Below are 54493 nucleotides of genomic sequence, written 5' to 3'. Positions count from 1 at the left end.
GCGGTCCGAGCGCTACTCGAATGCAGGGAGAATCCCATGACTTTGCTCCGCACCGCCCGCACCGTCCGGTTGGCTGTCCCCGCGCCTGAGTTGGCCGCGGCGTTGGACGCGGTCCGCTTCGCCGCCAGTACCGACCCGGAGCTGCCGATGCTCGGCGGTGTCCTGTTCGACATCGAGGGGGAGACGCTCCATGTCGTGGCCACCGACCGGTACCGGATGGCAGTCGCACAAGCCGGTACCACCGGGCATGGCGGGCCCCGTATCCAGGTCATCGTGCCGTCCCCGCTCGCCGACGCGATGCGAGCGCTGCTGAGTGACGACGCATCCGTCCAGCTCGCTGTGGACGGTGACCGCGTGGTCTTGGAGGCAGGGGACCGTCAGGCGGCCGGCCAGTGTCTCGATCACGACTTCCCTGATTACCGTCGCCTCATCCGCCTGCCGGCAGGACACCGTGCCCTCGTCGATGTCCCGGCTTTCCGGGCGGCGGTGGAAACCGGCCCGGTCCGCGTCAGCGAGGTGCGCGAGCAGGACGGCGTGTCCTGTGACCTCAGCGTGCTGAAGGTGGCGGGCGACGGCACGGTGTGCGTCTGCGAAGACGGTGACGACGGCCAGGGCAACATCGCCGTCAATCGCGAGTTCTTGCTGGATGCCCTCGCCGCTGGGGCCCGGGACCAACTGATTCTGGAGGTCGGCGCCCCTACGGCGCCTCTGGCGATCCGCCGGACCGACGCCGAGGACACCTTTTCGATACTGATGCCTGTCCGCCTGGAAAACTGATTGGTCGGTTTCGGAAGTCCTTAGGGGGCGGCTCCGGAGCCGGTGCCGTGTGGCGTTGGCCAGATGCCCGGGGTAGAAGGCGAAACCCCAGGTGCTGGCGGATCCGCCGTAGCACAGGCGCATGAGCCTGATGCTGTCGCCGTCGGCCAGTTCGCCGTCCACGTAGGCGAACTGGCCGCGGTGGCGAGCCCGCCCGATGACACCGATCAGCCTGAACTGTGGCAGCGGGCCATGGACGTCATCCGCCGCGAGCCCCCGGAGTACCAGGCCTGCTCCCTCCACCGGGACTTCCATCCCGGCAATGTCCTCTTCGCGGGCGACGGCGACGGTCTGCGGATCAGCGGCGTCGTCGACTGGGTGGAGACCTCCTGGGGGCGAAGTACAGAGCTACGTACGGGTTACGGCGGCTCCACGCCCGCGTGAGCTGCTCAGTACCGGCGCAGTAGCGGCCAGAGCGCCGTCCATGCCCGCTCCGGCCCTGCGCAGAGCACCACGGCCGCGTGCTGCTCCTGGTTTGCCGTACCGTGCCCGTTGTCGACGCGCGCGACCGGGTGACAGCCCGTGAAGTGTTCCTCTACCTCGGCGTAGCCCGCCGGGTGAACGAGCAGCACCGGCCCCGTGGCGGTCGCCGGGGGCGGGCCCGAGGCATGTAGGCCCATGTGGCCGGAGTACGGGGATGGCAGGCCGAGGGCGGGCCCGTACTGCGCGAGTGCTCCGGCTTCGCCGTAGTTTGCGGTCAGCAGCACGGCAGTGGCCCGCTGCTCGGCGGGGATGACCGCCCAGCCGGTGGCGGTGGCGCGCGCGAGCTCAGGCCAGCCGACCTCTTCGCCGATGTCGGGGTCGACGGTCATCGGCACGGCCAGCGCCGAGGCGGGCAGCACCGGCAGGGCGGCCAGCGCACTGGTGAGCAGGGCCGCGAGCAGTCCGCCGACCAGCCTGGCGCGGTGCTCGCGCGCCCAGCGGGCGTACGGCTCACAGCCGGCCGCGGTGAGCGCGTACAGCAGCGGGATCGGGTAGTACGCCTTGCCGCCGCCCGCCATCACCAGCAGGCAGAGCACCACCCAGGCCACCGCGACCGGTCGGGCCCAGCGCAGCTCCGACCGGCGCAGCAGCCGGCTCAGCCCGGTCAGCCAGAGGGGTGCCAGCAGCGGGGAGAGCTGGAGCAGCTGCATCGGGAGGACGAGCAGCCGCCCGCTGGCTCCGCCAGCGGCGCTGATCCCCTGGGCGACCGTCAGTTCGGGCCAGCCGTGCGCGGCCTGCCACCACAGAACGGGCAGCGCGATCGGGAGTGCGGTGAGCAGTGCGGTCAGCGGTCCGAGCAGTGCGCGCGGCCGGGGCACGAAGAGGCCGCGCGGCCCGGCCGTCAGGGTGCCAACCGCCAGCGCCACGAGCAGCCCGAGCACCAACAGCTTGTTCAGCAGCGCTGCCCCGACCGCCGCTCCGAGCAGCGGCCACCAGCGGGCCTCGCCGGTGCGCGACAGGCGGAGCGTCAGCAGAATGACCGTCAGCCAGGCGGTCAGGTCGAACGTCGCGGTGGAGAGCAGGTGGCCGGTGCCCAGCAGATAGCCCGAACAGGCCGCGGCTCCCGCCGAGAGCACCTGCCCGCCCCGCCCGGCGCCCAGCTCGCGGGCGATCAGCGCTGTTAGGGCAATCGAGGTTGCAGCGAGCAGCGCGGGCAGGATCCGCACCCCGGTCGGGGTGGCGCCGAACAGCTCCGCGCTGAGCCGAGCCAGCAGCGGGGTAAGCGGCGGCTGGTCCGGATAGCCCCAGGCCAGGTGGCGACCCACGAGCAGGAAGTACAGCTCATCGCGGTGGAAGCCGTAGCGGCCCGACAGCGCGATCAGCAACGCCGCGGCAGCGGCCGCGATCCCCCCGACCGGCCCGGCCGCGAACGGCCCCAGGCGCGGCTGTGCATTCCCCCGAGTGCGCATGCCCGCATTCTGACCGACCGGGACGGGCCCGAGAAGGGCCTGCGAGAGGGCGATCGGACAGCGGGCCGCCGACACAGACGCCGACGCGACGCCGCTGGCCTCCAGCGCGTCCGGCTGACCGGTATCACCTCAAGGGCGAGGACCTCATCGATGCCGACCGGGTTGCCCAGCAGATCAGCCTCGATCAGGCACGCGAGACCCGGCTCGTCGCCGAAGGGGCCATGGACCGGATCCCTGCGAAGTTCGGCCCCGACTTGGTCGGCTCCGCCGCCACCGCCCATTTTTCAGAATCTCGCGTCGGCCCGCGAGTCAGAGGCGTGCGTCGCCGTGAGGCGCCTCGTGCCCGTAGGCGGTGACGAACGGATCCCCGTCGGCGCCGCGGACCCTCTCCTGCTTGCGCCACGTGCGGTCGGCTGTTGACGGAGAGGCGTCGATATCCACGGCTCGCGCTCGGGAGGCACCGCCACGGTCCCCTGTTCTCTCATCCAATGACTCAGCCAAAGGCTGTCGTCTTTTTATGCTTGGCACCAGTAGTGCGTGCCCTCGTGTCGCTGCTTCAATCGGCTCCGCCCTCAAGCCCCCCGAACACAAAGGATCTGGCATGGATCTGCGTGCAAGGCCGCGTCCGGCAGACGGTGTTGTGGTGATCCCCCGACAGTCCGGCGACGCCCGGCTCTGTGGCAGCACTTGACTCCCCTCAGAAGGGCCTTTCCGCATGGCGGATGGTCAGCGGAGCAGGGCCGGCCGGATCCCCGAAACCTGGCCGACGACTGCGCTGGTGTGCCCAGTCGGCTGAGCCGACGTCAAGGGTGGGCGCACGACGCCATCACGGGCCGAGGGCTGCGCATCGAACAACGCCGCCTGCCCGTGTGCACACATGGAAACCTCGAAAGGGAGAATTCGATGACAGACACGTCTCTGCGGCGCTTCGCCACGGGGAAAGCGCTGGTCGTAGGGGCCCTATTGGTCCTGGCGGCACCAGGGGTCGCGTACGCCAACACCGTGAGCGTCACTGTGCGAACGCCCGGCGCCACCCTCGGACCCACGACCATAGACTCTTCGGTCTCGACCAGCGCTCACTGCACCAGCGGTCTCAATTCCGGCGGCGGGATCGACCAGGCCACCGGCACCGGCGCAGGGGTGAACGGCAACCACGTGCTGGGCACCGAGCCCAGCTCGGACGGTGCCACCGAATACACCGGCACGAACGGGGTCGTCGGTACCGACGTGGCGTACTGGATCGCGAAGGGCGGAAGCGGAGGACAGGTCAACTCCTCTTTCTCCACTACCCCTTACGCGATGTGTCTCACGAGCAGCCGGATCAACCACACTCAGGTGGTCATGAACAAGGTGAACGCACCCACCACCGCGACGGCGGCGGGTCTGGTGACGGCGACCTGCCCGGCCAACACGGCCCTTCTCGGTGGCGGTGCCCTGGTCACACCGGGCAATACCGGCAACTTCAAGGCGATCGCCGGCTTCCCCACCTTCAACAACTCCGCACACGACTTCGGAAAGAAGGCTGCTGCGGACGGAGAGACCAACCCCGACTCCTGGAGCGCCGTCGGGTGGGACAACAGCGCCAACGCCAGCAACGAGACCTACGCCTACGCGATCTGCAGTGGTAGCGGCATCAACGTCAGCGGCGTCACCGTGAAGGTCCGCTACAGCGAGGCGAACGGCCCGAACACCGGGAGCACCGGCCAGAAGACTACCGTCAGCTGCGGTGTTGGGGACGGAAACCTGGTGAGCGGGGGTGCCGCCATCAGCGGGGGCAACCTGACCACCACCGACTTCACCGGACCGGGCTCGGGCGGCGACCACCTCAACGGCAGCTTCCCCAGCGACTCCAGCGGCAACGCCGTCAGTGACGGGACCACGACGGCGGCGTCCTGGACGGCGTTCACTCACACCGGTGGGATGGCGTCGACGACCAACCACTCCGACGTCTGGGCGCTGTGCGCCAACGACGGCGTCTGAGTCACCGGCACCACTGCTCTGCGGGCGGGCACGACGCCCCGGCAGCCCGTCCGCAGAGCACCCGTCCCGCCTCGGTCACCCAAAGCGGGCTGGAGAGGCTGCGCGGCGGTATCGATTCCAGCGAGACAACGCCGCTTCCCATGAACGCTGTCCCACCACGTTCACGGCGTTGACACCAGAAAGGCAGAATTCGATGAAGAAGAGGCTTTCCCGGAAGTCCGCCCTGGCGAAGATACTGATCCCGGGTGCCCTGCTCGCCGTGGCGGTGCCAGAGATCGCGTACGCCGACACCGCGAGCGTCACCGTGGCGACCCCCGGACCCACCATGGGCCCCGCAACCCCCTTCACCGGTGTCTCGTCCCACGCGGACTGCGGCCAAGGTCTCATCTCCGGCGGCGGGATCGATCAGAACACCGGCAGCGACCGGGCGGGAAACGGCAACCACGTGATGGGCATCGCGCCCAGCCCCGACGGCGTCACCGAATACACCGGTTCAACCGGGGTCGTCGGCACCGACGTCAAGCACTGGCTCGCGTTCGGCGGAAGCGGGAGCAACTCCAGCCCCGAGTTCTCCACCACACCCTACGCGGTGTGCCTTTCCAGCAACCGAATCAAGCACACCCAGGTGGTCATGAACAAGATCGCCGGACCCTCCATCGGACAGACGGCGAAAACCGTCGTGGCAACCTGCCCGACCGGCACGCTCCTGCTCGGTGGCGGCGCCCGAACCACCCCCGCCAGCGTCGGCAGCCTCAAGCCGATCGCCAGCTTCCCTACCTTCAATGACACCGCACACGACTTCGGCCAGAAAGCCGCTGCGGACGGAGAGACCAACCCCGACTCCTGGACAGCCGTCGGGGGAATCGGCGGCGGACGCGACAGCGACAACACCACATACGCCTACGCGATCTGCAGTGGAGACGACGTCAACGTCCGAGGCATCACCACGACCGTCCACTTCCGCGAGCTGAGCGGCCCGACCACCGCCGGCACGAGCCAGACGGCAACAGTCGGCTGCGCCGACCAGGCGGAGGAAGGCAACAACGGGAGGGAGCATCACGTGCTGGTCAGTGGGGGCGCCGCCGCCAGCGGAGGCAACGTGACGACGACCGACTTCACCAAGGCAGGGTCGGGCGGAACCCACCTGATCGGAAGCTTCCCCAGCGACTTCGACGGCACGCCGGTCAGTGACGGGACCAGCACCGCCGCATCCTGGACAGCGGACATCCACGTCGGGGGATCACCCTCGCCGAACACCTACTCCGACGTCTGGGCGCTCTGCCTGAACCTGGATCACGGGGACGAAGGATGATCACGGCGGCTATGTGCTGAGGAAGGATGCTCGTTAACCTCGGGCTTTCATGAAGCGGGCTGCCGGCGCGTGCGGGTGACAGGTGACGGCCGCCCCGTGGTCCAGCAAGCCGGCGGGGTGCGGTTGTGTGCAGACCGTCCACCGGACCGGCCTGGATGACGCGCTTGGTATTGACCGCGTTCTGCCTGCTCTTGCCGGAGACGAAGTTATCCCGGTCCTTGCGGCCGATTGCGGGTCGCCGGACCCGGATCTCGGTGCCGTCGATGATGTCGGTCTTCCCGTTGGCGCCGAGATGGTCGACGACCTCGGCCAGACTCCGCAGGCGAAGACCGGGGCTCACAGTGCATCCGCGATCGGCGAGCAACGGTCGTAGCTCGCCGATGGCCCCGGTGATGGTGGAGCGGTCCACGCCGAACCAGCAGGCCAGCCACAACGGCCCCACCTCGGCGACGAGTTCAGCGATCACAACGGCCGACAGGCCCGTGACCCTCTAGCCGCTGATGATCGCTGCACGAGTCGCGTTCCCCGCCACGCAGCCATGAACTACGATCCAGGCTCGACGTCTCACTGCCAACCCTGCACGAGCTCGCCAGGGAAGCTCGCTGGGCTGCTTGAACTCCCAGCGCGAGTAGCGGGCATTGGCCTCACCCGCCTCACGAAGGTGCTGCATGGAATCTGGGCCACCAGGGTTGAAGACAGAACACGCCGCCTGATCCTGTAACAGGCCCAGGCGGCGGCAGGGAAGCGGCCCATGGCAACCCTTCAAGTTCATTCACCGCGGAGGAGCGGTTGGGTGGAGTCTCCCGGCTGTCGCACCGGAACGCGCCCGCCCGCTGAATGGCCCTGTGGGGATGGACGGGAATGCTGCTGACGGATCGAGGGCGCTTGCGCTCAGGGTGGAGATGCGGCGGTAGCCGGTCGGCCAGGACACTGTGCGCTCGGCCATCCAGCGGTGGCGTCCCGGCCTCGGTTCCGATCGGTTCTCGAGAGACAGAGGTCGGCCTCTTGACCTCTGTGGCCCCAGCCGCTAACTTGCGGTAGCCGTCGACCCATAACTACCGAAAGGAGGCGACCAGCGGATGTACACCAGCTCTGATCTTGGTCGCCTCGCCCAGTGCACAGTCTGGGTTCCGGGTCGGATCGCGCACGGCTGCTGAGCACGCCGTTCTGATGTGCCCGTCCGTGGCACATTCCGGGTTTCCCGTCACCATCTTCCGGCACGTCGCTGTTGCGTGCCGTTTTGCGCCCGTTCCTCTCACGTGGCGCGTCTGAACACAGAAAGCTGCCTGAAATTGGCGAACATGATGAATCGACCGATCACACACCGGAACGAGGGCCCGTCATGGTAGCGGCGCGGATCACGGTCAACGGGAAGGAAACACCGATTTCACCGGCTGCGCCCCACACTACAGCGCTGGATTTTCTGCGCGAGCGTGGCCTGACCGGCACCAAGGAGGGCTGCGCCGAGGGTGAATGCGGCGCCTGTTCGGTCCTGGTGGCCCGTCCCGGAGTGAACAAGCCCACCGACTGGGTGGCGGTCAACGCCTGCCTGGTCCCGGTCGCTGCGCTCGACGGTCAGGAGATCATTACCTCCGAAGGTCTCGCCACCGCCGGCGAACCCGGCACGCCGCCCACCTTGCACCCGGTGCAGGAGGAGATGGCGGTCCGCGGCGGTTCCCAATGCGGTTACTGCACGCCGGGATTCATCTGCAGCATGGCCGCCGAGTACTACCGGCCTAACCGCTGCGCGCATGCGGCGGACTCGGCCGACAGCACCGACGCCGAGCACGGTCCGAACGGTTTCGATCTGCACGCGCTGAGCGGAAACCTGTGCCGCTGCACCGGTTATCGCCCAATTCGCGATGCCGCGTTCGCCGTCGGCACGCCCACCGACGAGGACCCGCTGGCGCAGCGCCGCGAGCAGTCCCCGCCCGCACCGGTCGCCACCGAATACACCCAGGACGACAGTGCGTTCCTGCGGAAGAGCACCCTGGCGGAGACGCTGCAGTTGCTGCGCGAGCGGACCGACGCGGTCGTGGTCGCCGGCTCCACCGACTGGGGCGTCGAAGTGAACATCCGTTCCCGCCGGGCGGATTGCGTGGTCGCCATCGACCGGCTGTCCGAATTGCGGGAGCTGCGAGTCGAATCCGACTGCATCGAGATCGGGGCGGCGCTGACGCTCACCGAGATCGAACGCCGCCTCGACGGCGACGTCCCGCTGCTGGCACAGCTGTTCCCGCAGTTCGCATCACGGCTCATCCGCAACAGTGCGACCTTCGGGGGCAACCTGGGTACCGGCTCGCCCATCGGTGACAGCCCGCCCGTACTGCTCGCCCTGGAGGCGGCGGTGGTGCTCGCCGATGCCGACGGTGAGCGCGAGGTCCCGCTGGCGGACTACTTCACCGGCTACCGGCAGAGCGTGCGCCGCCCCGGCGAGTTGATCCGCGCGGTGCGCGTCCCGCTGCCGCTGTCGCCGGTCGTGGCCTTCCACAAGATCGCCAAGCGGCGCTTCGACGACATCTCGAGCGTGGCGGTGGCCTTCGCGCTCGACATCGAGGACGGGATCGTCCGCAAGGCACGCATCGGCCTGGGCGGCGTGGCCGCCACCCCGATCCGCGCCCTCGCCACCGAGGCGGCCCTGGAGGGCAAGCCGTGGGCGGCGGAGACCGTCGAGGCCGCGGCCCAGGTGCTGCAGGCTCAGGGCACACCGATGAACGATCACCGCGCCAGCGCTGAGTACCGCTCCGCGATGCTCGGCCAGAGTCTGCTGAAGCTGCACGCGCAAACCACCGAGGCGGTGTCATCATGAGCCATTTGTCCGAGCGTCCTGAAAAGCCCGTCGTCGGCGTCTCGATTCCGCACGAGAGCGCCACCCTGCACGTCACCGGCACCGCGCTCTACACCGACGACCTGGTCCATCGCACCAAGGACGTGCTGCACGCCTACCCGGTCCAGGTGATGAAGGCCCGTGGCAGGATCACCGCGCTGCACACCGAGCCCGCGCTCGTCGTGCCCGGTGTGGTTCGTGTGCTGACCGGTGCCGACGTGCCCGGCGTCAACGACGCCGGAATGAAGCACGACGAACCGCTCTTCCCCGACGAGGTCATGTTCTACGGCCACGCGGTCGCCTGGGTGCTCGGCGAGACCCTGGAGGCGGCACGGCTCGGTGCGGCGGCCGTGGAGGTGGAGCTCGACGAACAGCCCTCCCTCGTCACGCTGCAGGACGCGATCGCGGCCAACAGCTATCACGGCGCCCAGCCCGTGATGGTGGCCGGAGACATCGACGCGGGCTTCGCCGACTCCGCGCACGTGTTCACCGGCGAGTTCCAGTTCTCCGGTCAGGAGCACTTCTATCTCGAGACGCATGCGGCGCTGGCCCAGGTCGACGAGAACGGGCAGGTGTTCATCCAGAGCAGCACCCAGCACCCCTCGGAGACCCAGGAAATCGTCGCGCACGTGCTCGGCCTGCCCAGCCACGAGGTGACGGTGCAGTGCCTGCGGATGGGCGGCGGCTTCGGCGGCAAGGAGATGCAGCCGCACGGGTTCGCGGCCGTCGCCGCGCTCGGCGCCAAGCTGACCGGTCGGCCGGTCCGGTTCCGGCTCAATCGGACCCAGGACCTGACCATGTCCGGCAAGCGGCACGGATTCCACGCCGAGTGGAAGATCGGCTTCGACGCGGACGGCCGCATCCAGGCCCTGGACGCCACCTTGATCGCGGACGGCGGCTGGAGCCTGGACCTCTCCGAGCCGGTCCTGGCCCGTGCGCTGTGCCACATCGACAACACCTACTGGATTCCCAACGCGCGCGTCGCCGGTCGTGTCGCCAAGACCAACACGGTCTCCAACACCGCCTTCCGCGGCTTCGGCGGACCGCAGGGCATGCTGGTGATCGAGGACATCTTGGGCCGCTGCGCGCCGCTGCTCGGCCTGGATGCCATGGAGTTGCGGGAACGCAACTTCTACCGGCCGGGTCAGGGCCAGACGACGCCGTACGGACAGCCGGTCACGCAGCCGGAACGGATCTCCACCGTCTGGCAGCAGGTTCACGACGACGGCGGCATCGCCGACCGCAAGCGCGAGATCGCCGCCTTCAACGCCGCGCACCCGAACACCAAGCGGGCCCTTGCGATCACCGGCATCAAGTTCGGCATCTCGTTCAACCTCACCGCCTTCAACCAGGGCGGCGCGCTGGTGCTGATCTACAAGGACGGCTCGGTCCTGATCAACCACGGTGGCACCGAGATGGGCCAGGGCCTGCACACCAAGATGCTGCAGGTGGCCGCGACCACGCTGGGTATCCCGCTGCACAAGGTCCGGCTGGCCCCGACACGCACCGACAAGGTGCCCAACACCTCGGCCACCGCGGCCAGTTCCGGGGCGGACCTCAACGGTGGGGCAGTGAAGAACGCCTGCGAGCAGTTGCGCGAGCGGCTGCTGCAGGTCGCCGCCTCCCAGCTGGGTGCGAACGCCTCGGACGTGCGCATCGTCGAGGGCGTCGCGCGCGCCCTGGGCAGCGACAGGGAGCTGGCCTGGGACGACCTGGTGCACACCGCGTACTTCCAGCGAGTCCAGTTGTCGGCCTCCGGCTTCTACCGGACCGAGGGGCTGCACTGGGACGCGAAGACGTTCAGGGGTTCGCCGTTCAAGTACTTCGCCCATGGCGCCGCCGCGACCGAGGTGGAGGTCGACGGCTTCACTGGCGCGTACCGCATCCGCCGGGTCGACATCGTGCACGATGTCGGCGACAGCCTGTCTCCGTTGATCGACATCGGTCAGGTCGAGGGCGGTTTCGTGCAGGGGGCGGGCTGGCTGACGCTCGAGGACCTGCGCTGGGATGTCAGTGACGGGCCGAACCGCGGCCGGCTGCTGACCCAGGCCGCGAGTACCTACAAGCTGCCGAGCTTCTCGGAGATGCCCGAGGAGTTCAACGTCACGCTGCTGGAGAACGCCACCGAGGAGGGCGCGGTATACGGGTCCAAAGCGGTGGGTGAGCCTCCGCTGATGCTGGCGTTCTCGGTGCGCGAAGCGCTGCGGCAGGCCGCCGCCGCGTTCGGACCGAGCGGGGTCAGCGTCGATCTGCCCTCGCCCGCGACGCCGGAGGCGGTGTACTGGGCGATCCAGGCGGCTCGCCAGGGCGATGCCTCCCGGAACGGTCACGCCGGCAACGGGTTTGCCGCCAACGGCCACACCGGAAACGGGGACGCTGCCAACGGCAAGCTCCGCACTGACGCACAAGCGCTGAACGGTGCCTGACATGACGTGGATCGCCGCGGTCGCACGGTTGCGGGCACTCCGGGAGTCCGGTGTGCTCGTGACCGTCGCGACCGTGCGCGGTCATGCCCCGCGCGACGCCGGCGCGAAACTCGTCGTGGGGGAGACCGAGACATGGGGCTCGATCGGTGGCGGCAATGTCGAGGCCGTCGCGATCGATCGGGCCCGGGAGATGATCGCCGCGTCCAAGCCGGAGCCGGAGCTGATCGATTTCGCCCTGAACGACAAGGTGACCAACCAGCACGGCGTGCAGTGCTGCGGCGGTACGGTCTCGGTGCTGCTCGAACCGCTGCCGGTGGTAAGGGCGGTGGCGATCTTCGGCGTCGGGCACGTCGGGCTGGAACTGGCGCGCATCCTGGCACGTCAGGACCTCGACCTCCACCTGATCGACACGCGCTCCGACGTCCTCACCGAGGAGCGGCTCGACGTGCTGGCAGACGCGGTGGCGCAGGTGCATGTGCACCACACGCCGCTGTTGCCCGAGGAGGTGCTGGAAGAGTTGCCGCGCGGCACCCACATCCTGATCATGACCCATGATCATGCCGAGGACGCCGCTCTGTGCGACGCCGCCTTGCGCACCACCCATCTCGGCTCCATCGGGCTGATCGGGTCGGCAGCCAAGTGGGTGCGGTTCCGCAAACGCCTCGCCACCGAGGGCGGTCACGACCAGGCCACCATCGACCGGATCAAGACCCCGATCGGGCTGCCCGACATCACCGGCAAGGAACCCGCGACAATCGCCCTGAGCGTCGCCGCCGATTTGCTGCGCACCTTCGAAACCGAGAAGAACTGACTCTCCAATCGGACCGACAGGGTGCCCCGCGCTCATGCGAACGAACATATGCGAGGCACCCTTTCGGCGTAACCGTGTCCGTCACCGCAGCACAGGCATCGGCCCTGAGTGTGGCCGCTGGCTACAGATCACCCGCACAGCGCTGTCCCGTGGCTTTATGTGGATCGGCCGGTGGCGGGTCGACGGGCAGCTGGCGGATCTGAAGCAGCGGCTGGAAGCCGCGGGTGACCTTCCGGAGGCGGAAGTGCCGGGCGTCGGCTGACTCTTCCTGTGGCCGAGAGCTTCGACACGTGTTCGACACCGTCACCCGCGAAAGTCCGGTGACAGCCGCACAGCCCCGGGGCGCCGCTGCTTTCGTGTCGGTGGGCGCGGTGTACGACCAGGCTCTCCACCTGGTACGACAGCTCGCTCACGGCGGCGTCGGGGCGCGGATGGTAACGGCCCGCGCAGACGGACAGGTTGACGATGAGATGGGCCCGCCAGTCCGGCCCGAGGCCACGGACTCCGACGAGCATCAGCTCGCGCTGCTGCTGGCGCTGAAGTCGTACCAGCGCATGGGCTGCTTCCCGAAGGCGTACGACGTACTGGACCATCGCCCTGCTGCGCGAGATGGATCTTCCCCTGCCCGTGATCGCCCAGGCACTGGCTGCCGGGCCTGAGCGCAGGGCAGGGATCCTGCGTGCTGAGCGGGATCGGCTGGCCGAGCGGATCAGCAGGGACCAGGCCCGGCTGGAGATGCTGGAGCGGCTGGCAGAAAGCGGTCTGCCCGGCTATGAGGTGACGCTGGGCAGGGAGCCGGAGCGTCGGCTGGCGGTGGTGCGAGCGATCTGCACCCCAGCGGAGATCGGAACCAGGTTCGAGGAGTGCGCAGGTCGACTGCTGCCCGCGCTCGGCAAGACGGGAATCGCATGGGAGCCGCCGCTGTGGGGGCTGTACCCGCTGGACCTGGAAGAGCGGATGGAGATCGCCGTCGGAGCGCAGACCTCGCAGGAGGAAGGCATGCCCGGCCTGGAATTCGAGGTGCTGTCCGGCGGACTCGTTGCCGAGACCATGCACATCGGGTCCTACGCGCAACTGCCTTTGGCCTACAACGCGCTCTTCGCCGCCATCCATGAGCACGGACTGCGCCCGCAAGCGCCCGTACGCGAGGCGTATCTCGTCGGACCGGCAGAGGCACCGCAAGAAGAACTGATGACCCGACTGATCATCCCTGTCCAGGAGAGCATGGCATGACCACGGTAATAGACATCGATGCCCGCGGTACACGGCACTGCGAGACGACAGCCCTGGGGGTGCTACTGCGGCACCAAGGACTTGATCTGTCCGAGCCCATGCTGTTCGGTCTCGGCTCCGGTCTGTCCTTCATCTACTGGGACGGCAAGAACATGGACTTTCCCTTCCTCGGGGGACGGGTCAAGCCTTTCGACCTCACCAGCAACCTGGCCACCAGGCTCGGGCTGGAGCTCCTGATCCAGGAGACCACCTCCCCGCGCAAGGCATGGGACAACGTGGCAGCCTCTATTGATGCCGGCCACCCCGTCGGACTCCAGCTCGACAGCTACTACCTGGACTACTTCAGCTCGAAGGTCCACTTCGGCGGCCACGTCGTCGCCATGTACGGCTACGACGACCACAACGCCTACCTGGTGGACACCGAACAGCAAGGCGGAGCGGTCTCCACCAGCCTGACCAGCCTCGCCCAGGCCAGGGCCGCGCGTGGCCCGATGACTGCCAAGCACCGGTCTTTCGCTCTCACCGCTCCAAGAAACCTGCCCTCCCCACACGGACAGATCGTCCCCGCTATCACCGCCTGCGCCGACGCCTTCCTCAACCCGCCCATCGCCAACCTCGGCCTCCGCGGCATCGAGAAGGCCGGCAAGCTGGTATGCACATGGCTCCAGCGCACCGACAACCCACAGCGAGACCTGCCACAGGCCGCCCGGTTGATGGAGATGGCCGGCACCGGCGGCGCCCTGTTCCGCAACCTTTACCGCGACTTCCTCGCCGAATGCACCGATCTGCTCGACAACAGCCACCTACGCACCGGCCACACGCTGTACGCCGAGGCAGCCACCCTGTGGACGGAAGTAGCAGCACTGATCAAGAAGGCTGGTGAATCGGGCGATGCGCAGTGCCTCGTCCAGGCCGGCTCGGTCTTCGGCGATCTCTCACGTATAGAGCGCGAGGCCATGCAAGCGCTGACCTGCCTGGGGAGTGAGACCGCAAGCATGATCCAGCCCTGACAGGCTTCAAGAAACCGGGTCTGGTGCATAGGCCGGCAGGAAGTAGCAGGTGATCCAGTCGTGGGTGTCGATGAACTCCCGTAGCCGGGCGTCTTTGTGCACGTTGAGGTTGTCCCGGACGAGCACGATCGGCGCGCCGAGCTGTTGATGGGCGGCGATCAGCAGGTCGCGGTAATCGGTCCAGGTGAACCGCCGTTGACGTTGACCTTCTCCAGGCCCTGTTCGAAGACCCGGGCCCAGCTCAACACCACGGAAGCGAGGTCGTCGACCATCTCGCCCAGCCGGGAGGACTCGGCGGTGATGCGTTCCACGCGCCTGTAGGCCCGTGGCACCGGCCAAGGCAGCTGCGGGAGCTGTCCTCGACGTGTAGCGTCGCTGCCAGATGCCGTGGTTCGTACTGCCCGCGCGTGAGTGCGGGCGCTTTGCTGTGTAGTGCCGAGCCAGGGCGATCACCTCTGGGACCGCGCGGTGCGGTTCCTGACAGCGACTGAGAGGCACCAGCATGGCCAGCGGAACCGTCAAGTGGTTCAACGCCGAAAAGGGCTTCGGCTTCATCGCCCAGGACGGCGGCGGACCGGACGTCTTCGCTCACTACTCCAACATCAACGCGTCCGGCTTCCGCGAGCTGCAGGAAGGCCAGGCAGTCACCTTCGACATCACCCAGGGCCAGAAGGGCCCGCAGGCGGAGAACATCACCCCCGCCTGAGTCCGGACGTCATCCGGGCCCGGGGCAAGCGCTTCTGGGCCCGGATGAGATGGCGCGCACACGGATCAGCCAGCGTTTGAACGCCGCAGCCGCAGCCGCAGCCGCAACCCGCGGACCGGTCGCCGCCACAAGACGCCGACCACTGGTGGCACCAATATCTCGTGCTCGGGCCCGAAGGTGACTTCGTCCCGCCGACGGCATGGATGCACCTCGCCATCGATACCACCCCTGGGGTCCTGCGCCAGGCCGTGGAGCGCCTCAAGGTCGATGACGTCCCCGGCGCATTCCACCACCCCGACCACCGATCGCCGACCAGATCGAAGAACGCGTCGACGCCTGCTGCAAGCGGCCGGAGGCGTCTCCGGGAAGGGAGTCGAGAAGCCGGCCACAGCCGGGGCACACGCCGGGAGCCTGCCAATGGGGTGGCCCCGCGTAACGCGCGAAGAAGACGCGGGGCCGAACGACTTCAGCGGGAGGCAGTGCCGCCAGTTCGGTCGGCCCGAAAGGATGCAAGAGCGGCTCGCGCTGGCACACCCGCACAGACGGTGCGCTCCCACTTACGCGAGGAGGTGGGGGCGCACCACCGTGACGGGTCCTGGGGTCGCCGCCGTGATGGCGGCGACCGCCACGGCGGCGGCCACCGCTACAGGTCGGTCAGAGGACGTCGACGAAGTCGCCGGTGGCGGTGGCGGTGGTGGTCGTGGAGGTACCGGCGAAGAAGTAACGCCAGTAGCCGTCCGACGAAGCCATCGCCGTGGCCTTCAGTTTTCCGTAGCTGTCAGTGGTGAGCGTCTTGACGGTCGTGTACGTGGACGCCCCCTTCTTGCAGAACTGGAGCTTCACCTGCTGCCCGGCGTATCCGTGATAGCCGCCGGACGTCTCCCAGTCCACGCGCGAGAGCTTGCCGGTGATGGTCAGCGCCTTCCCCTTGGTCACCGGCTCGGGAGCCGCATCGGCCGTCAGGGTGGTGTCGCGTAGGACGGCCACCGACTTGGCCGCGCTCAGGGCGACGTGTCCCGCGCGGTCCGCGGATTCGGCCCAGGCAGCCAGCTTCCAGGTTCCTGCGAGGGAGTTCCGGCCAAGGCTCCAGCGCGGCTCGATGTAGGCGAACTGCGCTTCGCAGGTCGACGTCGTCGTGGTGACCTTCGTGCAGGCTGCCGGCCAGGTGCCGTAGAGGACGGCGTCCGGGGTGTCGTACGAGCCCTTGTACAGATACATGTCGCCGCTCGCGATCCCCGAGGGGTCGGTGGCGGTGAACTTCGCCTTGAACGATTGCAGCGGCTCGTCGGTCAGCCCCACCGGGTTGCCCCCATTGACCACGACGTTCGAAATGCGGGTCGCGCCCACCACCTCGTCGTCGTGCGGCGCTGGTCCCGCGAACGCCAGGACGATGGGTGACCGCGCGGATCGCCGAAGACCGGCCGGGACTACCAGGACTGGCCGACTGCGCCCGCCGAACCAGCGCACCAGGGCCACGGTGCTGACCGTCCACACCGCACGGACAGAACCTGATGTGACACAACGCCACACGGCCATACTCGGGAGTCGGCTGCGAGGGCGGGACCGGCGTGCTGATTGGCTGGATGGTCAGCATCATCCTCATCTGTTGCGGCACCGCCCGCCGGTTGGCACGAGGAATCCATGGCGGGGGGGCGGGCAACTCCGCGCTGGCCAGCGCGCACCGTGTGATACCGCACTGGTCGCTGAGGGGGACAGGCAACGGGACACACCGACGCGTACCCGCCTCGGGCCCTGGACCGTCCGTCTCGCCCCACACCCCTGTGACCAGGCAGCTCGCCAGGCTCAGCGATCCGCTTCGGGGGTTCGTTCCGGGCGTGAAGCCGACAGGACCGGGCGTGTGGTGATCACGGAAGCCCACAATCACCATCTTGCCTACGGCGCTGTGTCGCGCGTAGGAGATCAGATCCTGCCTGTCGGAAGCGTCGACCAGGGACGCGCACTGGCGACGTCGGCGCCGATGCCGTAGCCGGGGCCGTCGTGCATACAGCGCTGAAGACTGTTCAGCTGGGCAGGTTGCGGGCTTCCTCGATCTCCCTGCGGAGCTGAGCCTCGCGCTCTGTCCTGCGGGTCTTCGCACGCAGGATGCGCTCGGGGTCGCTGTTGTACCAGAACCCGAAGGTGGCGATCGAGAACAGGGCAACCACAGGTATGTATGGGACGTACCAGTGGCCGGTCCTCAGCTTGTGAGTGACGACGAGCGTGATGGTGCAAAGCACAGGCATGGTGAACCACTGCAGCATCAGCTTCGGTCTGGGTCTAGGCGACATACGCGCCACTGTACGGGGCCCTCGGAGACGGTGCTCCGAGGGCCTACCTACCAGTCGGAAGCGTCGACCAGGGACGCTTCTCCCCGTTCGCGCTCCAACCACCACCAGCACAGATAACTCACAGTAGAGATGCACAACGGCTTCTCACCTCGTCGCAGTCGGAGGAGGTGTTGCGTCGGCGCTTCGCTGCCGTGACTGCGGCCGGGCTGGCTCGAGGGCAGGGTCCCGAGCTGAACCAGATCGGGTTCGTGGCGGCGTCGGCGGAACTGGCAGGCCTGGACGGTTGGCGGGCGATCACCGCGAAGGTGACGGCCACGACGGACCCCTCCCGGCACCTCGCGCAGAACCTCACGCCAGTCGGCGCTCGGAAGCCACACCTTCCCGATGAGGTGTGCAGTCCACTGGATGATGCCGTCCCGAGTCCGCAGCTTGACCGACGCCGTAACCATGCCCGAACGCCAACGGCACAGAGTGGAACAGAGCCCTGAACTGGGGCCGTTGTCCCGCCAAGAGCAGTTGATGGCTCTCCTGCATGCGTGCATGGTGCCCGAGCGCGTGCGGGACGACTGGGTGCAGGCGTGGAAGCTCTTCCGCGTCCAGCTCAGCGCACTGGACACCGGCTGGACCGGATGTCCCAACCGATGCCCCCGAAAGCTGTCCAGCACCTGCGCCTGAACCGGCCGTACCCGACGGCTGGCGCGTTCGGTGTGCGAGCCGCCGTGCCGTGCCGGGACGGCCTGGCCGAGGAGGTGGTCGGCTGGCAGAAGGGGCTGGGCATCCCTCCGTCAGGTAACCGGCTCCTTTACCGGGACCTGGGGCGCTGTGCCGCGCCTTCGCTCCAAGGGCCACAGGGAACCTTTGCATCCCGCAGCCCACACATCGCATGCGGACAGCCCGCGTGCCCGACCCCCGAGGGGAATTGCTCGTGTCCATACTCGCCCTGCTGGTTGTGCTGCTGTTGGTCCTGGTTGGCCTGCTGGCGGGTGCCGCGTCGAGCAACGCCGCGTCGAAGGACGAACTCGCCAACGAGGCCCTGGTGCCGCAGCAGGCAACGTCGTCGACCGCCTCACCTTCAATGGCACCATCATCGAGACCGGCACCGACTCCTACCGGCTGGCCAGCACCCGAGTCCGCAGGGCCCGTTCATTCAAGGAGTGCGAACGACGCCCGCTCTTGCCACTTCGCACCGTCATGCACCATGAGGTCAACTGACGCGACCCGGGACGTGAAGGGGAGTCTGCCGAGCAGGTCAGCCTCAATCTCATCCAGAACTGCATCCTCCTGACCGTCAGCGACGGTCAGGTGGGGCACGATCTCGGTGAATTGGCCCCCATAGGGAGGGGCTTCGGGCCACCGGTCAGCGATCACCTCAGTGAGCAGCCGCAACTGCGCGTCTGGCTCCGGAGCGAGATACAGCACTCCCGGAAACCGCCCCCAGCTCTCAATCCGCAGCTCAAAGGCATGATGACTGCCGAGCAGATCAGTGAGAGTCGAGTAGACACGCGCATCTATTCGGCTCTCGTCGAGGAACGGGAAAAGCACCGTGACATGTGCTGGTACTCCTGCTTGGGCTGACGGATCGAACCGTTCACGCCATGCGCGGACGGCTGGCTCCGCGTCCGTGATCATGAGCGATCCGAGGCACGAAACAAGCGGGGCGCCGACGGCGCCGGACCGGTATCCGCTGTACCGATGTTCCAACTACCTCCCGTCGGTGCGGCGTGGCGCACTGCCGGGTGATCTCTGTGTGAGTGCTCGTTGCCCTCTTCCAGCTCTGCTCTCACTTGCCCGGGCAGACGGGGCTGCGCGCCTGACCTGGCAGGTAGTCGGACTGTTCCTGCGGCGTCAGATCACGATGCACGGCTCGACAGATCATCTGTATCGCCTCGTATGGGTCGGGCAGGGATACTTCCCATAGCCGCGCCGTACGATCATCGCTGCCAGTTGCCAAGGTGTGCCCGTCGGGCTGAAGGCCACTGACTCGATGGTGCTGGTGCCGGTGAATTGCGCGCGAGCGTGTCCCGTGGTCACATCCCACAAGCGCGTCGTGCCGTCGTCGTAACCGGAGGCCAAGGTGTCCCCGTCTGGACTGAAAGCCACCGAGTACACGTTGCTGTGTCCGCCGGGGAGGGTGAACCGGCGCCGACCGGAGGCCGTGTCCCAAAGCTGAGTCGTGCCGTCCGAGTTGCCCGTGGCGAGGATCTGCCCGTCACGGGTGAAGGCCACGGATGCCACAGCGCTGCCCGGGCGATGCGGGAGGACCGGGCGACTCGGGAGGACGATGCGGGTATGGAGTGTGCTTACGTCCCACAGGCCCGTCGTTCCGTCATCCTCCCGGCCTTCACCGGCCCGTCGAATTCCGGCGCCGCCTCGATCAGCACCGAGCCCCCACCGTCCAGCGGAATCCGGGCGATTCCTTCCACGTGCCGCTCGCCCCTCCCACGATCCCAGCCCTGCCCCGTCCTCAGGCCGACCGAGAGCCAACATAGCGGAGGGGAGCTCCTCCTTGAGGAGGAGTCGTGCATCCCTGGCATCGGCTTGGGGGCTTGTGACTGTCTGTGACGAATACGTCCCTTGGTGACTGAGAACTCGCGACACGCGGGCCGTTGACGCCGCCCGGGAGCGCACTGCCGAGTACCTGCTGGCGGCGCGGCTGGAGCAGCTGCGCGAGCAAGCGGCGGTGCGCACCGAGCAGGCCGCGCCCGCACCGTGGTCGGCTCGGCTGACCGAGCTGGCCGCGCGTCCGCTGGACGGTGAGACGGCCGGGGCGGTGATCGCGTGAGCGGCGAGCTGAGCGGGGTCGACCTCGCGCGCCAGGCCCTGGTCGCGGCCCGGGAGGCGGCGAAGAAGAACGGCGGTGCCCGCAGGGAGAAGCCGAAGCGGCGTACCGGTGTGGTGGTGCGCCGGGACGGCCGTGAGCCGCTCGGGCTGGGCACCGCGATCACGATGATGATGACTGAGTGCGGCATGGTCGCCCCGGCCGCCGGCGGTAGAGTCCTCGCCCAGTTCGGCGACGTCCCCGCCGCGGCTGAGCCCGAGTTCGCCGGTCACGTCCAGGCCGTGGCGTTCGACGCGGACACCGGCCGCTTGGACGTCGTCCCTGACGTTCCCGCGTATGGCACGAAGCTGCGCTGGAGCCCGGCGAAGCTGTTCGACGCGGCCAACACGAAGGTGTCCGACACGAACGTGCGCACCCTGAAAGTCCTGCCGCCCGCCTTCGGGAAGGCCGACCCCACGGCGGCCGCCGTCCCGGACCCGCAGCCGACCGCGCCCACTGTGCTGGCACCGCGCGCCGCCCCGCCCAGGCGGTGGAGCGGCAGAACCGGGCGATGCGCGAGCTGTCCTGCCGCGCGTTCCCCGAGCGCGGTATTCAGACAGGTCCGATTGCATTTATGCCATTCGGCTACAACCTGCCTCCAACATCACTGAGGCGCGGCTACACAAGAAGGCTGGGGCGGTGTCCTGCCGTCCCCGTGGGTCCGGTCGTTGGGGAGGTCTGGACGGTTGCTGACCATCGACGTGGCGGTGCTGCTCGCGGTCATCGTGTTCTTCAGGCTGCGGCGGCGCACGCAGGCCCGCAGCCGCTCCGACGAGCAGCTGACCGTCGTCATCGTCCTGGCGCTGGGCGTCCTGATCGCACCCACTCCGGCAGGCCAGGGAATCCTGAACATCGTGGGGCAGCTCGCGAGCGGCGTCACGGAGGCCAGCCGATGAGTCCCCGTGCACGCAGGGGCCGGACGCCGGCGACCAGGCGCCTGCCGGTGCGACGGCGTACGCGCAGGCCAGGTAAGCGGCGGCAGCGCGCGGATGACCGGTTGATCGGTCTTCTCGTGGCCGTGGTCCTGGCCGTCGCCCTGGTGGTGGCCGTCGTCAACTGGCTGCTGACTCACTGGTGGGTCGTGGTCGTCATCGGGGCGCTCGGGGTGCTGGCCGGCGGTGGCTGGCTCTACCAGAAGCGGCAAGGCGCGCAGTGGGAAGCGGTCCGCGCGCAGGGCCTGCGGTACGGGCTGGCCCAGCTGGACGCCCTGCACCACTCCCAGTTCGAGGACGCGGTGCGCGATCTGATGCGCCGTGACGGCTGCCAGGACGCGGTCCGCGTCGGAGGCGGCGGGGACCTGGGTGCCGACGTGAAGGCCACCGACCCCTACGGACGGCGCTGGGTGATCCAGTGCAAACACAGGCGCAACGGCCTGGCCGGCTCCGCAGTGGGCACGCCGGACCTTCAGGTCCTCAACGGCACCGCCCGCCAGGTTCACGGCGCCGACGTCGCGGTGATCGTGACGAACGGCCGGGTGACCGCACCGGCCGCGGCTTTCGCCAAGCAGCAGCGGCTGCACGTGGTCGACCGTCACACCCTCGGAGTGTGGGCGTCCGGCTCCCGTCCCTTGTGGGAGCTGCTCCGGGCCATCCCGCCGCCTCGCCGACCCACTGCCCTCTCCTGAGCAGCCGCGGCCCGGGGCTGCCCCACAGCTGTCTCCTCGCCCAGCGGGCGCCGACAGAGTCGTATGCGACCTGGCAGCCGAAAGGCGGAGCAGCCTCATCCGTCAGGGCGACCAATCCGTGACTGAGGACGACGCCAGCTGCCTGCAGCTTGCCACCGCGGCGGGGTCAGTCAGTTGCTGTGCGATGTAGATGGTGGGGGGGGGGTGCAGCTGTCGGCTCCTTAGGTGTGTGCCGGGTCGGCGGCGTGGATGAGTTGGCGGAGTGCGCCGTAGTAGACGTCGTGGTCGACGGTGGCGGGCAGGATCGTGGCGAGGTGCCCGGTCAGGACCGGGAACTCGTCGGCGGCACCCTCGCCGCCGTCAGCGTCCCCGGCTTCCTGGAGGCCCTCACCTGACAGGCCGCACTCCATGCGCTGGACCGGCTGCCCACAGCCGACTACGACCGGCAGCGGGTACCGACCCGGATCGCCCGGTTCGGGCCTGCGATGGACGACTACCGCAACCAGGACGGGCGGCTGGATGCCGGACCGTACTGGCGTGCTGCGGAGGCGGCGCGGGCGGCCTGGCACCGGGCCGGGTTACGCCCGGACCCGGTCGCCGTCGCGATGGCCCGGCTGGGGTCGGCCTGGGGTGCTGCGGTGGCGCCGGCCATGATCGGCGGCCGGGCGGTCTTCGGCGGCACGCTCAGGGAGATCAACGCCGGCGCGCTGATTCACTACGACGACATCAACCGGGAGTTCGCTTTCGGCCTGTTCGACCAGGACGTCGTCGCCCAGCTCGCCTTCAACGTCTGGGTCGCGGTTCCAGTGGCGGGCAGGGCGACCACCGTGTGGCGTCACCGCTGGGAGCCGGCCGACGAGCAGCACCGCGAGGCCTACGGGTACCCGCCCGCCGCGGTCGCTTGGTGACGGGCTGCTGTTCAACCCTGCCAACTTCCACGCGGTCGAGCCGAACCCGGGCGGGCGCCGGATCGCTTGGAAGATCACCGGGAATCTCACACCTCAGGACGGGAGATCCATACCAGGCGGTCCAAGTCTCCGCAGGTCAGCGAAATCCGTCGGTTGCCCACCTGCGGCAGACATTCGCGTTGGAGGGCCGCCGCCTACAACTGGATTCGTCACGCCCGCGGCATCACTGCCCGGAGGGAAATACTCCCGCGCCCGAGCCTGAACGCCCGGGAGCGTGCGCTCTTACGGGCAGTCAGGCTGGGGCGCGGGGCTGGGCTCAGTTGGTGCAGGTGTCGAGCATCGCGGACAGTGTGGACTTCTCGTTGTCGGTGGTGGTCAGCTTCCAGACGGACTTGATGTGGGTGTGGTCCTTGGCGTAGGTGCACCAGATGGCGTGGTTGGTGGGCTTCCAGTCGGCCGGCCCGCTGTCGGACTTCGACGAGTTGGACGACCTTCGAGGTCGTTGCCGAGGGCACGGTGGCCAGTACGCGGCGGGTGGCCGTGGGCGAAGGCGTACTTTCTCTACCGGAGTCCGGAACTGGGCACCCGGATCGAACGGCACCGTGCCAAGGGCGGGGCGACCCCGGCGGTGCCCGTAGAGCCTCCTGGTGACTCGTCCACCTCAGCCGCCGTAAGGGCCCTCAGCGCCCGTCTCACCCGACAGCAGCAGGTTCACCACGAAGAGGTCGAGAGGCTCCGGAAGGCCCTTGAGGCGGCTCACGGCGAGAACCTCGATCTGCATAGGCGCCTGGCCGCCCACCACGAGGCCGACTGAGACTCCAAAACCTGCCCCAGGGCAGCCCTCCCTGGGACTCGGGACGTCAGGGTCGGAGTTGTTCCTTGCTGTGTGCTATTCGCGGATACCCGCGGCCTCGATCGCCCGGTGGCGGGTCGCACGCCAGGTCGCGCCGGATGCGGTTGCGACGGCGACGAGGGCGCAGATCGCGACGGTCCCCCAGATCTGGGTCCACGGGATCACTGTCGGCGCTCCGGTCACGAGCTTGCTCAGCGAGGCGTGCTGGGTCACCGCGGCGAGCACGGTTGCCACGGCGCCGAGCACGGCGCCCACGATCACTGCCACGGCCGACTCGGCCGCACAGACTCTCACGATCTGCCCGCGCACGGTACCGGCGAGCCCGAGCAGGGCGAACTCCCGCCGCCGCCCGGCCATCGCCATGACCAGCGTGTTGGCGACCGCGATCAGCGCGTAGGCCAGCGCAATCCCCAGGATCACCACCGCCGCGTTGTTCGTCTGTCGCGCGGCCTGCGAACGCTCGGCCCCGAGGTAGGCGTCGTACGTCATTATGTGCGCCCCCGAGCCGGCCAGTGCCCGGTTCACCGCGGCCGTCTGCGCAGTGTCGAGTTTCCTGCCGGTGCCGGTCGCGGAGTCGAGGTAGACCTGACTCGTCGTCAGTGCGCGGGTCAGCGCGGAGGACACATAGGTGTCGTCGCCGTGCAGGCCGCGGGCGACGACGGCCGCGATGACCGTCGGGACCCGGCGGCCGGTCGGCAGCAGGGCGACCAGGTGGTCCCCCACCGAGAGGTTGTCGGACTCGGCCGCGTGCTGGTCGATGACCAGGAAGTTCTCGGGCAGCGAGGCGAGGGATCCGGAGAGCACGGGCGGGCTGACCGTGTCGCCCAGCGCCTTCGCGGGCACCGCGTTCGTCGTCAGCGAGTCGATCTGTTCACCTCTGGCGGTGCCGATCCGGACGTTCATCGTGGCGACCGGGGTGACGCGGACGCCGGGCACGGCCTCCAGGCGGGCGAGTGTCGTGGCGCCGATCCCCAGGTTGCCGCCGGGCAGGGCCACGGCCGCCGCGTGGATCTCCTGCCGCTGCCGGGCGAGCACCGCGGCGTCACCGGATTTCTGCATGGTCAGCAGCGTGCCGACCAAGCCGACGGCCACCACGATCGGCGCCACGGTGGCGGCCGTGCGGCGCCGGGAGGTGAGGATGTTCTCGCGCACCAGCAGCGGGCCGGCCTTGGCGGAGCCGCGCAGCGGACCGATCAGCAGCCTGGTGACCGGACGCAACAGGAACGGGGACAGCAGAGTGACCGCGCCGACGTAGAGAACCGGCACCGCCTCGTACTTGCGTACGGTGGCCGCGAGGTACGGCGTGGTCCGGGAGATCTCGATCCCCACGATGACCGCCGCGGCCAGCATCCCGATCCCCAGCAGCCAGCGGACCGGCGTCATCCCGCGGCGCTCCACCGCGCTCTCGCGCAGTACCTCGACCGGCCGGATGAGGGATACGCGCAGCAGGGTCGCGGCCGAGCCGGCCAGTGCCGCGAACACGCCGATGACGAAGGAGATCAGCAACGGCACGACATCGAACGGGATGGTGAACCACGACGGGGCGACGCCGTGGTCGAGCATCCAGGAGCGCAGCGGTACGGTCCCGAGCGGCGCGAGCACGCATCCGGTGATCGCAGCGGCCAGGCCGATCAGCAGGGCCTCGCCGAGCACCATGCGCCGCACCTGCCCGGGCGCGGCGCCAACCAGCCGCAGCAGCGCCAGTTCGCGGCGGCGCTGCTCGGTGGCGAAGGCGAAGGTCGCGATGACGACGAAGACCGCGACGCACACGGCCAGTCCGGTCGTACTGCCCGCCATGGCCTGGGCGTTGGCCAGTTCCGCGGACCCGCCGGTGTCATCGGGATCGATCCGGGTCAGGTCGTCGCCGGTGAGGACCACGGCGCGAGCGCCCACGAGCGAGGACAGCCTGCTCTGGTCCTGGCTGGTCACGAGGGCGTTGACACCGGGGGACAGGCGCGCCGCCTCCGCGTCGCTGAAGAAGACCGCGTTCTCGAACCATAGTGCGCCGGTGAAGCCCACCACCTGGTAGCGGCGGACGCCGTCGCCCGTGGACACCTCGGTCTGACGGCCGATCAGCGCCGTGGAGCCGCCGCCCACGACGATCTCGTCCGCCGCGCGCGGTGCGCGCCCGGCCACCAGGCGGTAGCCCGCGTAGGAGGCCGAGGACCAGGGGTGGCCGGTGGTGTCCGAGGAGCCGGTGGCGAGCTGGACGGGGAAGCTGCGGTCGGGCGTGGCATGCCCCGCCGCGGTCACCTTCGCGATCACATCCGCCGGGAGGACGGCGGGCGCCTCCATCGGGTCTCCGTCGAAGCCCAGCGGCGCGACCACGGCCGAGGCGTCCTTGAACCGCTGCGGATCCGGGTGCGGCGTGCCGAAGGTGGCCGCGAGGGTCAGCGTCATCATGCCGATCATCGTCGTACCGAGCGCGAGAGCGACGAAGGCGCCCACGAACCCCATCAGACGGTGGCGCAGGGTGGCTGCGGCGATCTTCAGCACGGCTGCGTCCCGATCCCGCCGGGCTCCAGCGCGGCCATCCGCAGGGCAACGGACTCTGCCGTCGGCTCGGCCAGTTCACCTGTCACCTGACCGTCGGCGAGGAAGACCACGCGCTGCGCGTACGAGGCGGCCACCGGGTCGTGCGTCACCATGACCACCGTCTGCCCGTGCTCCTCCACGACACCGCGCAGCAGCGCCAGGACATCGCGCGCACTGCGTGAGTCCAGCGCGCCGGTCGGCTCGTCCGCGAAGATCACCTTCGGCCGGGTCACCAGGGCACGGGCGATGGCGACCCGCTGCTGCTGGCCGCCGGAGAGCTCGGCGGGCCGGTGCCCGCCACGCTCGCCGAGGCCGACCTCGGCAAGCCCCCGGTCGATCACGGCCGCGTCGAACTCGCGCCCGGACAGCCGCAGCGGCAGCTCCACGTTCTGCCGTGCGGTCAGCGCCGGGATGAGGTTGAAGGACTGGAAGATGAAGCCCATCTGGTCGCGGCGCAGCCCGGTCAGGGCGCGCTCGGAGAGCTTGTGCAGCGGTACGCCGTCGAGGAGGACCTGGCCCGAGTCGACCCGGTCGAGGCCCGCCGCGCACTGCAGCAGCGTCGACTTGCCCGAACCCGACGGGCCCATGATGGCGGTGAAGGTGCCAGTGAGGAAGGACAGACTGACCCTGGCCAGAGCAGTGATGCGATTGTCGCTACTGCCGTACGTCTTTTGCACGCCGGACAGACGGATGACCTCACGATCGCTCGCCGCACCGACGGAGGCCAGGCTCGAAGCCGGGACCTGTCCGGGAGAAGCTGACGTAGCTGAACTCTTGTTCCGGAACACTCTTTCGCCTTCCCCCGGGGGCTTCGTCCGGGGCGATCGGGCCCCGCTGCGCCGACGCTAGAGCCGTATGCGATTCAGGCACCTCCGGGCTGCCCCTGATATCGCCCCTGAGGAATCCCTGACCGGACAGGGCAGCGGCCTGCGGTGTGACGCTGCAGCTCGCTGACGCGGCCGAAGGCCGGGGGTCATGACTCCATGGACTCAGTGGCATGCAAGCGGTATGTCGCTGACGGTGGTGTCGTCGTAGACGGAGTGCCAGGAGCCGCTTGCCGACTGGCAGTGGTCGGGTTGTCCTGGACGTTCTTCCCATCGCGTGCGAGGACGTCCTGGCGGGTGGCGCAGCCGTCCGGTTGGGTGGACCAGATGTCGAACTTGTCGCGGGCATAGCCGTGCATCGAATGCGGCGTAGCCACGATAAGCGCGGCCAGCTCACTGCGGGCAGTCGAGGTGCTGGACCGGTATTTGCAGGTGGTTGCCGATCACATCGACACAGGTGGGCGACGACGGATCCGCTGCGGGAGCCGCACAGCGTGCGGCAGGTGCGGTGACGAATACGGTGGGCAGGGTGATCGTCGGGACGATGACCGGAAGCGTCGGCGTGACGAGCGGCGGCTCGGGCCTCGACCGTCTCCCTGCCGGCCGCCGGCCGCATTGACGGCGTGGTACGGCAGTATGCCCGGGTCACCTCGCGAGGGGCTTCGAACAGCTCACGGCCCTGCCCCGGCCGAAAGGACAGCTGACCTGGGTCGGCAAACCGCACGACCAGCAAACCCTGTCCGCCCGCGCCGATCTCAAGGGCTGCTCACCCGCGGCGGGTTAAGAGGTCGCTGCAGACCACCGCACAAACGGCAGGCAGCCCAGTAGCCATCTGTCGGTGGGTGCCGGCAGGCACCCACCGACAGATGGAGTAACGCTGCTTACGAGGGGAGTTGTCCGTGTGAGCGGGTCAGCGGACGAACCGGCTGTATTCGTCGAAGTCGATGCGGCGGTCGCCGTTTTCGTCGGCCATCTGGACGATGGTGGTGATGTGCTCGTCGCTGATGCGGTTGTTGCCGTTCAGGGATGCCTTGAGTTCGTCAGCGGTGATGTAGCCATCGTTGTCGGTGTCGATCGCGTTGAACTGTTCGCGCTTGCTGGCGGTCATGATGGATGTCCTTTCGGGAGGAGCCGGGGTGTTGCGCATGCCTGCCCCTGACCGGCGGCTGCGAAGGCGTGTGCCCGTGCGTACCGCGGCTGTGCCATCCGGGCGGTACAGGGTCAGGTCGTACAGGGGGTCCTGTTCAGGAGAAGACGACAGATCGTAGGAGGAGGCGGTCGGATGCGCCCGCGCCCGGAGGCAGGGTGAAATAGGTGTCGCCTTCGCAGTCGGCGTTGAGGAAGACGGTGGCCGTGGCGTCCGTGTGGTTCTTGGGCGCCCTTGGGGCTGTTCCGGGTGCGGAGCCCGGCCCGGAGAGGTTGATGCACGTGCCGCCGGCGGGGTTGTTCAGGAACCCGACGGCCTCGTATCCCTCGGCGGTGGTGTAGGTGTAGCGGAACTGGCCGGTCGCTGCAGAGGCTGCGCCAGGTACAGCCAGAAGCAGGACGAAGGCACTGCAGGCAGCACCGACGGCCGCCGTGACGGAACGAAGAGACACAGGGATTTCTCTCTGTCGGTTACCGGTGCGTCAGTGCCAGCGATGCCCCGAAAGCTACGGGATAAGCGCATTGTCCCCCGAACGGGAATGCCGAATCGTTTCCCTTTCGGGCAGGTAGCCCACAGCATCGCGGCCACCGAGCAGCGCTTGCACACAAGGTGACGGCCAGGGCGAGGGCCCGCGAGCGTGAGTGGGAGCGGCCCGAACATTCGCGACGGGCGTAGGCCCTGCGAAGGCGCGGGCGTTCCTGAGCCAGACGCCGATCTTGTGGCCCCGGTGGGTGGCGTCGGTGGGGGCGAGCAGGTGCCCGTTCTGGGCGGCCCATCCTCGCGAGGCCGCCAGGCCCCTCTTCCCACGCGGTGTAGTAGTCGGACCAGGCCATGCCGAGCTTCTCCAGCTGCTCAATGAGCCTGTCACCCATGTTGCCGCGAGCGTGGAAGCGGCGAGTGTCGGCGATCCACTGCCCCAGCGGGAAGGAGGCGAGGGAGGCTGGCCACTCCTCGGCCTCCGCCGTTAACGGGACAGCCCGTTGAGCGGCAGGTCGGGATGGTTCGCGATTGGATGGTCACGGCGGCCAAGGAGCGCAACGCACTGGACAGCGCGGACAACGCCACGCGACCGGGGTCGCCGCGCCCTTCGGGTTGAATGATTCGCCCGTCTGGGCGAGTGTCCCGCACCTGCCACGCCATCTGTAGAAAGCTCTCCGGTGGCAGCTGATGGCACGACAGCCGCCACCAATTCCCCCACTCCCGATAGGCATGCCCCATGCGCTTCTCAACCCAACGAATGCGGCGCGCTCTCCTCTCCTCCGCCCTGTGCACCCTGCTGGCTCTGCTCGCCGTGACCGCCGCCCCCGGCCAGCGGGCCCACGCCTTCAACGGAAGCACCTCGCAGTGTGCGCTGCGGGGGCGAGGAACTGAGCTGAACGAAGGCCAGAACACCGACTACACCCAGTACCAGAACCCCGTCGGCACCAAGAACGTCGGCGTGGTGTACGTGGACTTCCCCGACACGCCCGGCGCCGGCGCCGTTGCCGACTACTACAACCTCCTGTCCCCGGCAGCCGAGTGGATGCGGAACGCCTCGTACGGCAAGACCTCGCTGAACATGCGATCGGTGTTGAACCGGTGGATCCGGATGCCGTCCAGCTCCGGCTCCTACGGATTCGGCAATCTCACCTACCAGCAGCACACCCGGTACGTGACCGACGCACTCCGGGCCGCAGCCAACGCCGGCGCCAGCCTGGCCGGGTACGACCTGTTCTACATCGTCCCGACCAACCACTCCCGGATCGGCCACTCCTCCGCATGGTTCTGGACCCCTTCCAACCCGATCGTCATCAACGGCACCAGGATCCGTTTGGCGGCGACGTTCGGTACGGACATGTGGTATTGGGGTTTCAAGGTAGCCGACCACGAGACCTTGCACCTCTTCGGAGCGCCCGATCTGTACGCCTTCAGCGGTGATCAGTTCCAGTACACCGGCGGCTGGGACCTCATGGGCCACATCACCGGCCGGGGCCCGCAGTATTTCGGCTGGGAATCGTGGAAGTTCGGGTGGATCGGTGACAACCAGGTCGTCTGTGTGTTCCAGCCCAGGACCCAGAACACCATCGCGTTGAACGGGGTCGAGTACACCGGCGGTCACAAGCTCCTGGTGGTCAAAACCGGCCCCACGACTGCCTACGTCGCCGAGGCCCGCCGCAAGGCACACAACGACGCCAACGCCTGCTCCACCGGCGTCCTCATCTACAAGGTCGACACCTCCACCGCGACCGGCCGGGGACCGATCCGGGTCGTGTCCAACCCCAAGGCCGCGGCGCCGCCGGCAGGCTGCAGCACGCTGGACATGGCCACCTGGCAGCCGGGCCAGACCTTCTACGACTCCACCACCAACGTCCAGTTCACCGTCCGGTCCGCCGCCGATCACAACAGCACGGTGAACGCCATCAAATGGTGACCTGAAGCACCGACTGTTCTGACCGTCGGATGGTCTCATCCGCGGGTCGGCCTCGATCTTCCATGAGGGTCCGCCAGCAAGCTGACGGACCCTCATGGAAGCTGCGCCATCTTGAAGTGGCTGGTCAGGGTGCTGGGTGTGATGTCGTTTCGGGGTGCTCGTGCTGGTCGTGGGCGGCAGTCTGGGGTGTAGATCGTCTGGCAGGGGATGAGCGAGCAACTCGCCGACGAGCGCACGGAGGCCGGGTCGCCGGTGGTCCAGGTGGCAGGTCGGGCGGTGCGGCAGGCCGCCGGCCCGGTCTCCACCCGGCAGATCGGCGAGGTGCTGGGCTTGGACACCGGGGTACGGGGCAAGCTGGAGCCGTTGCGCGGGAAGCCCACGAAGCTGGCCGACCGCGGCTGGCTGCACAAACGACCCGACGGGAAGTTCACCACCCGCCCGTGAACGGTCCGCACGGCGATCGGGGCGTAACCAAGGTGCCCCCGGCGGCTGTTGGAATTGTGTGACGAAAACCAAAGAGCACGCCGGGGACACCGTGTCCCTGGTCTACCAGTGCCGCCTGCCGCTGTCCACGCACACCATGCACTACCTCACCGACCTCCTGCGACGCCATCTCAAAGCGATACGGTCGAGGTGGCGGGCGCTGCCGCCCGCGAGGATCACGGTGATCGTCTTGGCCGTGCTGCGGCACGATCAGCGCCTGGCCGACATGGCCGGCGGCAACGACATCTCCGCCACCACCATCCGGTGCTGGCGCGACGAGCTGATCCACCTGCTGGCCGCGAAGGCCCCTCGCCTGGACCACGCCCTGAAGAAGATCGCCCGGCGGGGCGGCGAGGTCGTCCTGATCGACGGCACCCTCATCCTCACCCAGTGGCGTACCGGAGAGGCGAACCGCCCGAACTACTTCGGCTGCATCGCCGCCACGGCCTGCACGTCCTCGCGCTGACCGACGAGCGGGGCCGTCTGGTGTGGATATCGGCCGCCCGGCTCGGCCGCACCCACGACATCACCGCCGCCCGCCGCGACCGCATCCTGGCCCACCTGCGTGCTGCCGGCCTCGGCGCCGTGGCCGACCTGGGCTTCCTCGGCCTGGACGACGACGGGGACGATCCCGTGGTCGTCACCGGCTCCAAGGCCACCCGCGCACGCAGGCTCGCATCCGCCGAGAAGGAGGCCAACCGGGTCCTGGCCGTCGGACGCGTCCCCGTCGAACGCGGTTTTGCCCACCTGAAGAACTGGCGGATCCTCACCAAGCTCCGTACTGACCCCGCCCGCGCCACCCACCTGTTTCGCGCTGCTCGTCCTGACGAACATCGAGGCCACTACCGACAATTGGTCTCTACCGCAGGTAGCCCACGATCAGCACATGCCCCCGGAACAGCGTCACCGGGCCGGGATCGGCTGAGTGAGGTTCACCGGATTGCCGTCGGGGTCCTGGATGTGGGCGACGCGCTGTCCCCACGGCATGTCGTTGGGGCCGCTGCGGACCGAGCCGCCCAGCGCCGCCACCCGGCCGAGCGTCTCGTCGACGTCGTCGACACCGATGCTGAGCAGGATCCGCGACGCCGCGCCAGTCTCCGGGTTCGCCTTGGCCACCAGCCCGAGGTCGGTGTCGCCGATGCGCAAGCCGAGGTAGAAGGCCGGGCCTTCGGCCGGTACCCGGAAGATCTCCTCAGCGCCGAACAATTTCGTATAGAAGCCGAGCAGAACGTCCTGGTCGGCAGTCACGATCACTGGCTGGATGGTGGACATGGCACTCCTGTCGAGAACGGTCGTGTCGCTGGGTAGACCGTTCGAGGACGGTGAACTCATCGGCAAAACCACCCCGCCGGACGATCGGGACGACTGCTGTTCCTGCGGCTCCAGTTGCTCCAGTTCTCCCCGATCCTCGTTCCAGTGGCGATAGCGGGCCTGCGCCGGCTGCTCCGCGATGACGAGCTGCGCTGGGCCCGGCCGCTGGCGCTCGCCTACCCGGCGCTCTGCATCCTGGTGCTCCTCGGCGGCGGCAAGCCGTACTACCCGCTCCCGCTGCTGCTCGCCGTGACGGCGGCCAGCTGCGAACCCGTCGTCCACGCGCAGGGCAGAGCTGGACACGTCGACCTGTCAGGCAAGGTCACCGGGCAGTGGCCTCCCTCGCCCGGGCACCTGTCACTGCTATGAGAATGGGGTGGTGTCACACCGTGTGGATCAGGGACGCGGCCGAAGTGAAGCCTGTGGGCTGGATTGTTGACTCCAATCCTGATAAATGACTTTGTCATGGTCATGAACACGATTGAACTGCACAGTATCAATCGTTGGGAGGCGTCCTTCCTGCGCGAGGAGGTGGGCGGCTACTTCACCCACGGCGTCGAGTGCACACCGGGCGCGACGGTACTCGACGTGGGCGCCAACATCGGTGTGTTCTCGGCGGCCGTCTATGAGCGGCTGGACGGGGACGTGCGGATCTACGCCTTCGAGCCGGTGCCGCCACTCCACGCGACACTCGAACGCAATGCCCGCGAATTCTTCAACGGACGTCTGACCGCGCTCCCTTACGGCCTGGCGTCCCGTGACGACGAGCTCGATTTCAGCTACATTCCGGCCGCCACGATCTTCTCGTCCTCATCGCGGGATCAGGGGAACATCGAGGCTGAGCGGCGGCGGGTCACCGCCAGCGTTGTGGAAATGATCCGCCAGGGCGGCCTGGGACCGGTCCTGCGCCGCGTACCCGCTCCCATCCTCACTCTTCTCGTCGGCCGCAAGCTGCGGGTGATGCGGCGGCTTGAGACGCACCGGGTGAAGGTCAGGCCCCTGTCATCAGTGCTCGACGAGCAGGGCATCGACCACATCGACCTGCTCAAGGTTGATGTGGAAGGCGCCGAACTCGATGTGCTCAGAGGCATCGAGGAACGGCATTGGCCGCTGGTCCGCCAGGCCGTCGTCGAGGTGGAGCGCTGGCAGCAGAACCGCGACACAGTCTGCGAGGTCCTCCTCACGCACGGCTTCACGGTCAGCACCGAGCAGGACCCGGTGCAGCAGGCCGGCGACATTGGCATGGTGTTTGCGGTCAGGCCCTACTGACTTCGGCTCGTCAAGGTGACGCTCGATTTTCGAGGGGCAGGCCGGTGCCTGCTGTGAAAGCCGTCGAGGGTGTCGGGCTGATATTGAAGGCGTTTGAGCCGGTTGCGGACGAGCGTTTCCAGGCGGTCGAGGGCGACGACGGCGAGGTTGGCCAGGCTGCGTTTGACGTGTGCCCACACGCCCTCGACGGGGTTGAGGTCAGGTGAGTAAGCGGGCAGCAGGAACACTGTCAGCCATTCACGCTCAGTGATCAGCTCACGCATGGCTTGGGAGATGTGTATGTTGAGCCGGTCCCAGACCAGCACGACCGGCGCCTTGACGAGCTGGTGGGCGCCGTCGATCAGCGCGATGAAGTCGCGTTCGCCCATGCTGCGGCGCTTGCCTTTGCCCGCGGGGTGGGTGCGCAAGCGGTGGCACAACCGGGTTCGTGAGCCGGGCCGCATCGCGATCAGTCCGGCCACCGACAGCCGTCCCGAGCGCCGCCCGCTGACTGTCACGACCGGTGTGCGGCCGCGCCGGCCCCAGGTGCGTCCTTTGGGCGGCCGACAGGTGAAGCCCGCCTCGTCCTCGAAGCAGATGTAGCCACCACAGGCCGCCCGGGCTCTTTTACCTCGGCCCAAGTCGCCTCCTTCCGCACCTCGACGGCCGTCTCGTCGCGTTCGGCCAACCGCCGCGCGGACACCTGTGGACGCCGAAGCGGACCCGGCACAGACCGAACTCGCCGTACTCGGCTCCGTGCGGGTTCCGGCCGAAGTCGGCGGCGTCCAGCATCCGCGTCTCATTCCGCCGTGTGCCGAAGGCGTACGAGGTCTTGAACAGGGCCGCGTCACGGAAGGCCGGCAGCCAGCCCTTGCGGCCGAAGGCCCGGATGCGGGCGACCTCGTCGTCGCAGTGAGCGAAGAAGGCGGGCAGCTCAGCTTTGGTGAAGACCCGCTTCTTTGCGTCGGACTCGTTGTCCTGGACGTGGACGGCAGTGTTCCACTCGTGCACGACCTGGACCGGGTGGGAACCGAACTGCTCTTCGCAGGTGGTGGCCCACTCGTAGAGGGGGTCGGTGGCGAAGTGGCAGAAGGCGCGGACGGCTTCGGAGTACGAGCGGATCGTCGATCGCTTCAGGTCACGCAATGAGCGCAGGTCACCAAGCCAATTCGTCGACCATCGCCGGTGTCCACTGCCACGGGAAGGCGTTCACGTAGGCGGCGAACGCTTTCACCGTGTTCTCCCGGCCCCCGACCGTTGAGCGGGCCAGGTTCCGCGCGAGCTGCTGGTTGGAGAATCCGCCCAACATCGCGGTGAAAACCTGCTCTTCCGGCCGCAGCAGTGCGACCCCATGCGCCATCCACCCCCACGAGTGACAAGGGTTCGCTACTGCCCCGCGCCAAGCGCTACGGTCACAGTCCACCCAGACGTCCGACGCCGCTGGTCAGCTGTATAGCCGCACATCGCATCGGACGCGATGCACCTACCGTCGCCAGTCCGCATCCGATGCAATTGGCGGCACTTGTAGTTGAGGTACAGGAAGTAGAGCCGAGATTGATCACGGCTGTGGGCTGAGGACCTCGGCGTCCGGGCAGGACGGGGGCGTCGGCGTTCTGGAGCGCGGCGAGGTCCGTATGCGCCTGGGTGATGGCTTCGCGGTACGCATGGGCGGCGCGCCATGGCTGTGGGGGTGGGCTGGATGCCGCTCCGGCCCGCGGTGCCGAAAGGGCGTGTCATGTCGTGAGCGCGCCGTTCAGACGCGCCTTGCCCTGGCGTTCGGTCAGCCGGGAGCCGGACTCGCGGCGGGCTGCGCGGCGCAGCAGCGGGACGGCGAGCAGGAAGCCGATGACGGCCCAGCCGGCCAGCACCAGCGCGACGGTGGGCAGCTGCCAGGAGCCGGACGGCTCCACGGCCCGCGCGGCGTCCGGCAGCAGGGCCGAGCGCACGCCCTGCGCCATCCACCGGAGTGGGAAGACGGACGCCACGTCCTGCACCACCACCGGCAGCCGGTTGATCGGGAACATCGCCCCCGAGGTCACCAGCAGCGCCATCGCAGGCAGCATTATCATCGCCAGCGCCTCGCGGGCGTTGGGCAGCACGGCGCCGATGGCCGCGCCCAGCGGTACGACGGCGAGCAGACCGAGGGCGATCACCCATATCAGCGTCAGCCAACTGCCGGGGCTGTGCGGCAGCGGCCCGTCCACGAACAATGCGGCGGCGCCCAGCAGAACGGTGATGATGCCCATCGCCATGATGACGATCAGCACGGACTTCGCGACGAGATAGGCCAGTATGCCGCCGGGCGTGGCCCGCAGCCGCAGCAACGTGCCCTCGTCGCGTTCGGTCACCAGGATCTGCGGGAGGTTGATCAGCCCCACCTGGAACAGCAGATACGCGGCGAACCCGGCGATCGTCAGGTGCGCGGCGGGGATATGGGTGCCGGGCAGGTCGTCATGGATGAAGGAGGCGACCATCAAGGCGACCACCACATTGCTGAGATGACTGACGAACTCCTTGCGGCTGCGCAGGAGATGACGCACCTCTATACCGCCGCGCCGCAGCCCGGCCTGCCAGGAGCGCAGTCGCCGGCCGCGAACGCGGTCCGGCCCTGGGGCGCTGGCCGCCCCGTCCGTCGCGCCGGTCCCGCCCCGCGTGGTCCTGTGCCGCACCGCTGTCATGTCCGTCTGCCTCATGCGGATCGTTCCTCCCCCGTCCCGGCGCCCACCAGGGCTGTGTTGTCGGCAGTCCCGGCGTCCGTGGTGCCGTCGGCGTGCTCGTGCACCATGTGCAGATAGGTGTCCTCCAGCGTCGGTCGGCGGACCTCCAGGTCGGCGATCGGCCCGCCGGCCTCGCAGTGCAGCTCCCAGACCAGCAGGGAGGGATCCGCGGTGCGCTCGCGGCGCGGCGCGCCGTCCGGCGCCGTCCAGCGGACCTCCGCCTGAGCCGCGGCCCGCCGGGCGAGCTCGGCGGGTGTGCCGCAGCCCCGGATACGACCGTTGACCAGCATCGCTATCCGGGCGGCGAGCCGCTCGGCCTCGGCCAGGTCATGGGTGGTCAGCAGGATGGTGACGCCCTCGTCGCGGGCCAGCCGCTCGACCAGGTCGTGGAACTCGCGGCGCGCCTCGGGGTCGAAGCCGGTGGTCGGCTCGTCCAGGAAGAGGAGCTCAGGGCGGCCGACGATGCCGAGCGCGACATCGACGCGCCTCCGCTGGCCGCCGGACAGCTGGTCGACCCGGTGCCGGGCCCGGTGGGTGAGACCGACCAGCTCCAGCAGCTCTTCCGGGTCACGCGGATCGGGGTAGTACGTCGCGAAGTGCCGCAGCAGCTCGGCGACCTGCCAGCGGCGGTGGTCGCGCCACGACTGGAGCACCAGGCCGATCCGGCCGCGCCAGGTATCGTCGGCGTGCGCCGGGTCCTTGCCGAGGACCCGGACCTCGCCGGCGGAGCGCTGCCGGAAGCCCTCCAGGATCTCGACGGTGGTGGTCTTCCCGGCGCCGTTAGGGCCGAGCAGGGCGAAGATCTCCCCGCGGTGGATGTCCAGGTCGACGCCCTGGAGCACCTCGGTGCCGCCGTACGACATCCGCAGGCCCCGTGCGGAGACGACCGGTTGGCGGGAGCCGGCGGCTGTGGTGGGGGTGCTGGTCATCGGCTCGCCTCCGCGTGTTGCTGTTCGGGTGCCGTCTGCTGCGCCGCCGCGTGGCCCGCACCCTCGACGATGGCGCGGAGAGCGGTGACATGGCCTTCGAAGGCGGTGCGTCCGCGGGCCGTCAGCCGTACCTTGGTGCGGCGTTTGCGCCCGCCGCCCTCCTTGCGGATCTCCAGATACTCGGCCTCCTCCAGGGTGTGCAGCTGCTTGGAGAGCGCGGAGTCGCTGAGCGAGAGGCTGTCGCGGATGAACTGGAAGTCGGCCCACTCAGTGGCGGCCAGCAGGGCCACCACGGACAACCGGGTGGAAGGATGGATCAGTTCGTCGAAGCCCGTGGGGGTGCTCATAGGCCCGCCTCCTCGTGAATGGCTTGTGTGGCGCGGCCTCGCAGCGCGCGTTCGCGGAGTGGGCTGACCGCCCAGCGGTTCGCCGGTCCCGTGAAGAGGACGAACACGGCAGCTGCGGCGGTGGCCGTGATCAGACTGGGGTAGGGCAGGGCGAGCGAGCCCGCCAGGTGGTCGGAGAGCAGGATCGTGCCGCCGGTGACGCACCCGCCCGCGATGAACGTGGCGAAGCTGCGCCAGCTGTACCGGGAGCGGTGCAACTGCATCCGGGCGCGGCGGCTGTAGATGACGGCCAGGGTGCCCAGGATGCTGGCATAGGCGGCGAGCATCAGCCACAGGCCCCACGCCGGGAGCTTGAGCCCCATGCTGGCGAGGAAGACCCACATGATCGCGGCCGTGATGTAGGTCGCCTTGGGATCACCGTGCGCGCGTCGCTCGATCTCGTCGTACACCCGCTCCTGCGGCACCCGGATCCGCTGCAGATCCCGCCAAGCCCCCTCGGCATCCACCGGTGTAGTCATGCCATCGCCTCCCCGACAACGTTGCTGGACCGCAGGGGCGCGCCGGACCGGATCAGGCTGGACCGCCCCCGCGTAACTTGCCTACTGGGAAAGTTAACTGTGGCTTTCCCAATAGGCAAGTCGAAATGACCCTGTGGGTGCCGACGTTCTTGTCACCTGCGCTGAGCTGTGACTTGGGGGTCACGACGTGATCGGGTCGAAGGGACTCGTGAGCGCGTCGGCGCACGTTCGGGAGTCATGACGTTCCGTCTGGTCTGCCGATTCGGCTGCCTGCTGCTGGGCTGGCTGCGCTTGCTGGCGCGGTCCTCGGCGGCCAAGGATGTCGGGATACTGGTGCTCCGGCAGCAGTTGGCCGTCCTGCAGCGCAGCAGCCCAAAGCCCGCCTTCAGCGGCGGGGACCGCGCGGTGCTCGCAGCCTTGCTCCAGTTGCTGGGTAGGCTTCGCCGTTCGACGCTGAGGCTGCTGATCACCCCACGTACCGTGCTGCGCTGGCAGTGGCGCTGCGCCTGGCCCGCGAGTACGACGGATGGGGGTATCGGCGGATCCACCGTCTGGGAGATCTTGCAGCGGGCCGGGGTCGATCCGGTGCCCCAGCGGGCCGGCCGCTCCTGGGCGAAGTTCCTCACCGCGCAGGCCCAGGGGATCCTCGCCGTCGACGTCTTCCATGTGGACGCGGTCTTCCTGCGGCGCCTGTTCGTCCTGTTCTTCATCGAGCACGGCACCCGGAGGGTGCACATCGCCGGCGTCACTCGCAATGTCACCACCGAATGGGCGGCCCGGCAGGCCCGCAACCGGCTGATGAGCCTGGACGAGGTGCGCAGCGCCGGCATCCGGTACCTGATCCGCGACAATGCCGGCTACTTCACCGAGGGCTTCGATGCGGTCTTCGCCGCCATCGGCGCCCGCGTGGTGCCCATTCTGCCGGGCGTGCCCCGGATGAACGCGATCGCCGAGCGCTGGGTCGGATCATGCCGCCGTGAGGCCACCGACCGGGTCCTGATCACCGGCGAGCGCCACCTGCGCCTCGTCGTCGACGAGTATGCCGGTCACCACGACGAACATCGGCCTCACCGATCACTCGGACAGCGATGCCCCGACGGTGTCGGCGCGCCCGAACCACCCGCCGCCGATGGCCCGTCCCGTGTCATCCGGCGCGACCGCCATGGCGGCCTCATCCACAAGTACGCGCAGGTCGCACAGGGTGACCGGATTGTCGGCACGCACAGGCTTAGGGCAACCGCTTCACCCCGACGTCCTTGCGGACCTCCTCAACGACCTCGGCATTCCCACCACCGCCGGCCGCACCGCTGCGATCCGGCAACACGTGCTGGAGATGCCCGTTCCGGTCGTCGCGGAGGCTCTGAGCTACCACCGGGTTACCACGGCCAAGCTGGCCTCCGAGGCCGGAAGCACCTGGAGCCGATACGCCTCTGGAGACCACTGGCGGTCACCACCAGGCTGGACGCCCCGGAGAACCGAAGGCAGTTGAATACGCGAGCCCGCCAGTACCAAGGCCGTCCATCAGGTCGACAACCTGGCATCCTGCCGCGTCGCCGAGAAGAACGGCTACCAATTCGACAGAATCCTGCCGTCGGCTCCTCCCTCCTACCCTCTCGATGGTCATCTGCACATACGACGCGCAGCTGCCTGACCCCGTCCGTCGACACCTGCCAACGCCCCGTTTCTCTACCTGGCAAGCGGCGCACACTCCCTGGTAGGCGCGGACACATAGAACCGCGCCTCCGCGTCGTCGCCGACGTCCTGGGGCTGTCCGGGTCACGGAGGGGGCGCAGCCCCTCGTCCCGGCCCGCCGCTCCGCCGACATACCGGCCGCGTTCGGCTGGACCGGCCCGGTCAACTACGAGAACGAAGTGGCCTGCCGCTGGGACTGAGCGGAGCTGCACCGGGCCAGGAACCGTAGGTGCCGTACGGGCGTCTCTGCCGCCGCAAGTGGAGAGCACCGTCCGGCACCAACGACCTGGGGGGTATCCGCGATGGCCCGAAAGACCCGAAGAACCTGGAAGACCTGGAGATCCTGGAGAGCGGTGACCACCGCTCTCGCCATCCTGATCGGCCTGACCGCCGCCGGGGCGTCACCCGCCTCCGCCGACCCGGGCGGACCGGTCGCGCCCAACCTGGACCAGCACTGCGCCGTGCAGAACAGTGGCAGCGGTCCCATGACGATCGCGATACCCGTCGACCGGATCACCCTCAACCTCGAGTCCGTCGGTTACGCGCCCGCCAACTCCACCATCACCGCCTTCTACACCATCAGCGGCAGCACCAAGACCGGCACCGCCACCGGCGCGTTCGACACCGCCAGGAAGAACGCCACGTTCAACTTCTCGGTGTCCAACCCGCCACCGGGCGCGACACTGACCGTCACCTACCAGGTGTGGTGGCACGACGTCGGCGTCTACTACAGCAACTTCGTGAGCGCTCCGCTGGCCCCCTGCACCCTGGACAACACCACCTACGTCGACGCCTCGACGTGGAACGACTACGTGACCGTGACCGGCGTCTCCCAGCGGTGCGAGACCGTCGACATCGGCGTCGGCGGCAGGCACGCCTATATCCGCGAGGACATCGCGACGGTGAACGTCGCGCACGGTTCGTCCTACTGGCCCTCGTGGTACGCGGGCCGGTCAGTCTGGGCCGACTACTGGATCGTCGGCCAGAAGACCTACACCTCGGGAGCGTCCGGCGTCTTCGACTCCGACGGCAATGCCACGCTGTCGTTCGTGATCATCGCTCCCACCACCGGCGCCGAACTCGACGTGCTGGCAAGCGGCCAAGCGGGCTCGCGGACCTTCCCCGGCCACTCCTGGGCCACCATCGCCTGCTGAGCGTGCGAAATGACATGGAGACCTCTGAGAGCACTGAAGGCAGTCGTCGCGGGTCTGGCCGTCCTGATCGGCCTGACCGCCGTCGGCGCATCGCCCGCCTACGCCGGTCTGGACGGCCCGGTGTCGCCCAACATGGACCAGCACTGCGCCGTGGAAACCATCGGGAGCGGCCCCCTGTCGATCGCGGTACCCGTGGACCGCATCACCCTGAACCTGGAGGCCGTTGATCACGACCCCGCCGACGCCGGCATCACCGCGACCTACACCGTCGTCGGCACCACCAAGACCGGCACCACCACCGGCGAGTTCGACGCCGTCAGGTCGAACACGACGCTCACCTTCCAGGTGTCCAACCCGCCGCTGGGCGCGGAGCTGGACGTCAACTACCAGGTGAGCTGGCCCGACGGCACCTACTACAGCCATACCATCGAAACCTGGCTGGCGCCCTGCACCCTGAGCAACACGACCGCCTTCAACACGTCCACGTGGCTGAACTTCCTGGACATGACCAGCGTGTCCCAGCGCTGCACGACCATCGATCTCGGCGTCGGCGGCCGGCACGCCTACATTCGCGCGGACATCGTGACGGTGAACATCTCGCGCGGCTCGCCCTATTCGCCCGAGTGGTACGCGGGGAACTCGGTCTGGGCCGACTACTGGATCCCCGGCACCAAGGGCTACACCCCGGGAGCCAGCGGCATCTTCGACGCCAACGGCAGGGCCACGCTGACGTTCCGGCTCCTCGCCCCGCCCACCGGCGCCGAACTCGACGTCCTGGCGAGCGGCAAGTTCGACCTGGCCACGGTACCCGCGCACGGCTGGGTCACCATCGCCTGCTGACCCGGCTCCGGCACCGAACAGCATCATCGACCCTGGGGGAGAGATCAAAATGATCAGGAGAGCACCAAGACCGCCAAGGCCATTGAGCGTACTGAGATCACGAAGAGCGCTGAGCGCACTGATCGCGAGTCTGGCCCTGCTCATCGGCCTGACCGCCGCCGGAGCGTCGCCCGCCTACGCCGGTCTGGACGGGCCGGTGGCGGCCTACGTGGACCAGCACTGCGGAATGGACACCACTGGGAGCGGTAAGACGACCACCGCCGTACCCGTAGACCGGGTCACCCTGAACCTGGAAGCCGTTTCACACAGCCCCGCCAACTCCAAGATCACCGCCGTTTACACCATCCCCGGCACCAGCAAATACGGCACGCTCTTCGGCCAGTTCGACCCGACCAAGGGAAACGTCACCTTCAACTACACGGTGGACAACCCGCCCGCCGACGCGACGCTGAGCATCAGCTACGAGGTCGCCTGGACCGACGGCACCTACTACAGCACCACGCTGACCCGCCCCCTGCTCCACTGCACGCGGGACAACACGACCGGGGTCGACAGGGAGTGGTGGTTCGACGACGCCTACACCACCGCCTTCCAGCAGTGCACCACCGTCGGCACATGGCCGTACTCCATCCGCGCGGTGGACGTGACCGTGCACATCTCGCACGACCTCTCCGACGCATCCAGATTCGCGCGGCAACCGGTGTGGGTGGACTACTGGATTCCCGGCAAGAAGGGCTACACCTCGGGAACGTCAGGCATCACGGACTCCGTCGGTGATGCCTGGGTGACGTTCCGGCTGGTGGCCCCGCCCACCGGCGCCGAACTCGACATCCTGTCGAGCGTCAGGGAGGACACGAGCCGCACCTACCCCGTCCACAAGTGGGTCACGATCGGCTGCTGACCCGACCGGGTCACTGGGTCGTGCCCTCCGGGACCCAGCCCGAGCCGCCCAGCGGAAACTCGTAGGCGGGCCGGCCGTTGTTGCCACTCGTGCGGAACGGCCGCCCGTTGTCGTTGATCACCAGTGTGCCGCTGCGGGAACCGCTGGACCAGGGGCGTCCAGCACCGAGGTCACGTCGTATGCGGAGGCGTCCCCCCTGATGTAGACGACCTCCGGGTCCGACTCGCTCACCGACAACGGGAATTTCCGCCCCCCGGCCTTCGAAGGTCAGTGATGGCGGGAAGTCGGCGGGCTACGTCGTAGACAGTTATGGCTCATCCAACCGGATGCCTCTGACATCAGCCGCCCTCTCCCAGGCGTCACGCTCAGTGAGCCTTTTCCAACCTGAAGTCGCTGGTCAGCGGGCTGGTGTGGGGTTTGGGTGGAATGCTCGCGCTGGTCGGGGGTGTGGTCGCCAGCAGGTGATCGTCCGTCGTGTGGCCGGTTCACCGGAATCGCATCGCCGGCAGGCGACCGCCTCGTACGCTCCGCGCGGAAGGAAAGCTGATGGCGGATGCGCTGGTGTGGGTGATGCAGCGGCGAGTGGTGCTGGCGGACCGCGCCGAACGCCTGCGCAAGGAACTTGCCGACATCGATGCCTTCCCGACCGCCCAGCGCTGAGCGACAAGGACCTCCGCTGACCGGTTGTGCCAAGCCGGAGACAACCGAGGGAGCGCTTGAGGTGCGGCCGACTCCCAGGGGCGAAGTGCTGAGCGACCAGCGGCATCAGTCCTGCTGATGCGCAGTGAAGCAGACCGCATTGGACGTGATCGCGGCCGCGGCTTCAGGATGGCCGCATGACCGTTTCCTCTGCTATCGCCTCCTTCGCCGTAGTGGCAGGCATGCTGACCATCATGCCGGGACTGGACACCGCTCTGGTGCTACGCTCCGCCATCACCCTGGGCAGGCGCCGGGCCTTCGCGACGGCGCTGGGGATCCTCTGCGGCGTCCTCGTGTGGGGCGTGGCCGCCGCGCTCGGTGCCGCGGCGGTGCTCACGGCATCCCATCTGCTGTACGACGCGCTGCGCGTGGCCGGTGCCGGGTACCTGGCGTGGCTGGGGATCGGCATGCTTCGCCGGACGCTCAAGGAGCGCGGCCGGCCCGTGTCGGGGGATACGGCGAACGGAGCGGGAGCCACGACCGCGGAGGCGACGTGGGCACGGTCCTGGGCGTGCGGGCTGGGCACCAGCCTGCTGAACCCGAAGAACGGCGTCTTCTACATGGCGATGCTGCCCCAGTTCATCCCCAGCGGCGCCCCGCATTTGCTGATGGGGGTTGTCTTGGCGACCGTGCATGACCTGGAGGGGCTGGTCTGGTTCAGCGCGCTGATATTCGGCACCCAGCTCGTCCGCCGGTGGCTGAACCGCGGCTCGGTGCAGCGGGTCATCGACGCGATCACCGGCACGGTACTCGTTGGCTTCGGCATCAAGCTGGCACTCGGGGACAACTGACCACTTGGCACTGTGCATCGTGAAGTTGCAGGTCAAGGGTCTGGTGTGCGTGATGTCCGGGATGCTCGTGCTGGTCGCGGGCGGATGACTTCGGCGAAGATCGTCGGTCACCGGGAGACTTCGCGGTTCGTCAGGACCAGCAGAGCCCTCACCAGGGCGGTCGCCCGCTTTGGGTCGGTGCGTACCTTGCCGAGAACGCGCCAGTTCTTCAGGACTTCGCGGTCCAGGCGGGTCAGATGAGGCGGAGCGGCTTCAGCCCGAGCTGGGGGCCGGGCCGGCCGCGCATGGCTGGAGCGAGGACCAGCGGTGGACCCTGGCGAGGGTGGCCGAACTGATCGACCGGCTCTTCGGGCACCGGTACACCTCGCGCGGGGTGGTGTCGGGGCCGAGGAACGACGCCGTCACAGCAGGAAGCTCAGCCGCTCGTCCGCCAGTCCCGGCGCGATCTCGATGATCTCCGCCGTGACAACGTCCTGGGCGACGAACGGGTCCTCGTCGACGCGCTTCTGCAGCACCTCGCGCGAGGTGTTGTGGGCGAGGACCGCACCGCCGAGGCCCGGCTGGATGCTGCCAACCAGCAGGAAGACCCCGTCGTCCAGGCCGCGCTTGATCCACTCCTGGTGGCCGGCCATGTGCTGGCTGGCGGAGCCCGAGTTGTCGGAGAACCGAAGCAGGATCACGAACATGCGATCTCTCATTTCTCGTAGGTGCTCAGCCAGTTGCGCATCCGGTCGACTTCCCGCTGGATGAACGCCTCGTCTCGAAAGGCGTTGGCCATGACGGCGACCCCCTGGCTGAAGGCGAGCACGTGCATCGCCAGCTCGTCGGCCTGCTCGGCCGGCCCGAGCAGCGCGAACTGCTGCCGGAGCCACGCGCGGAACAGGGCGAACAGACGGCTGGCCTGGCCGAGCATGGCGTGCTCCAGCTTGGCCAGCTCCGTGGTCAAGGTGCCCACGGGGCAGCCGTAGTCCTGGATGTCGGCGCGGTTCGTCAGCACGATCTCGATGTACCGCATGATGCGGTCGGCCGGGGTGGGTGCCTCGGCCTCCCACTGCTCCAGCATCCGCCGGGTGTCTGCGAGGCGGGCGTCGATCACCGCGTCCAAGATCGCGTCCTTGGACTTGAAGTGGTAGTAGAAGTTGCCCCGCGACAGTCCGACGGCTCCCGCGATGTCCGCGAACGAGGTGTGCTCGTAGCCGTGGTGGTAGAAGAGCCTGTCTGCTGCCGCCACGATCTGTTCACGAGTCGCCACAGCAGTCACGGTGATCCCCTTCCGTCATAGGACAGTCGACCTAGAGCCACAACGTAGGTCAACTGTCCTAGGTCGTCAAGTCGTTGACACCGCCAGTGCGGGCGACCTAGCGTGACGGCCCTCTAGGGCAGCTGTCCTACGATGTTCACTGCAACGCTGGAGCTCCACATGCCCTTCGACTTGTTCGCGCCGTTCGACCTGGGCGACGTCAGGCTCGCCAACCGGATGGTGATGGCGCCGATGACCCGCAACCGCGCCGACGCGGACGGGTGCGTTCCCCCGTTGATGGTCGCCCACTACCGGCAGCGCGCCACCGCGGGCCTGATCATCGCGGAGTCCACCACGGTCTCACCGCAGGCGGTGGGCTATCCCTTCACCCCCGGCCTGCACACCGACGCCCACGCGGCCGGCTGGCAGCGTCTGACCGAGGCGGTCCACGAGGAGGGAGGGCGCATCTTCGTGCAGTTGCAGCACTGTGGCCGCGTTTCCCATCCGAGCCTGCTGGACGGGGCGACGCCCGTCGCCCCCTCGGCGCTTGGACCCGTCGGCCAAGCCGCCACCTACGCCGGCCCGCAGGACTTCGTGACGCCCCGCGAGCTCGAACGCGACGAGCTGCCGGGCATCGTCGCGCAGTTCCGCCGCGCCGCCGAGCTGGCCAGGCAGGCGGGCTTCGACGGCATCGAGGTCCACGCCGGCAACGGCTACCTGATCGACCAGTTCCTGCGCGACGGGACCAACCACCGCTCCGATGCGTACGGCGGCAGCGCGGCCAACCGCATGCGCTTGCTGAACGAGGTCCTCGACGAAGTGTGTGCCCAGTGGCCCGCCGAGCGGGTGGGCGTGCGCCTGACGCCGGAGAACAGCTTCAACTCGATGTCGGATTCCGATCCGCAGGGCCACTTCGAGTATTTCCTGGGGCAGCTGAGTCCGCGCGGCCTGGCGTATGCGCACGTCCTGGAGGGCGACATGATGACGAAGACCGCATCCGTCGACTACCTCGCGCTGCGGACGAGGTTCGCCGGTGCGTACATTGCCAACAACGGCTACGACCTTGCGCGCGCCCAGGCAGCGGTACACGCCGGGCACGCCGACCTGGTCGCCTTCGGCACGCCGTTCCTGGCCAACCCGGACCTGGTCCGCCGCTACCGGGAGAACCTGCCTCTGACCGCGGCCGACCCGACCACGTTCTACGGCGGAGGGGAGGCCGGCTACACGGACTATCCGTTCTACCAGGGCGACGGAGCCCAGACACGCGTCCTCGCGACCGCGGCCGATGTCCAGCACGGCATGCCGCCGCATCCGGCTCTGCAGGACCTGCCGCCGGTCGGCTGACGCGGCTCCCGGCCTCGGGCCGCTCGGCCGGGTCCAACAGGGTTGACGGCGCGCTGGGTGGGGCTGGCCGGCCCTGGGACGCTGCCGCCGCCAAGCCGGCAGGCCGCCAAGCCGGCAGGCCGCCAAGCCGGCAGGCCGCCAAGCCGGCAGGCCGCCAAGCCGGCAGGCCGCCAAGCCGGCAGGCCGTTGCTGGGGGCCGTCCCGGTGCCGGACCGTGCAATGGTGCGTCACTCACTGCGTGTGGTGAGGCGTCCGGCGGCTCCGAGTCGCGCGAGGCGGTCGTGTTCCCTATCAGCCCACTGCCGTACCCGGTCGGGATCCAGCGGGGTGCCGTGGCCGACGTGGAGGGTGGTGGGGTTGAGGGCGAGCATCTCGCGGAGGCTGGTGAGGTTCTGCCGGGGGTCGTCATGAAAGGGTGGGTTGGCGGGTTTGCCGGGGATGAGGCCCATGAAGGAGTTGGCGATCAGGTCGCCGGCGACGAGGTCGCCGTCGTCGGTGAGGACGGAGACCGATCCGGCAGTGTGGCCGGGGGTGGGCATGATGCGCGCCGCGAGGCCGAAGTCCTCCAGGCTCGTCTCGCCGCGGATGAGCACCGCGGGTTCGAAGGGTTCGGCCCGGGCGTGGAGCTTCTGATTGCGATCCATGAGGCGGCCCATCGGGCCGGTGGGCAGGTACGGTTCGCGGACCCGGCCGGAGCGGTACGGTCCGAGGTCGGCGATGTGGCCGGCGACGGGCGCGCCGGTGAGCCGGTGCAGTTCGGCGGCGGAGCCGAAGTGGTCGATGTGGCCGTGGGTGATGACGATCAGTGAGACGTCGGTGGGGTCGACGCCGTGGGCGGTGATCTGGTCGTGGATCTTCTGGCCGCTGCCGGGGGTTCCGGCGTCGACGATGACAGGTCGGCGGCCGAGCAGCAGGTACGCGTTGATGTTGTGCCGGCCCATGACCGGGATCGGGACGACCTTCGTACGGGGCATGGCTTTCCTCCGAAGTGTGCTGGTCGATGCCACGCCGTGCGGGCATGGCGGGGCTCGGCCGGTGCGCGGATGTGTCCGCTGGCCGGCAGGTGGTGTGGGTGGTGTGGGTCAGAAGCGGCGGCGGTACTCGGCCGGGGTGGTGCCCAGCCGCCGCCGGAAGACGCGGTGCAGCGTCTCCACGGAGCCGAGGCCGCTGGCGGCGGCGACCACCGGCAGGCTCCGGTCGCTGTCCTCCAGCAATCGCCGGGCGGCCTCCAGCCTGGCTGCCTCCACGTAGGCGGCCGGTGTCGTGGAGGTGCGCTGACGGAACAGCCGGGTGAAGTGGCGCGTGCTCAGGTGTGTCCGGGCCGCGAGGGCCTCGAGTGACAGGTCCTCGGTGAGGTGTTCGGCGATCCACATCCGCAGCTCGTCGATCCGGTCGTCCGAGGAGCTCTGCACGGAGAGCGGCACGCTGAACTGACTCTGCCCGCCGGAGCGTTTGACGTACATCACCATCATCCGGGCGGTCGCGAGCGCGAGTTCCTGGCCGTGGTCCTCGGCGACCATGGCCAGGGCCATGTCCATCCCTGAGGTGACGCCGGCGCAGGTCCACACTCGCCCGTCCCGGATGAAGATCGGGTCGGGATCGACCCGGACGCCGGGGTGTTCGGCGGCCAGTCTGGCTGCGGTGAGCCAGTGCGTGGTGGCGGGCCGGCCGTCGAGTAGTCCGGCGACGGCCAGCAGGTGCGCTCCCGCGCAGACCGATCCGATCCGCCGGGCCCGGGGTGCCGCACGGCGCAGCCAGTCGGTGACCTCGTGGTCGATCACCGGCTCCACGCCGCCGTCGACGAGCTCGATCGCCCCCGACACCAGCAGGGTGTCGATCGGGCCGGTCACGTCGTCGAGGGCCAGGTCGGCCATCAGCCGGACGCCGCTGGAGGTGGTCACCGGGCCGCCGTCGGCCGTCGCGATCCGCACGAGGTAGCCGGGCCGGTCGGCTCCGGCAACCCTGGAGGCGACGGAGAACACCTCGGCGGGTCCGGTGGCGTCCAGCAGCTCGATGCCGGGGAAGGCGACGATCACGACGCGGTGCGGGGACATGCCCTGATCATTCCGCCCGATCGGACATGGCCGCAATGACCAGGATCTGTCATATCAGGCCATCGAGAAGTGGTGGCCCGGGCCGCGCGCTGATCAGCGCCCTGGCCGGATCCTGACACTCAGTCCGCTCCGGCCTCGTCGTCCTCATACCTCCGCCGGGCCTCGCAGGGACCGCAGCCCGCCGCCGGCCGGGCCGAAGGCGCGGAAGGTGTAGCGGCCCAGCACCTGGTGCTCGCGCTGCTGGGCTGGTAGCGCCCGCAGCTGCTCGACGGCGGCGTCCAGGTAGCGGGTGGTCCACGGCACCGCGGCGCTCCCGTAGCAGCTCTTTGAACTGCCCGCCTGTGAGTGGGTGGTGTGGTGGCAGCGGTTGGTTGTCAGCGGGTGGGGACGGTTCCTGACGGGGCGGCCAGGTTGTGCCATGTGTGTCCGCAGGTGCCCTTGCAGTACGTCTTCCTGCGGCGGGTGTCGGCGATGGCGAACACGGAGACAAGGACACGGAACGCTTTGACGTGTTCGTCGGCGGGGAGGTTGGCGAACCCGTAGCGGGGTGGGTCCATGCAGATCATCACCGAGGGGTTCGCCGTGGGTTTTATCCCGGAGCGTGCCACGCCCGCGCGGCCGTCCGCGGCCGTGATGTGCGCCTGCATCGCGTAGCCGGCGATCTCCTGCAGGACCTCCTGCCGGCGCGCCGGGCAGAGTCCGGAGAACCAGGTTGTCCCGCTGTCCAGCGTGCGGAGTTCTTGGGCGATCTCGTTGACGATCTGCTCGGTCTCGCGCCGGAAGGCACGGTCGTCCCCGTGATTCGTCGCGGTCATCTCTTGATGGTTCCACGTTGCCGTTCCGGGGCCGAGGGCCCTGACCTGCTACAGCCGCGCCCGCGGTCGTACGACGCGGCTCATCGTTTCGTAGTGGCTGTCATGGGGTTGCTCATTCCTGTGTGCGGGGTGTCGGGGCCGGGGGTGTGCTGGCTGGTATGAGCGAGGGCGTTCGGCTGGCGCGTGGTGTGGTGGTGCGTCGGTTGTTGGCGGTGGATGAGGCGTCTGGTTCTGTGTCGTCGCTTCATGCGCAGGTGATGGCCGAGGCTGCCGGGGTGACCGGGCGGACGGTGTGGCGGTGGTTGTCCGAGGCCCGGGCGGCGCGTTTGGAGGGCAGATCGCGCCGGGGTGGGTTCTCGTTGTCGGATGCGTGGTGGGCGCAGTTGGCGGAGGTGGGTGGGAACGTCGCGGCTTTGCACCGGCGGATGACGGACGACGGTGCGGTGGAGGGTGTGCCATCGCTGGGTACGTTGCGCCGTTCGGTGAGCCGGGATCTGCGCGCGGGGCGGGTGCTTCAGGTAGCGCGGTTGGCGCGGGGACGGGGCGAGGCCGGCCGCTATGACCGGTTCCTGGCCGAGTTGGAGCTTCAGCGGGCGGATGAGGGCCTGCCGGTGGTCGACGCTGAGCCGGGAGACCCGGTCGCGGCTGTGCCGGAGAAGGGCGGGGTCCTGCCGCAGCGGGGTGGGGTGCGGTTGTTCGTGCCGGGTGCGCGGTTGGTGTCGACGGCCGGGGTTGCCGCGGTGGTGGAGGCGGAGGGGCATACGGTCGCGGCGCGGGGGACCGGGTGCGTGTTCGGGGATCCTGGGGTGGGGAAGACCGTGGCGGTGCAGCAGGCGCTGCATCTGTTGCCGTCGCGGGTGCCGGTGTGGCGGGCGGTGGTCGGGGTGAAGCTGGGCCTGCCTCAGATGCGCGTGTCGCTGCTGGAGGCGTTGGGGTTGCCAGCGGGTTCTCTGGCGCTGACGGGGATTCTTGGAAACGACCGGTGTTGCTCCTCGCCTCGCTTGATCCAGTTCTCAACGACTGGGGAGGGTTAGCAGATATCACCCCGGCGACAAGCCAATGGCGCGAGGCTGGTCAAGTGCAGTCCGTGCTTGCGGCCCGGCTCAGGGCTGTACGAGGCTCTTCCGGGCGGACTTACGCCTCTTCCGCGGGAATGACGAGCCGTGCCGCGTAGCGGCTGCGCATCGCGTCGCTGGCTGCGGGGCCCGCGGTGAAGACGTAGGCGGCGCTGTCGTCGAGTCGGCGGCCGGTTTTGGCGTCGACGACGACGGGCTCGGCTTCCTCTCCGCTGTGCGCGTCGACGAGGATCATGCTGCGCTCTGTCGGCGTGAGGCGGGAGTTGCCCCACGCGGCCAGGGCGACGATCACCGGGCGCAAGGAGCGCCCGAGTTCGGTGAGTACGTACTCGTGCCGGACGGGGCTGGTCTGGTAGGGCCGGCGCTCCAGCAGGCCGTCCGCGACGAGGGTCTTCAGCCGGGTGGTGAGCATGCTGGAGGAGATGCCCAGGCTCTCCTGGAACTGGTCGAAGCGGGTGTAGCCGTCGAAGGCGTCGTGGAGGATCAGCAGTGTCCACCACTCGCCGACGTGTTCCACCGTCGTGGACAGCGGGCACTCCCGGTCCTCCAGTCTGATCCGGCTTGCCACGGCGACCATCCCCTCAGTTACTGCTAATGTCGAAGTTAGTAGCTTCTATTTTAGCAGTCGAGACGGGAGCGGCGCCCCGTATGGCCGCGCCTGGAAACGGAGCACATCGTGACGACATCCATCAGCGAATCCCTCGAAGGCCGACGCGCTCTGGTCACCGGCGGCACCAAGGGCACCGGAGCCGCGATCGCCCGACGGCTCGCCGAGGCCGGCGCGACCGTGCTGGTCACCGCCCGCAGCCGCCCCGACGACGTCGAAGAGGAGACGTTCATCGGTGCCGACCTGTCCACGGCGCAGGGCGCGGCCCACGTCGCCGCCGAGGTGGACGCCCGCATGGGAGGCGTCGACATCCTGGTCAACACCCTCGGCGGCTCCGAGGCGCCGGCAGGAGGATTCGCCGCGCTCGGCGAGGACGACTGGGCAAGGGAGCTGAACACGAACCTGCTGGCCGCCGTCCGCCTGGACCGCGCACTCCTCCCGCACATGATCGCCACGGGCAAAGGCGCGGTCGTGCACGTCACCTCGATCCAGCGCCGCATGCCGCTGTGGAACGGCACCCTGGCCTACGCCGCCGCCAAGGCCGCCCTGACCACGTACAGCAAGGGCCTGGCCAACCAGGTCGCCCCGCACGGCGTCCGCGTCAACACCGTCTCGCCCGGCTTCGTCCAGACCTCGGCCGCCGACAACCTCGTCACCCGGATCGCCCACGACGCCGGCATCAGCCAGGAGGCGGCGCTGGGCCGGCTCATGGACTCCCTGGGAGGCATCCCGCTCGGCCGTCCCAACCGGCCCGAGGAGGTCGCCGAGCTCGTCGCCTTCCTCGTCTCCGACCGCGCCTCGGCCATCGTCGGCGCCGAACACGTCATCGACGGCGGCACCACCCCCACCGTCTGAACCCGCCACCACCATCGGGAGCGTCATGTACGACAACCAGCCCCGGACCATCACCCCGGACGACCTGCCCGAGGTGATCACCCGCTACCTCACAGCGCACCGCGTCCACGACACCGCCACCGCGGTCATGACGTTCACCGACGACGCCACAGTGATCGACGACGGCAACACCTACCAGGGAAGCGCCGCGATCGAGCGGTGGCTGGACCGATCCGCCACCGAATTCACCTACACCATCCACCTCACGAACGCTCAGGAGACCGACACGGCCCACTACATCGCCACACACCACCTCGAAGGCAACTTCCCCGGCGGCACCATCGATCTCCGCTATCGGTTCACGCTGCGCGACGACCTCATCGAACACCTCGCCATCGAACCCTGAACCCGCTCCCACACCACCTGTTCCCACTCGCGAGAGAGACCCCACCCAGCCACCCGACCAAGAGCCAGCCCGACAGTTCGGCATCCACCCGCAGATCAGCATTAGCACGTCTGAGGAATCAAGGCGAGCAACTCCGGGGCCATCCTGAGCACAGGGTGAGGAGATTCAATTCAAAGATCCCGTGTGCCACGAATGCGAAAGGAACCGTATGTAGGAATAGTTCTGGAAGCAATGCTGTGCAAGACATGAAGGTTTGGCCCTTCGGAGCCGCCCTGCGGGGGGAGGCTTCAAACCACCACATGCTGCGAGAGCGGTGACGCGATCGTGGTGAGCGATGTGGAGAAGGCGTCCAAGAGGCGTCAGGTGGGGATCAGGAAGGCGAACGCAAGTGAACCACTGCTGAAGTGTCGTTATTGAAATCGAAGTGGCATCAAAACCGGGCCCACGGGATTGGGTCTGGGATAAGCCTGACGGGAGCCCGTCTATTGGTCAGGTGGTGCCCGGCACGGAGGTGGCGTGAGCCTGGTCTGCTGGTCCTGCACGGAACGTGGGAAGGCACGCTTCGACACTGTCGGCCCGAGAGGTCGGCGAGAGGGAGCGCCCTGAGCGGCTGAACCGTGAGGGGCTGAGTACCGGCGCGGAGCGTGCTGGCGGACCGGTCCGTAGTAGTGCTGAAGCCCCTGTAACGGGGGTGGAGCGAAGGGGCCGGGTCATCCGTGGCTGTGTGTATCTGGTCAACCGGACGTTCTCCGGGAGGAGCCGATGGACAAGCTGAAGTCATCGAACAAGCCGTTTGAAATCTCCAAGTGGGAAGTGTTGGAGGCGTATCGGGAGGTCAAGAGGAATCAAGGGGCACCAGGGGTAGACGGGCAGTCCATCGAGGACTTCGAGTCAGACTTGAAGGGAAACCTGTACAAGCTCTGGAATCGAATGTCCTCGGGAACGTACTTCCCTCCTCCGGTGCGTGCGGTGGAGATTCCGAAGCAGCATGGCGGCGGCACGAGAACACTTGGCATTCCTACTGTTGCCGATCGTGTGGCGCAAACCGTGGTGGCCAGACACTTAGGAATCCGTGTGGAGCCAGTCTTCCACGAAGATTCCTATGGATATCGGCCGAGACGGTCCGCGCTTGATGCGGTGGAGCGATGCCGGCAGCGGTGTTGGGGGAAGGACTGGGTGATCGATCTCGACATCCAGAAGTTCTTCGACAGCGTCCGCTGGGACCTCATCGTCAAGGCCGTGGAAGCTCACACCGACGCCGTTTGGGTGAAGTTGTACGTTGATCGGTGGCTCCGAGCGCCGCTTCAACGACCCGACGGCACCTTGCAGAAGCGGGACCGTGGCACCCCGCAGGGGTCAGCGGCCACGCCTCCAACGCAATGGGCAACTTCACCTTCGAAGTGACGCTGCGCTACCGGAGGTTGGAGAAGTTGCCTCGCGGCGAGAGTAGGCAACGTCATGACGGGTAGTACGTTCATGACATGGTGCGCGGGGATCGTGTCGACGGTATCGAGTACGCCTGGCGGGTCAACGCTGCAGCGGATCTTCTTGCGACGGAGGTTTCTGTCGCTGAGGCGGCCGCTGTGCTGGCTGCCCGATATGGGGTGTCGGTCCGTCAGGCACACCGGTATGTGGAGCAGGCCGTGGCGCAAGGCCGAGTCGCCGTCCCCGAGGCGAACGTGGTGTTCACCGTCAAGCTGCCCGGGTCGCTGGCCGAGCAGGTCCGAGCACATGCCCGCGCCAACGAGGCCACGCTCTCCGCGGTGGTGGCCCGGGCGCTGGCCGACTATCTCCGTGACGAGGCCGACGGGCGGCGGCCACCACCGTGAACCGGCCGGTCGTAGAGGTGACGTGGGTCTTCTCCCGGCACGCTGCCGCGGATCTGCAGGCGGCCTACGAGGTGCTGGTGCCCCAGCGCCAGGCCCGGACACAGGGCGTCCAGCAGCAGGAACAGGTGCCGGAAGGAGCGGGTGGTGACCACGGCGGCGATCTACGCGAGGGTGTCCTCGCAGCGGCAGAAGAAGGACCAGACGATTGCCTCGCAGACGGCCGCGCTGCGCGCGTACA

At 68.5% G+C, this 54493-nt stretch carries 60 protein-coding genes and 8 pseudogenes (1 of these 68 cut by a window edge); 36 read left to right on the top strand and 32 right to left on the bottom strand.

All coding sequences use genetic code 11. From position 1 onward, the window contains the following. Positions 1–777, top strand: partial view of a DNA polymerase III subunit beta family protein gene (locus tag ACWD35_RS34960; protein ID WP_451355370.1) — the 3' portion only. It extends 309 nt beyond the left edge of the window; 777 of the gene's 1086 nt are visible here — the last part of the coding sequence; its start codon lies off the left edge, out of view; the stop codon is at positions 775–777. Between the two features lie 189 nt (positions 778–966). Beyond that, positions 967–1152 (top strand): annotated as a pseudogene (locus tag ACWD35_RS34955) (phosphotransferase); the annotation flags it as partial. 53 nt (positions 1153–1205) lie between these two features. On the opposite strand, the gene ACWD35_RS34950 reads toward ACWD35_RS34955, so the two are convergent. After that, positions 1206–2708 carry an ArnT family glycosyltransferase gene (locus tag ACWD35_RS34950; RefSeq protein ID WP_451355369.1) on the bottom strand — a complete coding sequence of 501 codons (1503 nt, stop codon included), beginning with the start codon at positions 2706–2708 and terminating at the stop codon, positions 1206–1208. Between the two features lie 903 nt (positions 2709–3611). Here ACWD35_RS34950 and ACWD35_RS34945 point away from each other — a divergent pair. The 9 genes from ACWD35_RS34945 to ACWD35_RS34905 all read left to right on the top strand — a co-directional run bounded on the left by ACWD35_RS34945 (position 3612) and on the right by ACWD35_RS34905 (position 14307). Further along, complete coding sequence (locus ACWD35_RS34945) at positions 3612–4688, top strand: hypothetical protein (protein WP_451355368.1); 1077 nt, start codon at positions 3612–3614, stop codon at positions 4686–4688. A 193-nt stretch (positions 4689–4881) separates the two neighbouring features. Then, a complete protein-coding gene (locus tag ACWD35_RS34940; protein WP_451355367.1) occupies positions 4882–6000 on the top strand; it encodes a hypothetical protein in 1119 nt (372 codons plus the stop codon). 127 nt (positions 6001–6127) lie between these two features. Continuing rightward, positions 6128–6373, top strand: a complete 246-nt coding sequence (locus tag ACWD35_RS34935) for a hypothetical protein (RefSeq protein ID WP_451355366.1) — start codon at positions 6128–6130, stop codon at positions 6371–6373. A 969-nt stretch (positions 6374–7342) separates the two neighbouring features. Further along, positions 7343–8809, top strand: coding sequence for a xanthine dehydrogenase small subunit (locus ACWD35_RS34930; RefSeq protein ID WP_451355365.1), 1467 nt, complete (start codon positions 7343–7345; stop codon positions 8807–8809). Then, positions 8806–11253, top strand: coding sequence for a xanthine dehydrogenase molybdopterin binding subunit (gene xdhB / locus ACWD35_RS34925; protein ID WP_451355364.1), 2448 nt, complete (start codon positions 8806–8808; stop codon positions 11251–11253). Before ACWD35_RS34930 ends, xdhB begins: the two co-directional genes overlap by 4 nt. Position 11254: 1 nt before the next feature. After that, positions 11255–12064 (top strand): xanthine dehydrogenase accessory protein XdhC, encoded by an 810-nt coding sequence (gene xdhC / locus ACWD35_RS34920; protein ID WP_451355363.1) that lies wholly within the window; start codon positions 11255–11257, stop codon positions 12062–12064. Positions 12065–12354: 290 nt separating this feature from the next. Beyond that, complete coding sequence (locus tag ACWD35_RS34915; RefSeq protein ID WP_451355362.1) at positions 12355–12723, top strand: hypothetical protein; 369 nt, start codon at positions 12355–12357, stop codon at positions 12721–12723. Beyond that, positions 12692–13297, top strand: a complete 606-nt coding sequence (locus ACWD35_RS34910; protein WP_451355361.1) for a GyrI-like domain-containing protein — start codon at positions 12692–12694, stop codon at positions 13295–13297. Before ACWD35_RS34915 ends, ACWD35_RS34910 begins: the two co-directional genes overlap by 32 nt. Next, positions 13294–14307: a BtrH N-terminal domain-containing protein gene (locus ACWD35_RS34905; RefSeq protein ID WP_451355360.1), complete on the top strand. Its 1014-nt coding sequence runs from the start codon at positions 13294–13296 to the stop codon at positions 14305–14307. Before ACWD35_RS34910 ends, ACWD35_RS34905 begins: the two co-directional genes overlap by 4 nt. Before the next feature lie 18 nt (positions 14308–14325). On the opposite strand, the pseudogene ACWD35_RS34900 reads toward ACWD35_RS34905, so the two are convergent. Together ACWD35_RS34900 and ACWD35_RS34895 are read right to left on the bottom strand one after the other, a co-directional pair. Then, positions 14326–14505: pseudogene (locus tag ACWD35_RS34900) on the bottom strand (transposase); the annotation flags it as partial. Beyond that, entirely contained in the window at positions 14466–14618 is a 153-nt protein-coding gene (locus ACWD35_RS34895) for a hypothetical protein (protein WP_451355405.1), read from the bottom strand. The gene ACWD35_RS34895 and the pseudogene ACWD35_RS34900, both read right to left, overlap by 40 nt. A gap of 191 nt (positions 14619–14809) precedes the next feature. Here ACWD35_RS34895 and ACWD35_RS34890 point away from each other — a divergent pair, with 191 nt between their 5' ends. Beyond that, complete coding sequence (locus tag ACWD35_RS34890; RefSeq protein WP_037751662.1) at positions 14810–15013, top strand: cold-shock protein; 204 nt, start codon at positions 14810–14812, stop codon at positions 15011–15013. A gap of 654 nt (positions 15014–15667) precedes the next feature. On the opposite strand, the gene ACWD35_RS34885 is transcribed toward ACWD35_RS34890, so the two are convergent. After that, positions 15668–16507, bottom strand: coding sequence for a calcium-binding protein (locus tag ACWD35_RS34885; protein WP_451355359.1), 840 nt, complete (start codon positions 16505–16507; stop codon positions 15668–15670). Between the two features lie 527 nt (positions 16508–17034). After that, complete coding sequence (locus tag ACWD35_RS34880) at positions 17035–17301, bottom strand: hypothetical protein (RefSeq protein ID WP_451355358.1); 267 nt, start codon at positions 17299–17301, stop codon at positions 17035–17037. Positions 17302–17820: 519 nt separating this feature from the next. On the opposite strand from ACWD35_RS34880, the gene ACWD35_RS34875 reads away from it, so the two are divergent. Beyond that, positions 17821–17976: a hypothetical protein gene (locus ACWD35_RS34875; protein ID WP_451355357.1), complete on the top strand. Its 156-nt coding sequence runs from the start codon at positions 17821–17823 to the stop codon at positions 17974–17976. A gap of 468 nt (positions 17977–18444) precedes the next feature. Here ACWD35_RS34875 and ACWD35_RS34870 read toward each other — a convergent pair whose 3' ends face one another. From ACWD35_RS34870 to ACWD35_RS34860, 3 genes and pseudogenes are all read right to left on the bottom strand, one after another. Continuing rightward, the gene (locus ACWD35_RS34870) at positions 18445–18930 is read right to left on the bottom strand and encodes a 2'-5' RNA ligase family protein (RefSeq protein ID WP_451355356.1); all 486 of its coding nucleotides are present in this window, start codon (positions 18928–18930) and stop codon (positions 18445–18447) included. Positions 18931–19081: 151 nt separating this feature from the next. Continuing rightward, a complete protein-coding gene (locus tag ACWD35_RS34865; RefSeq protein WP_451355355.1) occupies positions 19082–19339 on the bottom strand; it encodes a hypothetical protein in 258 nt (85 codons plus the stop codon). Further along, positions 19330–19788: pseudogene (locus tag ACWD35_RS34860) on the bottom strand (WD40 repeat domain-containing protein); the annotation flags it as partial. The gene ACWD35_RS34865 and the pseudogene ACWD35_RS34860, both read right to left, overlap by 10 nt. 291 nt (positions 19789–20079) lie before the next feature. On the opposite strand from ACWD35_RS34860, the gene ACWD35_RS34855 reads away from it, so the two are divergent. The 3 genes from ACWD35_RS34855 to ACWD35_RS34845 all read left to right on the top strand — a co-directional run bounded on the left by ACWD35_RS34855 (position 20080) and on the right by ACWD35_RS34845 (position 21743). Then, positions 20080–20730, top strand: a complete 651-nt coding sequence (locus tag ACWD35_RS34855; RefSeq protein WP_451355354.1) for a DUF721 domain-containing protein — start codon at positions 20080–20082, stop codon at positions 20728–20730. A gap of 75 nt (positions 20731–20805) precedes the next feature. After that, positions 20806–21015, top strand: a complete 210-nt coding sequence (locus ACWD35_RS34850; RefSeq protein ID WP_451355353.1) for a hypothetical protein — start codon at positions 20806–20808, stop codon at positions 21013–21015. After that, positions 21012–21743, top strand: coding sequence for a restriction endonuclease (locus tag ACWD35_RS34845; RefSeq protein ID WP_451355352.1), 732 nt, complete (start codon positions 21012–21014; stop codon positions 21741–21743). Before ACWD35_RS34850 ends, ACWD35_RS34845 begins: the two co-directional genes overlap by 4 nt. Before the next feature lie 221 nt (positions 21744–21964). Here ACWD35_RS34845 and ACWD35_RS34840 read toward each other — a convergent pair whose 3' ends face one another. Then, complete coding sequence (locus ACWD35_RS34840; RefSeq protein WP_451355351.1) at positions 21965–22153, bottom strand: hypothetical protein; 189 nt, start codon at positions 22151–22153, stop codon at positions 21965–21967. A 75-nt stretch (positions 22154–22228) separates the two neighbouring features. On the opposite strand from ACWD35_RS34840, the gene ACWD35_RS34835 reads away from it, so the two are divergent. Continuing rightward, positions 22229–22651, top strand: a complete 423-nt coding sequence (locus ACWD35_RS34835) for a hypothetical protein (RefSeq protein ID WP_451355350.1) — start codon at positions 22229–22231, stop codon at positions 22649–22651. A 316-nt stretch (positions 22652–22967) separates the two neighbouring features. Here ACWD35_RS34835 and ACWD35_RS34830 read toward each other — a convergent pair whose 3' ends face one another. The 5 genes from ACWD35_RS34830 to ACWD35_RS34810 all read right to left on the bottom strand — a co-directional run bounded on the left by ACWD35_RS34830 (position 22968) and on the right by ACWD35_RS34810 (position 28461). After that, positions 22968–23252 (bottom strand): hypothetical protein, encoded by a 285-nt coding sequence (locus ACWD35_RS34830; RefSeq protein WP_451355349.1) that lies wholly within the window; start codon positions 23250–23252, stop codon positions 22968–22970. Positions 23253–23540: 288 nt separating this feature from the next. After that, complete coding sequence (locus ACWD35_RS34825) at positions 23541–26000, bottom strand: FtsX-like permease family protein (protein ID WP_451355348.1); 2460 nt, start codon at positions 25998–26000, stop codon at positions 23541–23543. Continuing rightward, positions 25994–26716 carry an ABC transporter ATP-binding protein gene (locus tag ACWD35_RS34820; protein ID WP_451355347.1) on the bottom strand — a complete coding sequence of 241 codons (723 nt, stop codon included), beginning with the start codon at positions 26714–26716 and terminating at the stop codon, positions 25994–25996. Before ACWD35_RS34820 ends, ACWD35_RS34825 begins: the two co-directional genes overlap by 7 nt. A gap of 1057 nt (positions 26717–27773) precedes the next feature. Beyond that, positions 27774–27971: an EF-hand domain-containing protein gene (locus tag ACWD35_RS34815; RefSeq protein WP_451355346.1), complete on the bottom strand. Its 198-nt coding sequence runs from the start codon at positions 27969–27971 to the stop codon at positions 27774–27776. Positions 27972–28107: 136 nt separating this feature from the next. Beyond that, entirely contained in the window at positions 28108–28461 is a 354-nt protein-coding gene (locus ACWD35_RS34810) for a hypothetical protein (protein WP_451355345.1), read from the bottom strand. A gap of 765 nt (positions 28462–29226) precedes the next feature. On the opposite strand from ACWD35_RS34810, the gene ACWD35_RS34805 reads away from it, so the two are divergent. The 4 genes and pseudogenes from ACWD35_RS34805 to ACWD35_RS34790 form a co-directional block, all read left to right on the top strand. Further along, positions 29227–30420, top strand: a complete 1194-nt coding sequence (locus tag ACWD35_RS34805) for a M6 family metalloprotease domain-containing protein (protein WP_451355344.1) — start codon at positions 29227–29229, stop codon at positions 30418–30420. 207 nt (positions 30421–30627) lie between these two features. Then, the gene (locus tag ACWD35_RS34800; RefSeq protein WP_451355343.1) at positions 30628–30864 is read left to right on the top strand and encodes a hypothetical protein; all 237 of its coding nucleotides are present in this window, start codon (positions 30628–30630) and stop codon (positions 30862–30864) included. 58 nt (positions 30865–30922) lie between these two features. Beyond that, complete coding sequence (locus ACWD35_RS34795; RefSeq protein WP_451355342.1) at positions 30923–31369, top strand: hypothetical protein; 447 nt, start codon at positions 30923–30925, stop codon at positions 31367–31369. Then, positions 31294–31650 (top strand): annotated as a pseudogene (locus ACWD35_RS34790) (transposase family protein); the annotation flags it as partial. The gene ACWD35_RS34795 and the pseudogene ACWD35_RS34790, both read left to right, overlap by 76 nt. Positions 31651–31806: 156 nt before the next feature. Here the strand turns inward: ACWD35_RS34790 and ACWD35_RS34785 are convergent. Next, complete coding sequence (locus ACWD35_RS34785; protein ID WP_451355341.1) at positions 31807–32175, bottom strand: VOC family protein; 369 nt, start codon at positions 32173–32175, stop codon at positions 31807–31809. A gap of 144 nt (positions 32176–32319) precedes the next feature. Here ACWD35_RS34785 and ACWD35_RS34780 point away from each other — a divergent pair, with 144 nt between their 5' ends. Together ACWD35_RS34780 and ACWD35_RS34775 are read left to right on the top strand one after the other, a co-directional pair. Beyond that, positions 32320–32583 (top strand): hypothetical protein, encoded by a 264-nt coding sequence (locus ACWD35_RS34780; protein ID WP_451355340.1) that lies wholly within the window; start codon positions 32320–32322, stop codon positions 32581–32583. 96 nt (positions 32584–32679) lie between these two features. Continuing rightward, entirely contained in the window at positions 32680–33483 is an 804-nt protein-coding gene (locus ACWD35_RS34775; RefSeq protein ID WP_451355339.1) for an FkbM family methyltransferase, read from the top strand. 10 nt (positions 33484–33493) lie between these two features. On the opposite strand, the pseudogene ACWD35_RS34770 reads toward ACWD35_RS34775, so the two are convergent. From ACWD35_RS34770 to ACWD35_RS34735, 8 genes and pseudogenes are all read right to left on the bottom strand, one after another. Further along, positions 33494–34171: pseudogene (locus ACWD35_RS34770) on the bottom strand (transposase); the annotation flags it as partial. Further along, positions 34090–34608, bottom strand: a complete 519-nt coding sequence (locus ACWD35_RS34765) for a hypothetical protein (RefSeq protein WP_451355338.1) — start codon at positions 34606–34608, stop codon at positions 34090–34092. The pseudogene ACWD35_RS34770 and the gene ACWD35_RS34765, both read right to left, overlap by 82 nt. A gap of 10 nt (positions 34609–34618) precedes the next feature. After that, positions 34619–34822 carry a hypothetical protein gene (locus ACWD35_RS34760; RefSeq protein ID WP_451355337.1) on the bottom strand — a complete coding sequence of 68 codons (204 nt, stop codon included), beginning with the start codon at positions 34820–34822 and terminating at the stop codon, positions 34619–34621. 373 nt (positions 34823–35195) lie between these two features. Continuing rightward, positions 35196–36155 (bottom strand): ABC transporter permease, encoded by a 960-nt coding sequence (locus ACWD35_RS34755; protein ID WP_451355336.1) that lies wholly within the window; start codon positions 36153–36155, stop codon positions 35196–35198. Beyond that, positions 36152–37108, bottom strand: a complete 957-nt coding sequence (locus ACWD35_RS34750; RefSeq protein ID WP_451355335.1) for an ABC transporter ATP-binding protein — start codon at positions 37106–37108, stop codon at positions 36152–36154. Before ACWD35_RS34750 ends, ACWD35_RS34755 begins: the two co-directional genes overlap by 4 nt. After that, on the bottom strand, positions 37105–37455 hold the full coding sequence (locus ACWD35_RS34745) for a transcriptional regulator (RefSeq protein WP_451355334.1): 351 nt from the start codon (positions 37453–37455) through the stop codon (positions 37105–37107). The genes ACWD35_RS34750 and ACWD35_RS34745 overlap by 4 nt, the downstream gene beginning before the upstream one ends. Further along, a complete protein-coding gene (locus ACWD35_RS34740; protein WP_451355333.1) occupies positions 37452–37973 on the bottom strand; it encodes a hypothetical protein in 522 nt (173 codons plus the stop codon). Before ACWD35_RS34740 ends, ACWD35_RS34745 begins: the two co-directional genes overlap by 4 nt. 180 nt (positions 37974–38153) lie before the next feature. Further along, on the bottom strand, positions 38154–38690 hold the full coding sequence (locus ACWD35_RS34735) for a hypothetical protein (RefSeq protein WP_451355404.1): 537 nt from the start codon (positions 38688–38690) through the stop codon (positions 38154–38156). Positions 38691–38771: 81 nt separating this feature from the next. Between ACWD35_RS34735 and ACWD35_RS34730 the strand changes: the two are divergent. Continuing rightward, positions 38772–39008: pseudogene (locus ACWD35_RS34730) on the top strand (integrase); the annotation flags it as partial. Positions 39009–39047: 39 nt separating this feature from the next. Here the strand turns inward: ACWD35_RS34730 and ACWD35_RS34725 are convergent. Next, on the bottom strand, positions 39048–39197 hold the full coding sequence (locus ACWD35_RS34725) for a hypothetical protein (RefSeq protein ID WP_451355403.1): 150 nt from the start codon (positions 39195–39197) through the stop codon (positions 39048–39050). Between the two features lie 572 nt (positions 39198–39769). Between ACWD35_RS34725 and ACWD35_RS34720 the strand changes: the two are divergent. The 4 genes and pseudogenes from ACWD35_RS34720 to ACWD35_RS34705 all read left to right on the top strand — a co-directional run. Beyond that, positions 39770–39850: pseudogene (locus ACWD35_RS34720) on the top strand (DUF4253 domain-containing protein); the annotation flags it as partial. 168 nt (positions 39851–40018) lie between these two features. Next, the gene (locus ACWD35_RS34715) at positions 40019–40819 is read left to right on the top strand and encodes a hypothetical protein (RefSeq protein WP_451355332.1); all 801 of its coding nucleotides are present in this window, start codon (positions 40019–40021) and stop codon (positions 40817–40819) included. A gap of 9 nt (positions 40820–40828) precedes the next feature. Continuing rightward, positions 40829–41659, top strand: coding sequence for a hypothetical protein (locus ACWD35_RS34710; protein ID WP_451355331.1), 831 nt, complete (start codon positions 40829–40831; stop codon positions 41657–41659). Between the two features lie 82 nt (positions 41660–41741). Beyond that, complete coding sequence (locus ACWD35_RS34705; RefSeq protein ID WP_451355330.1) at positions 41742–42560, top strand: hypothetical protein; 819 nt, start codon at positions 41742–41744, stop codon at positions 42558–42560. A 10-nt stretch (positions 42561–42570) separates the two neighbouring features. Here ACWD35_RS34705 and ACWD35_RS34700 read toward each other — a convergent pair. Continuing rightward, positions 42571–42821: pseudogene (locus ACWD35_RS34700) on the bottom strand (transcriptional regulator); the annotation flags it as partial. Between the two features lie 575 nt (positions 42822–43396). Between ACWD35_RS34700 and ACWD35_RS34695 the strand changes: the two are divergent. Together ACWD35_RS34695 and ACWD35_RS34690 are read left to right on the top strand one after the other, a co-directional pair. Further along, on the top strand, positions 43397–44050 hold the full coding sequence (locus tag ACWD35_RS34695) for a LysE family translocator (protein WP_451355329.1): 654 nt from the start codon (positions 43397–43399) through the stop codon (positions 44048–44050). Between the two features lie 322 nt (positions 44051–44372). Beyond that, positions 44373–44504 carry a hypothetical protein gene (locus ACWD35_RS34690; protein WP_451355328.1) on the top strand — a complete coding sequence of 44 codons (132 nt, stop codon included), beginning with the start codon at positions 44373–44375 and terminating at the stop codon, positions 44502–44504. On the opposite strand, the gene ACWD35_RS34685 is transcribed toward ACWD35_RS34690, so the two are convergent. Together ACWD35_RS34685 and ACWD35_RS34680 are read right to left on the bottom strand one after the other, a co-directional pair. Further along, positions 44452–44736 (bottom strand): YciI family protein, encoded by a 285-nt coding sequence (locus tag ACWD35_RS34685; protein ID WP_451355327.1) that lies wholly within the window; start codon positions 44734–44736, stop codon positions 44452–44454. The two genes, ACWD35_RS34690 and ACWD35_RS34685, sit on opposite strands and share 53 nt — an antisense overlap. Positions 44737–44744: 8 nt before the next feature. Then, positions 44745–45302 (bottom strand): TetR/AcrR family transcriptional regulator, encoded by a 558-nt coding sequence (locus ACWD35_RS34680; RefSeq protein WP_451355326.1) that lies wholly within the window; start codon positions 45300–45302, stop codon positions 44745–44747. Between the two features lie 168 nt (positions 45303–45470). Here ACWD35_RS34680 and ACWD35_RS34675 point away from each other — a divergent pair, with 168 nt between their 5' ends. Beyond that, a complete protein-coding gene (locus tag ACWD35_RS34675; RefSeq protein WP_451355325.1) occupies positions 45471–46634 on the top strand; it encodes an alkene reductase in 1164 nt (387 codons plus the stop codon). A 227-nt stretch (positions 46635–46861) separates the two neighbouring features. Here the strand turns inward: ACWD35_RS34675 and ACWD35_RS34670 are convergent, their stop codons facing one another. From ACWD35_RS34670 to ACWD35_RS34655, 4 genes are all read right to left on the bottom strand, one after another. Continuing rightward, entirely contained in the window at positions 46862–47608 is a 747-nt protein-coding gene (locus ACWD35_RS34670; protein WP_451355324.1) for an MBL fold metallo-hydrolase, read from the bottom strand. A gap of 108 nt (positions 47609–47716) precedes the next feature. Further along, positions 47717–48688 carry a GlxA family transcriptional regulator gene (locus tag ACWD35_RS34665; protein WP_451355323.1) on the bottom strand — a complete coding sequence of 324 codons (972 nt, stop codon included), beginning with the start codon at positions 48686–48688 and terminating at the stop codon, positions 47717–47719. A gap of 144 nt (positions 48689–48832) precedes the next feature. Then, positions 48833–48991, bottom strand: a complete 159-nt coding sequence (locus tag ACWD35_RS34660) for a hypothetical protein (protein ID WP_451355322.1) — start codon at positions 48989–48991, stop codon at positions 48833–48835. A gap of 71 nt (positions 48992–49062) precedes the next feature. Beyond that, positions 49063–49503, bottom strand: a complete 441-nt coding sequence (locus tag ACWD35_RS34655; RefSeq protein ID WP_451355321.1) for a DUF5958 family protein — start codon at positions 49501–49503, stop codon at positions 49063–49065. Positions 49504–49661: 158 nt separating this feature from the next. Between ACWD35_RS34655 and ACWD35_RS34650 the strand changes: the two genes are divergently transcribed. Further along, complete coding sequence (locus ACWD35_RS34650; RefSeq protein ID WP_451355320.1) at positions 49662–50537, top strand: hypothetical protein; 876 nt, start codon at positions 49662–49664, stop codon at positions 50535–50537. A 100-nt stretch (positions 50538–50637) separates the two neighbouring features. Here the strand turns inward: ACWD35_RS34650 and ACWD35_RS34645 are convergent, their stop codons facing one another. Then, the gene (locus ACWD35_RS34645; RefSeq protein ID WP_451355319.1) at positions 50638–51156 is read right to left on the bottom strand and encodes a winged helix-turn-helix transcriptional regulator; all 519 of its coding nucleotides are present in this window, start codon (positions 51154–51156) and stop codon (positions 50638–50640) included. Positions 51157–51255: 99 nt separating this feature from the next. Here ACWD35_RS34645 and ACWD35_RS34640 point away from each other — a divergent pair, with 99 nt between their 5' ends. The 4 genes from ACWD35_RS34640 (at position 51256) to ACWD35_RS34625 (ending at position 54255) form a co-directional block, all read left to right on the top strand. Next, positions 51256–52041: an SDR family oxidoreductase gene (locus ACWD35_RS34640; protein ID WP_451355318.1), complete on the top strand. Its 786-nt coding sequence runs from the start codon at positions 51256–51258 to the stop codon at positions 52039–52041. A 25-nt stretch (positions 52042–52066) separates the two neighbouring features. Further along, positions 52067–52426, top strand: coding sequence for a nuclear transport factor 2 family protein (locus ACWD35_RS34635; protein ID WP_451355317.1), 360 nt, complete (start codon positions 52067–52069; stop codon positions 52424–52426). A gap of 762 nt (positions 52427–53188) precedes the next feature. Then, entirely contained in the window at positions 53189–53830 is a 642-nt protein-coding gene (locus ACWD35_RS34630) for a reverse transcriptase domain-containing protein (RefSeq protein WP_451355316.1), read from the top strand. 239 nt (positions 53831–54069) lie between these two features. After that, entirely contained in the window at positions 54070–54255 is a 186-nt protein-coding gene (locus ACWD35_RS34625) for a hypothetical protein (RefSeq protein WP_451355315.1), read from the top strand. Positions 54256–54493: the final 238 nt, after the last annotated feature.

The sequence above is a fragment of the Streptomyces sp. NPDC002671 genome (assembly GCF_053592475.1).
The sequence above is the reverse complement of the archived record's forward strand: the minus strand, read 5'-3'. Positions and strand labels throughout refer to the sequence as shown.

What these genes read in the sequence shown, in the direction of transcription:
- ACWD35_RS34950 (WP_451355369.1), bottom strand. Translation starts at nt 2,708, where the DNA reads ATGCGCACTCGGGGGAATGCACAGCCGCGCCTGGGGCCGTTCGCGGCC.
- ACWD35_RS34945 (WP_451355368.1), top strand. Translation starts at nt 3,612, where the DNA reads ATGACAGACACGTCTCTGCGGCGCTTCGCCACGGGGAAAGCGCTGGTC.
- ACWD35_RS34940 (WP_451355367.1), top strand. Translation starts at nt 4,882, where the DNA reads ATGAAGAAGAGGCTTTCCCGGAAGTCCGCCCTGGCGAAGATACTGATC.
- ACWD35_RS34930 (WP_451355365.1), top strand. Translation starts at nt 7,343, where the DNA reads ATGGTAGCGGCGCGGATCACGGTCAACGGGAAGGAAACACCGATTTCA.
- xdhB (WP_451355364.1), top strand. Translation starts at nt 8,806, where the DNA reads ATGAGCCATTTGTCCGAGCGTCCTGAAAAGCCCGTCGTCGGCGTCTCG.
- xdhC (WP_451355363.1), top strand. Translation starts at nt 11,255, where the DNA reads ATGACGTGGATCGCCGCGGTCGCACGGTTGCGGGCACTCCGGGAGTCC.
- ACWD35_RS34905 (WP_451355360.1), top strand. Translation starts at nt 13,294, where the DNA reads ATGACCACGGTAATAGACATCGATGCCCGCGGTACACGGCACTGCGAG.
- ACWD35_RS34890 (WP_037751662.1), top strand. Translation starts at nt 14,810, where the DNA reads ATGGCCAGCGGAACCGTCAAGTGGTTCAACGCCGAAAAGGGCTTCGGC.
- ACWD35_RS34880 (WP_451355358.1), bottom strand. Translation starts at nt 17,301, where the DNA reads ATGTCGCCTAGACCCAGACCGAAGCTGATGCTGCAGTGGTTCACCATG.
- ACWD35_RS34875 (WP_451355357.1), top strand. Translation starts at nt 17,821, where the DNA reads ATGGCTCTCCTGCATGCGTGCATGGTGCCCGAGCGCGTGCGGGACGAC.
- ACWD35_RS34870 (WP_451355356.1), bottom strand. Translation starts at nt 18,930, where the DNA reads ATGATCACGGACGCGGAGCCAGCCGTCCGCGCATGGCGTGAACGGTTC.
- ACWD35_RS34845 (WP_451355352.1), top strand. Translation starts at nt 21,012, where the DNA reads ATGAGTCCCCGTGCACGCAGGGGCCGGACGCCGGCGACCAGGCGCCTG.
- ACWD35_RS34840 (WP_451355351.1), bottom strand. Translation starts at nt 22,153, where the DNA reads ATGGAGTGCGGCCTGTCAGGTGAGGGCCTCCAGGAAGCCGGGGACGCT.
- ACWD35_RS34835 (WP_451355350.1), top strand. Translation starts at nt 22,229, where the DNA reads ATGGACGACTACCGCAACCAGGACGGGCGGCTGGATGCCGGACCGTAC.
- ACWD35_RS34815 (WP_451355346.1), bottom strand. Translation starts at nt 27,971, where the DNA reads ATGACCGCCAGCAAGCGCGAACAGTTCAACGCGATCGACACCGACAAC.
- ACWD35_RS34805 (WP_451355344.1), top strand. Translation starts at nt 29,227, where the DNA reads ATGCGCTTCTCAACCCAACGAATGCGGCGCGCTCTCCTCTCCTCCGCC.
- ACWD35_RS34800 (WP_451355343.1), top strand. Translation starts at nt 30,628, where the DNA reads ATGAGCGAGCAACTCGCCGACGAGCGCACGGAGGCCGGGTCGCCGGTG.
- ACWD35_RS34785 (WP_451355341.1), bottom strand. Translation starts at nt 32,175, where the DNA reads ATGTCCACCATCCAGCCAGTGATCGTGACTGCCGACCAGGACGTTCTG.
- ACWD35_RS34775 (WP_451355339.1), top strand. Translation starts at nt 32,680, where the DNA reads ATGGTCATGAACACGATTGAACTGCACAGTATCAATCGTTGGGAGGCG.
- ACWD35_RS34760 (WP_451355337.1), bottom strand. Translation starts at nt 34,822, where the DNA reads ATGGCGCATGGGGTCGCACTGCTGCGGCCGGAAGAGCAGGTTTTCACC.
- ACWD35_RS34755 (WP_451355336.1), bottom strand. Translation starts at nt 36,155, where the DNA reads ATGAGGCAGACGGACATGACAGCGGTGCGGCACAGGACCACGCGGGGC.
- ACWD35_RS34750 (WP_451355335.1), bottom strand. Translation starts at nt 37,108, where the DNA reads ATGACCAGCACCCCCACCACAGCCGCCGGCTCCCGCCAACCGGTCGTC.
- ACWD35_RS34745 (WP_451355334.1), bottom strand. Translation starts at nt 37,455, where the DNA reads ATGAGCACCCCCACGGGCTTCGACGAACTGATCCATCCTTCCACCCGG.
- ACWD35_RS34740 (WP_451355333.1), bottom strand. Translation starts at nt 37,973, where the DNA reads ATGACTACACCGGTGGATGCCGAGGGGGCTTGGCGGGATCTGCAGCGG.
- ACWD35_RS34710 (WP_451355331.1), top strand. Translation starts at nt 40,829, where the DNA reads ATGACATGGAGACCTCTGAGAGCACTGAAGGCAGTCGTCGCGGGTCTG.
- ACWD35_RS34695 (WP_451355329.1), top strand. Translation starts at nt 43,397, where the DNA reads ATGACCGTTTCCTCTGCTATCGCCTCCTTCGCCGTAGTGGCAGGCATG.
- ACWD35_RS34685 (WP_451355327.1), bottom strand. Translation starts at nt 44,736, where the DNA reads ATGTTCGTGATCCTGCTTCGGTTCTCCGACAACTCGGGCTCCGCCAGC.
- ACWD35_RS34675 (WP_451355325.1), top strand. Translation starts at nt 45,471, where the DNA reads ATGCCCTTCGACTTGTTCGCGCCGTTCGACCTGGGCGACGTCAGGCTC.
- ACWD35_RS34670 (WP_451355324.1), bottom strand. Translation starts at nt 47,608, where the DNA reads ATGCCCCGTACGAAGGTCGTCCCGATCCCGGTCATGGGCCGGCACAAC.
- ACWD35_RS34665 (WP_451355323.1), bottom strand. Translation starts at nt 48,688, where the DNA reads ATGTCCCCGCACCGCGTCGTGATCGTCGCCTTCCCCGGCATCGAGCTG.
- ACWD35_RS34655 (WP_451355321.1), bottom strand. Translation starts at nt 49,503, where the DNA reads ATGACCGCGACGAATCACGGGGACGACCGTGCCTTCCGGCGCGAGACC.
- ACWD35_RS34650 (WP_451355320.1), top strand. Translation starts at nt 49,662, where the DNA reads ATGAGCGAGGGCGTTCGGCTGGCGCGTGGTGTGGTGGTGCGTCGGTTG.
- ACWD35_RS34645 (WP_451355319.1), bottom strand. Translation starts at nt 51,156, where the DNA reads ATGGTCGCCGTGGCAAGCCGGATCAGACTGGAGGACCGGGAGTGCCCG.
- ACWD35_RS34635 (WP_451355317.1), top strand. Translation starts at nt 52,067, where the DNA reads ATGTACGACAACCAGCCCCGGACCATCACCCCGGACGACCTGCCCGAG.
- ACWD35_RS34630 (WP_451355316.1), top strand. Translation starts at nt 53,189, where the DNA reads ATGGACAAGCTGAAGTCATCGAACAAGCCGTTTGAAATCTCCAAGTGG.